The 53,841-nt window shown below is 67.9% G+C and carries 57 protein-coding genes, 2 tRNA genes and 2 pseudogenes (1 of these 61 running past the window's edge); 15 read left to right on the top strand and 46 right to left on the bottom strand.

Annotated features, from left to right (window positions below):
- The 4 genes and pseudogenes from ASV56_RS03720 to ASV56_RS24895 form a co-directional block, all read right to left on the bottom strand.
- On the bottom strand, positions 1–1,443 hold a 1,443-nt coding region (locus ASV56_RS03720), incomplete at its 3' end, for a type VI secretion system Vgr family protein (RefSeq protein WP_253879858.1).
- Between the two features lie 55 nt (positions 1,444–1,498).
- Positions 1,499–1,690, bottom strand: a pseudogene (locus ASV56_RS24315) (hypothetical protein); the annotation flags it as partial.
- Between the two features lie 576 nt (positions 1,691–2,266).
- Positions 2,267–2,716, bottom strand: coding sequence for a hypothetical protein (locus tag ASV56_RS03725; protein WP_062560835.1), 450 nt, complete (start codon positions 2,714–2,716; stop codon positions 2,267–2,269).
- A gap of 122 nt (positions 2,717–2,838) precedes the next feature.
- Positions 2,839–3,090, bottom strand: a complete 252-nt coding sequence (locus ASV56_RS24895; protein WP_156429059.1) for an ADP-ribosylglycohydrolase family protein — start codon at positions 3,088–3,090, stop codon at positions 2,839–2,841.
- A 48-nt stretch (positions 3,091–3,138) separates the two neighbouring features.
- On the opposite strand from ASV56_RS24895, the pseudogene ASV56_RS22505 reads away from it, so the two are divergent.
- A pseudogene (locus ASV56_RS22505) lies at positions 3,139–3,406 on the top strand (ATP-binding protein); the annotation flags it as partial.
- Between the two features lie 263 nt (positions 3,407–3,669).
- On the opposite strand, the gene ASV56_RS25025 reads toward ASV56_RS22505, so the two are convergent.
- The 4 genes from ASV56_RS25025 to lipA all read right to left on the bottom strand — a co-directional run bounded on the left by ASV56_RS25025 (position 3,670) and on the right by lipA (position 5,492).
- The gene (locus ASV56_RS25025; RefSeq protein ID WP_437435907.1) at positions 3,670–3,807 is read right to left on the bottom strand and encodes a phage integrase central domain-containing protein; all 138 of its coding nucleotides are present in this window, start codon (positions 3,805–3,807) and stop codon (positions 3,670–3,672) included.
- Positions 3,744–4,250 (bottom strand): tyrosine-type recombinase/integrase, encoded by a 507-nt coding sequence (locus ASV56_RS22510; protein WP_172823728.1) that lies wholly within the window; start codon positions 4,248–4,250, stop codon positions 3,744–3,746. The genes ASV56_RS25025 and ASV56_RS22510 overlap by 64 nt, the downstream gene beginning before the upstream one ends.
- 160 nt (positions 4,251–4,410) lie before the next feature.
- Positions 4,411–4,494: transfer RNA gene (locus ASV56_RS03735), tRNA-Leu, on the bottom strand.
- A 50-nt stretch (positions 4,495–4,544) separates the two neighbouring features.
- A complete protein-coding gene (lipA, locus tag ASV56_RS03740; protein ID WP_062560837.1) occupies positions 4,545–5,492 on the bottom strand; it encodes a lipoyl synthase in 948 nt (315 codons plus the stop codon).
- 141 nt (positions 5,493–5,633) lie between these two features.
- Between lipA and ASV56_RS03745 the strand changes: the two genes are divergently transcribed.
- Positions 5,634–6,182 (top strand): peroxiredoxin, encoded by a 549-nt coding sequence (locus ASV56_RS03745; RefSeq protein WP_062560838.1) that lies wholly within the window; start codon positions 5,634–5,636, stop codon positions 6,180–6,182.
- A gap of 69 nt (positions 6,183–6,251) precedes the next feature.
- Here the strand turns inward: ASV56_RS03745 and ASV56_RS03750 are convergent, their stop codons facing one another.
- Complete coding sequence (locus tag ASV56_RS03750; protein ID WP_082724724.1) at positions 6,252–7,433, bottom strand: DUF6456 domain-containing protein; 1,182 nt, start codon at positions 7,431–7,433, stop codon at positions 6,252–6,254.
- A gap of 215 nt (positions 7,434–7,648) precedes the next feature.
- On the opposite strand from ASV56_RS03750, the gene ASV56_RS03755 reads away from it, so the two are divergent.
- Complete coding sequence (locus ASV56_RS03755; RefSeq protein ID WP_062560839.1) at positions 7,649–7,975, top strand: DUF6477 family protein; 327 nt, start codon at positions 7,649–7,651, stop codon at positions 7,973–7,975.
- On the opposite strand, the gene ASV56_RS03760 is transcribed toward ASV56_RS03755, so the two are convergent.
- Positions 7,962–9,539 (bottom strand): helicase HerA-like domain-containing protein, encoded by a 1,578-nt coding sequence (locus ASV56_RS03760; protein WP_062560840.1) that lies wholly within the window; start codon positions 9,537–9,539, stop codon positions 7,962–7,964. The genes ASV56_RS03755 and ASV56_RS03760 overlap by 14 nt on opposite strands.
- 482 nt (positions 9,540–10,021) lie before the next feature.
- Between ASV56_RS03760 and ASV56_RS03765 the strand changes: the two genes are divergently transcribed.
- Complete coding sequence (locus ASV56_RS03765) at positions 10,022–10,783, top strand: invasion associated locus B family protein (RefSeq protein WP_253879860.1); 762 nt, start codon at positions 10,022–10,024, stop codon at positions 10,781–10,783.
- 177 nt (positions 10,784–10,960) lie between these two features.
- On the opposite strand, the gene ASV56_RS03770 is transcribed toward ASV56_RS03765, so the two are convergent.
- The 7 genes from ASV56_RS03770 to ASV56_RS03800 form a co-directional block, all read right to left on the bottom strand.
- Entirely contained in the window at positions 10,961–12,499 is a 1,539-nt protein-coding gene (locus ASV56_RS03770) for a DegQ family serine endoprotease (protein ID WP_062562224.1), read from the bottom strand.
- Positions 12,500–12,713: 214 nt separating this feature from the next.
- The gene (locus ASV56_RS03775; RefSeq protein ID WP_062560842.1) at positions 12,714–13,013 is read right to left on the bottom strand and encodes a hypothetical protein; all 300 of its coding nucleotides are present in this window, start codon (positions 13,011–13,013) and stop codon (positions 12,714–12,716) included.
- Complete coding sequence (locus tag ASV56_RS03780; protein WP_062562225.1) at positions 12,977–16,576, bottom strand: vitamin B12-dependent ribonucleotide reductase; 3,600 nt, start codon at positions 16,574–16,576, stop codon at positions 12,977–12,979. Before ASV56_RS03780 ends, ASV56_RS03775 begins: the two co-directional genes overlap by 37 nt.
- A gap of 419 nt (positions 16,577–16,995) precedes the next feature.
- Positions 16,996–17,553, bottom strand: a complete 558-nt coding sequence (locus ASV56_RS03785) for a 5-formyltetrahydrofolate cyclo-ligase (RefSeq protein WP_062560843.1) — start codon at positions 17,551–17,553, stop codon at positions 16,996–16,998.
- Complete coding sequence (gene mgtE / locus ASV56_RS03790) at positions 17,538–18,923, bottom strand: magnesium transporter (RefSeq protein ID WP_156429060.1); 1,386 nt, start codon at positions 18,921–18,923, stop codon at positions 17,538–17,540. The genes ASV56_RS03785 and mgtE overlap by 16 nt, the downstream gene beginning before the upstream one ends.
- A gap of 76 nt (positions 18,924–18,999) precedes the next feature.
- Positions 19,000–19,815, bottom strand: a complete 816-nt coding sequence (gene hisN / locus ASV56_RS03795) for a histidinol-phosphatase (protein ID WP_062560844.1) — start codon at positions 19,813–19,815, stop codon at positions 19,000–19,002.
- 79 nt (positions 19,816–19,894) lie between these two features.
- On the bottom strand, positions 19,895–20,254 hold the full coding sequence (locus tag ASV56_RS03800; protein ID WP_062560845.1) for a helix-turn-helix domain-containing protein: 360 nt from the start codon (positions 20,252–20,254) through the stop codon (positions 19,895–19,897).
- A 180-nt stretch (positions 20,255–20,434) separates the two neighbouring features.
- Between ASV56_RS03800 and ASV56_RS03805 the strand changes: the two genes are divergently transcribed.
- Both ASV56_RS03805 and ASV56_RS03810 read left to right on the top strand, forming a co-directional pair.
- On the top strand, positions 20,435–21,403 hold the full coding sequence (locus tag ASV56_RS03805; RefSeq protein WP_062560846.1) for an NADPH:quinone oxidoreductase family protein: 969 nt from the start codon (positions 20,435–20,437) through the stop codon (positions 21,401–21,403).
- 122 nt (positions 21,404–21,525) lie between these two features.
- Positions 21,526–22,269 (top strand): Bax inhibitor-1/YccA family protein, encoded by a 744-nt coding sequence (locus ASV56_RS03810; RefSeq protein WP_018000489.1) that lies wholly within the window; start codon positions 21,526–21,528, stop codon positions 22,267–22,269.
- 52 nt (positions 22,270–22,321) lie between these two features.
- Here ASV56_RS03810 and ASV56_RS03815 read toward each other — a convergent pair whose 3' ends face one another.
- A complete protein-coding gene (locus ASV56_RS03815) occupies positions 22,322–23,518 on the bottom strand; it encodes a winged helix-turn-helix domain-containing protein (protein ID WP_062560847.1) in 1,197 nt (398 codons plus the stop codon).
- A gap of 88 nt (positions 23,519–23,606) precedes the next feature.
- Here ASV56_RS03815 and ASV56_RS03820 point away from each other — a divergent pair, with 88 nt between their 5' ends.
- Both ASV56_RS03820 and grxD read left to right on the top strand, forming a co-directional pair.
- Positions 23,607–23,849 carry a BolA/IbaG family iron-sulfur metabolism protein gene (locus ASV56_RS03820; RefSeq protein ID WP_062560848.1) on the top strand — a complete coding sequence of 81 codons (243 nt, stop codon included), beginning with the start codon at positions 23,607–23,609 and terminating at the stop codon, positions 23,847–23,849.
- A 38-nt stretch (positions 23,850–23,887) separates the two neighbouring features.
- On the top strand, positions 23,888–24,250 hold the full coding sequence (gene grxD, locus ASV56_RS03825; protein ID WP_062560849.1) for a Grx4 family monothiol glutaredoxin: 363 nt from the start codon (positions 23,888–23,890) through the stop codon (positions 24,248–24,250).
- A 63-nt stretch (positions 24,251–24,313) separates the two neighbouring features.
- On the opposite strand, the gene ASV56_RS03830 is transcribed toward grxD, so the two are convergent.
- From ASV56_RS03830 to ASV56_RS03840, 3 genes are all read right to left on the bottom strand, one after another.
- On the bottom strand, positions 24,314–24,985 hold the full coding sequence (locus tag ASV56_RS03830; RefSeq protein WP_062560850.1) for a phage holin family protein: 672 nt from the start codon (positions 24,983–24,985) through the stop codon (positions 24,314–24,316).
- A 10-nt stretch (positions 24,986–24,995) separates the two neighbouring features.
- The gene (locus tag ASV56_RS03835) at positions 24,996–25,457 is read right to left on the bottom strand and encodes an ElaB/YgaM/YqjD family protein (protein WP_062560851.1); all 462 of its coding nucleotides are present in this window, start codon (positions 25,455–25,457) and stop codon (positions 24,996–24,998) included.
- An 82-nt stretch (positions 25,458–25,539) separates the two neighbouring features.
- Complete coding sequence (locus ASV56_RS03840) at positions 25,540–26,679, bottom strand: aminotransferase class V-fold PLP-dependent enzyme (protein ID WP_062560852.1); 1,140 nt, start codon at positions 26,677–26,679, stop codon at positions 25,540–25,542.
- 140 nt (positions 26,680–26,819) lie between these two features.
- Here ASV56_RS03840 and ASV56_RS03845 point away from each other — a divergent pair, with 140 nt between their 5' ends.
- The 3 genes from ASV56_RS03845 to ASV56_RS03855 all read left to right on the top strand — a co-directional run bounded on the left by ASV56_RS03845 (position 26,820) and on the right by ASV56_RS03855 (position 30,259).
- Complete coding sequence (locus tag ASV56_RS03845) at positions 26,820–27,530, top strand: type 1 glutamine amidotransferase (protein ID WP_062560853.1); 711 nt, start codon at positions 26,820–26,822, stop codon at positions 27,528–27,530.
- A complete protein-coding gene (locus ASV56_RS03850) occupies positions 27,527–28,885 on the top strand; it encodes a glutamine synthetase family protein (protein ID WP_062560854.1) in 1,359 nt (452 codons plus the stop codon). The genes ASV56_RS03845 and ASV56_RS03850 overlap by 4 nt, the downstream gene beginning before the upstream one ends.
- Positions 28,886–28,951: 66 nt before the next feature.
- Positions 28,952–30,259 carry an NAD(P)/FAD-dependent oxidoreductase gene (locus ASV56_RS03855; protein WP_062560855.1) on the top strand — a complete coding sequence of 436 codons (1,308 nt, stop codon included), beginning with the start codon at positions 28,952–28,954 and terminating at the stop codon, positions 30,257–30,259.
- Here ASV56_RS03855 and ASV56_RS03860 read toward each other — a convergent pair.
- The 4 genes from ASV56_RS03860 to folK form a co-directional block, all read right to left on the bottom strand.
- Positions 30,167–30,904, bottom strand: a complete 738-nt coding sequence (locus tag ASV56_RS03860) for a DUF2062 domain-containing protein (protein WP_253879863.1) — start codon at positions 30,902–30,904, stop codon at positions 30,167–30,169. The genes ASV56_RS03855 and ASV56_RS03860 overlap by 93 nt on opposite strands.
- Before the next feature lie 10 nt (positions 30,905–30,914).
- Positions 30,915–33,032 carry a RelA/SpoT family protein gene (locus tag ASV56_RS03865; RefSeq protein ID WP_062560857.1) on the bottom strand — a complete coding sequence of 706 codons (2,118 nt, stop codon included), beginning with the start codon at positions 33,030–33,032 and terminating at the stop codon, positions 30,915–30,917.
- 21 nt (positions 33,033–33,053) lie between these two features.
- Positions 33,054–33,410, bottom strand: a complete 357-nt coding sequence (rpoZ, locus tag ASV56_RS03870; protein ID WP_018000477.1) for a DNA-directed RNA polymerase subunit omega — start codon at positions 33,408–33,410, stop codon at positions 33,054–33,056.
- A 69-nt stretch (positions 33,411–33,479) separates the two neighbouring features.
- Positions 33,480–34,073, bottom strand: coding sequence for a 2-amino-4-hydroxy-6-hydroxymethyldihydropteridine diphosphokinase (gene folK / locus ASV56_RS03875; RefSeq protein WP_082724725.1), 594 nt, complete (start codon positions 34,071–34,073; stop codon positions 33,480–33,482).
- A gap of 12 nt (positions 34,074–34,085) precedes the next feature.
- Here folK and ASV56_RS03880 point away from each other — a divergent pair, with 12 nt between their 5' ends.
- Positions 34,086–34,640, top strand: a complete 555-nt coding sequence (locus tag ASV56_RS03880; protein ID WP_018000475.1) for a LabA-like NYN domain-containing protein — start codon at positions 34,086–34,088, stop codon at positions 34,638–34,640.
- Between the two features lie 26 nt (positions 34,641–34,666).
- Here the strand turns inward: ASV56_RS03880 and ASV56_RS03885 are convergent, their stop codons facing one another.
- From ASV56_RS03885 to ASV56_RS03895, 3 genes are all read right to left on the bottom strand, one after another.
- The gene (locus ASV56_RS03885; RefSeq protein WP_062562227.1) at positions 34,667–36,037 is read right to left on the bottom strand and encodes a peptidoglycan -binding protein; all 1,371 of its coding nucleotides are present in this window, start codon (positions 36,035–36,037) and stop codon (positions 34,667–34,669) included.
- On the bottom strand, positions 36,027–37,496 hold the full coding sequence (locus ASV56_RS03890) for a hypothetical protein (protein ID WP_437435916.1): 1,470 nt from the start codon (positions 37,494–37,496) through the stop codon (positions 36,027–36,029). Before ASV56_RS03890 ends, ASV56_RS03885 begins: the two co-directional genes overlap by 11 nt.
- Before the next feature lie 235 nt (positions 37,497–37,731).
- The gene (locus ASV56_RS03895; protein ID WP_062560860.1) at positions 37,732–38,286 is read right to left on the bottom strand and encodes a gamma-glutamylcyclotransferase; all 555 of its coding nucleotides are present in this window, start codon (positions 38,284–38,286) and stop codon (positions 37,732–37,734) included.
- 92 nt (positions 38,287–38,378) lie between these two features.
- On the opposite strand from ASV56_RS03895, the gene ASV56_RS03900 reads away from it, so the two are divergent.
- Positions 38,379–39,356 (top strand): DUF2125 domain-containing protein, encoded by a 978-nt coding sequence (locus ASV56_RS03900; protein WP_062560861.1) that lies wholly within the window; start codon positions 38,379–38,381, stop codon positions 39,354–39,356.
- Here ASV56_RS03900 and ASV56_RS03905 read toward each other — a convergent pair.
- The 11 genes from ASV56_RS03905 to yajC form a co-directional block, all read right to left on the bottom strand.
- Positions 39,353–40,282 (bottom strand): prephenate/arogenate dehydrogenase family protein, encoded by a 930-nt coding sequence (locus tag ASV56_RS03905; RefSeq protein ID WP_062560862.1) that lies wholly within the window; start codon positions 40,280–40,282, stop codon positions 39,353–39,355. The genes ASV56_RS03900 and ASV56_RS03905 overlap by 4 nt on opposite strands.
- Entirely contained in the window at positions 40,282–41,385 is a 1,104-nt protein-coding gene (gene hisC, locus ASV56_RS03910) for a histidinol-phosphate transaminase (protein ID WP_062560863.1), read from the bottom strand. Before hisC ends, ASV56_RS03905 begins: the two co-directional genes overlap by 1 nt.
- Positions 41,386–41,547: 162 nt before the next feature.
- Positions 41,548–42,066 (bottom strand): DsbE family thiol:disulfide interchange protein, encoded by a 519-nt coding sequence (locus tag ASV56_RS03915; RefSeq protein ID WP_062562228.1) that lies wholly within the window; start codon positions 42,064–42,066, stop codon positions 41,548–41,550.
- A 13-nt stretch (positions 42,067–42,079) separates the two neighbouring features.
- On the bottom strand, positions 42,080–42,223 hold the full coding sequence (gene ccmD, locus ASV56_RS03920) for a heme exporter protein CcmD (RefSeq protein ID WP_062560864.1): 144 nt from the start codon (positions 42,221–42,223) through the stop codon (positions 42,080–42,082).
- Entirely contained in the window at positions 42,220–42,945 is a 726-nt protein-coding gene (locus tag ASV56_RS03925) for a heme ABC transporter permease (RefSeq protein WP_062560865.1), read from the bottom strand. The genes ccmD and ASV56_RS03925 overlap by 4 nt, the downstream gene beginning before the upstream one ends.
- Before the next feature lie 63 nt (positions 42,946–43,008).
- Complete coding sequence (gene ccmB / locus ASV56_RS03930) at positions 43,009–43,665, bottom strand: heme exporter protein CcmB (RefSeq protein WP_062560866.1); 657 nt, start codon at positions 43,663–43,665, stop codon at positions 43,009–43,011.
- Positions 43,662–44,294 carry a heme ABC exporter ATP-binding protein CcmA gene (gene ccmA / locus ASV56_RS03935; protein ID WP_062560867.1) on the bottom strand — a complete coding sequence of 211 codons (633 nt, stop codon included), beginning with the start codon at positions 44,292–44,294 and terminating at the stop codon, positions 43,662–43,664. Before ccmA ends, ccmB begins: the two co-directional genes overlap by 4 nt.
- Positions 44,291–44,647, bottom strand: a complete 357-nt coding sequence (locus ASV56_RS03940; protein ID WP_062560868.1) for an Mth938-like domain-containing protein — start codon at positions 44,645–44,647, stop codon at positions 44,291–44,293. Before ASV56_RS03940 ends, ccmA begins: the two co-directional genes overlap by 4 nt.
- The gene (gene secF / locus ASV56_RS03945) at positions 44,647–45,642 is read right to left on the bottom strand and encodes a protein translocase subunit SecF (protein ID WP_062560869.1); all 996 of its coding nucleotides are present in this window, start codon (positions 45,640–45,642) and stop codon (positions 44,647–44,649) included. Before secF ends, ASV56_RS03940 begins: the two co-directional genes overlap by 1 nt.
- A gap of 12 nt (positions 45,643–45,654) precedes the next feature.
- On the bottom strand, positions 45,655–47,319 hold the full coding sequence (gene secD / locus ASV56_RS03950; protein WP_062560870.1) for a protein translocase subunit SecD: 1,665 nt from the start codon (positions 47,317–47,319) through the stop codon (positions 45,655–45,657).
- A gap of 17 nt (positions 47,320–47,336) precedes the next feature.
- The gene (yajC, locus tag ASV56_RS03955; protein ID WP_062560871.1) at positions 47,337–47,669 is read right to left on the bottom strand and encodes a preprotein translocase subunit YajC; all 333 of its coding nucleotides are present in this window, start codon (positions 47,667–47,669) and stop codon (positions 47,337–47,339) included.
- 325 nt (positions 47,670–47,994) lie between these two features.
- On the opposite strand from yajC, the gene mazG reads away from it, so the two are divergent.
- Positions 47,995–48,837, top strand: coding sequence for a nucleoside triphosphate pyrophosphohydrolase (mazG, locus tag ASV56_RS03960; RefSeq protein ID WP_082724726.1), 843 nt, complete (start codon positions 47,995–47,997; stop codon positions 48,835–48,837).
- Here the strand turns inward: mazG and dusA are convergent.
- Together dusA and ASV56_RS03970 are read right to left on the bottom strand one after the other, a co-directional pair.
- Positions 48,834–49,844 carry a tRNA dihydrouridine(20/20a) synthase DusA gene (gene dusA / locus ASV56_RS03965; protein ID WP_062560872.1) on the bottom strand — a complete coding sequence of 337 codons (1,011 nt, stop codon included), beginning with the start codon at positions 49,842–49,844 and terminating at the stop codon, positions 48,834–48,836. The genes mazG and dusA overlap by 4 nt on opposite strands.
- Positions 49,845–49,876: 32 nt before the next feature.
- Positions 49,877–49,953: transfer RNA gene (locus ASV56_RS03970), tRNA-His, on the bottom strand.
- Between the two features lie 113 nt (positions 49,954–50,066).
- Between ASV56_RS03970 and ASV56_RS03975 the strand changes: the two genes are divergently transcribed.
- Entirely contained in the window at positions 50,067–50,303 is a 237-nt protein-coding gene (locus ASV56_RS03975; protein ID WP_062560873.1) for a DUF6324 family protein, read from the top strand.
- Here the strand turns inward: ASV56_RS03975 and ASV56_RS03980 are convergent.
- The 5 genes from ASV56_RS03980 to ASV56_RS04000 form a co-directional block, all read right to left on the bottom strand.
- Positions 50,284–50,763 carry an MmcB family DNA repair protein gene (locus ASV56_RS03980; protein ID WP_062560874.1) on the bottom strand — a complete coding sequence of 160 codons (480 nt, stop codon included), beginning with the start codon at positions 50,761–50,763 and terminating at the stop codon, positions 50,284–50,286. The genes ASV56_RS03975 and ASV56_RS03980 overlap by 20 nt on opposite strands.
- 328 nt (positions 50,764–51,091) lie before the next feature.
- Complete coding sequence (locus ASV56_RS03985; protein WP_062560875.1) at positions 51,092–52,024, bottom strand: DUF481 domain-containing protein; 933 nt, start codon at positions 52,022–52,024, stop codon at positions 51,092–51,094.
- A 420-nt stretch (positions 52,025–52,444) separates the two neighbouring features.
- A complete protein-coding gene (locus ASV56_RS03990) occupies positions 52,445–52,750 on the bottom strand; it encodes a hypothetical protein (RefSeq protein WP_062560876.1) in 306 nt (101 codons plus the stop codon).
- A gap of 102 nt (positions 52,751–52,852) precedes the next feature.
- The gene (gene nusB, locus ASV56_RS03995) at positions 52,853–53,353 is read right to left on the bottom strand and encodes a transcription antitermination factor NusB (protein WP_062560877.1); all 501 of its coding nucleotides are present in this window, start codon (positions 53,351–53,353) and stop codon (positions 52,853–52,855) included.
- A gap of 2 nt (positions 53,354–53,355) precedes the next feature.
- Positions 53,356–53,841, bottom strand: the 3' portion of a protein-coding gene (locus tag ASV56_RS04000) for a 6,7-dimethyl-8-ribityllumazine synthase (protein WP_062560878.1). Its footprint extends 66 nt past the window's final position; the window shows 486 of its 552 coding nt (coding positions 67–552); its start codon lies beyond the right edge, outside the window; the stop codon is at positions 53,356–53,358.

The raw sequence follows: 53,841 nt of genomic DNA on the forward strand, positions 1-53,841 counted from the left end.
ACCAATTGCACCCGTAAACTTCATGAATGCCGAGGTTACAGCGCTCTGCAGCTTGTTCGGCCCCACCATCAGCGTCATATTGCCGCCGATCACCTCATGGTGGTTGTTGCCCACCTCAATAGATTTGTTGTTGCCCACGCTTTCGGACTGATTGCGATCCACCCGTTTGGCGCGATTATTCTCGACGTGAATTTCGTGATCGCGCTCCGCGTGCAGGTAAACCTTCTCTCGCCCTTTTTCATCCTCGAAGCTGATCTCGTTGAAGCCATTGCCTTTATGCGTCTTGGAGCGCCAGACGGCCTTCGTCTTATGCTCGGGCAGCGGATAGGGCGTATTGTTCTTCCCATTGAACACATTCCCCGTGACCAGTGGCTTGTCTGGATCCCCTTCGAGGAACTCGACCACCACCTCCATGCCGATGCGCGGGATGACCATGCCGCCCCAGCCGGCGCCGGCCCAGTTCTGCGACACCCGGCAGCGCATCGAGAACGCCCCGCTCAGGTCCCAGTGGAACCGCACCAGGATCCGGCCATATTCGTCGCAGTCGATCTCGCCCTCGCCCACCACCATCGCGGTCTGCGGCCCATGCACCACCGGCACCGCCGTGCGCCGCGGCGGGGCCATCGGCGCCGTGTCCGGCATCAGGGCGTAGCTGCCGGTGAACGCATAGCCGTCGCTGCCTTGACCGCCGGAGCCATAGGCCTCGGACACGAAATGGTGCGAGGCCGAGAGGCACAGATAGGTCCCGCCCGTGCCCGGCACCGGATCGCCCGACAAGGTCACCCGCTTCCCCGCCCGCAGGCTGGCGCAATCGCCCACCGCGCGGTTGCGGCGATCCGCGCCGCGCTCCTGCGAGGTGCGCAGCCCGGCGACGATCTTGCCCACGTCCTGCGCCAGGTAGTCGCCGGGATAATCGAAGCTCTCGATGGCGCCTTGCGCATGGGCGGCGTCGCCCAGCCGGTCCGCCTCCATCGCCGCGTCGGGGGTCTTGAAGTTGTAGTCCGTCAGCCGGATGGCGCCGGTGGTCAGGTTGCGCTCGGGCGACCAGTCCCAGAAATGCTCGTCCTCGGCCTGGTGGTGGCCGTCGTAGCTCTTGTAGGGCCGGGCGCCGATCGTCTCATGCGCCAGCACGTCGTCGGTCAGGACCAGCGTGTGCGAGCCCATGGCGTGGCGGAAATGGAAGCTGATCCCGTGTCGCTCCATCTGCCGGCGGGCGAAATCGAGGTCGCTTTCGCGATACTGCACGGTGTATTCCAGCACCGGGTAGTCCTGCGAGAGCTGGAATTCGACCGCCGGATCGCCGAGCTGGGCGTAGTCCGAGAGCAGTTCCTGCAGGATCTGGACCACGGTCTTGTCGTGGAAGATGCGCTGGTTGCGGCGGCGGCTCGCCAGCCAGAACCAGGGCCGCAGGGTCAGGTCGTAGCGATGGCCGTTCTCGCCCACCGCGGGCCTGCGTCACGATCCCGTCAAAGGGCTGCGTGCCGTCGCGGGTCTCGATCTCGACCGTGGCATGGGTGCCGATCAGCGCGTCGAAGTCGAGGTCGGGGCGGGTAGCCAGTGCCTCGATCCGGTATTCGAAGAGGTCGTTCAGGTGATCCGTGCCATCGAAACGCAGGAGCGCCAGGGTGTCGGGGCCGAGCGCGGTGGTGAGGCGCCCGAGACGCTCGGACTGGCGCAGGGGGGCGTTCATGAAAAGGCCTCCGCAGGGGAAATGGGTCAAGAAAATCTGCGGGGAGTGTGCATGACCGGAACGGTGATGCCAAGACTGCAAGATTACCAAGCGCGCAAGACGGTGCGCGCGCGGTCACCAGCGGGTCACCGGCCCCGGATTCGACCAGATTGCACGATCTTCGACGCCTTTGCATCTTCGCGCCGCCAAGAAGCTCGCTTCCCCGAGGCCTCGGATCCTGCCCTTTCGTGCCGTCTCGTGTCATCTGCTGCACTGGGGTGACAAAGCAATTTCTGGCTTCACATCGAAGATGTCAGCGGTTCAAATCCGTTATCGCCCACCATGTTTCCAAAGGCGCTAAGGCAGGTTTAACAACCCCTTAGCGCCTTTTTCATACCCCTCCCGACATCTTGTCACCATTCCCGAAGATGTCCGCGGTCACCGCGCGGTCACTGGAATTCGGGCAGCAGGGTCACCGAGATGCGGCGGAACTCGCTCACAGGGAAAGGACTGTAGCGTGACACGAATTTTTGCACGGCGTGACAGTAAGATTTGCAGCAGACGAGTTTTGCGAAACACCCCCCTTAATCGCGCCGTTCACGCCAGCATGATCGGCTCGGATAGCGGGTCGCCTGTGATGGGCCAGGGGTCGATCTGACCCGGCCCGCCGAGGCCGGTGCAGGCATGGTCTCGGACCAGCTGCCATGCGATCTCGACCAACGCAAGCATCTCCGCATCCCATGCCGGATCGTCCTCGACCCGTGCGCCGGTCAGCGCCATGCGGATCATCTGCGCCAGCGCGTCATTGGTCCGTTTGCCCGGCGCCGGATAGACCGAACCGCGCAAATGCAGCCCGTCGGCATAGATCGATGCCGGCGCGACCATGTCGATTGCCGCGCGCACCAGGAGCGGGGCCGGCACCATGAAGACGTCCAACCCCTCGACCTCGGGCCTGGCGCGCAGCCAAAGCACCAGCCGCCATAGCTTGCGCAGGGTGTCTTCGTTCAAGTCCGCGCCCTCGGGCGAATGCGGCGGGTAGATCAGCATCAGCTTGCAGCCCTTGGCACGCGCTGTGACCGCGAAGTTGAAGAACGCGTGATAGCTGACGGCGCCCTCGGCCGAGTTCGGTTCGGCCAGGCCGGTCGTAAGGTCGCCGATCTCGGTGATGATCAGCGCGCCGGAATAGGCGCCGGTGCGGTCGGGCCCGTTGGCCGTCCATCGCTCGGCCGCGCTGGTAACCGGAACCGTCCCGCCAGCATCTCCGAGATCGGCGCGAAGCTGCCTCGGGGCTGGAACTCGACCGGAGCGCCCAAGGCATCGCCAACGGCAAGGCCGAGCAGCGCCCCTGCGCCTCGGTCACCTACGGAACGTCGGGTGCCGGAACAATCCATATGCTGAACGAGGCCCGAGATAAACCACATTCGGGGGAGTAAAGCATGGCAACAGGACAAGCACCAATCTGCGTGCCCGGATACCTGCCATTCGCCCAATCCGGCGGTCAGTTGGGTCGTCGGGAAAACAGTCGCCCGGACTGTTTTCTAATCCTCCTCCATCCATCTGGTCAGCAAGCTCTACGAGCAGACCTCCGTCATCGTCACCACCAACCTGGCATTCGGGGAGTGGCCGGCCGTCTTCGGAGACGCGAAGATGACCACCGCGCTGCTCGATCGCCTCACCCACCATTGCGACATCGTCGAAACCGGCAACGACAGCTGGCGCATCAAAACACAAGCCTGAACGCCTTCGAAACGCAGGCCCGCGTCGGCTGCGCCAGCTGGAAAGCTACGCCGCCACGGGCCTGCTCACCACAGCGCCGGAGGGGTCCCTTTTGGACGCCGGTAGGGGGCACCATTCAACGCCGACTGACAGACAGGCCAAGATCAGCAGCCGCATGGCCGAACTGGTCACAACGTCGCCGCGGTAGTCCTTCAGTGAGGCATAGAAGTCCGGCCCATCGGCGGATGCCATGGCAGCGCGGTTCTGCACGGGCGGCTTAGGTGCTAACGCCCCCTTGCACATCGCGCGGGGTTCACCGTCAGCAGCCCCTCGGCCACCGCCAGCGTAAAAACCTCGGTTACGTCCCGCAAGACCCGCTGCGCCACTTCCATCGCGCCGCGCTTCTCGATCGCGCGCACCATGTCCAGCACATCGCGCGGCTTGATCTCGTCCAAGTGCAGCCGCCCCAACGCGGATAAACGTCATGCTCAACCCGCGACCGAACGCGGGTGAAATAGGACTCAGACAGTCGCACGCGCTTGGCAGCAAGCCAACGGTCGGCGATCTCCTTGAACTGCGGTGCGGTCGAGGGTGCGGGCTGGTCAGGCTCTTCCTTCGCGCTCGGGTCGCCACCACGGGCGAGAATGGCGCGGGCTTCGGCGGCCTTCAGGCGCGCATCGGCTAAACCCACCTCGGAGTAGCGTCCGAAGGTCAGAGTCCGTTGCCGCCCGTCCCTCGTGAAATTCATGCGCCAGGACTTGCCGCCCGCGGGCGTGACAAAGAGATAGAGGCCGCCTCGGTCAGCCGCTTTATAGGCGCGCTCGGCGGGCTTCAGATGCCTGATTCTCGCATCGCTCAGGGTCATGGTATTTTCCCCTCCAGGCATGGTATCGGCAGGAGCGCGATACCATGGATTAGCCGTGGATACCCGCGAACGTCGGTGAACGCCGGCGGACGCCGAACCGCCAGAACCCTGCAATTTCTTGCGTTTTTAGGGGTCTAACGGACGACTATGAAAGGTTAACTGGTACCCGAGGTCGGACTCGAACCGACATGCCTTGCGGCGGCGGATTTTGAATCCGCTGCGTCTACCATTCCGCCACTCGGGCCTTCCACGCCACCGCGTAAGGCGCTGCGCGCGTTTTTGCAAGAGGCCGTGTCAGGCGCGGCCCAGCTTCTCCATCCGCGCCGCCCGCATCCGCGCGAAATCGTCGCCGGCGTGATACGAGGACCGCGTCAAGGGCGTCGCCGAGACCATCAGGAAGCCCTTGCCATAGGCGGCCTTCTCATAGCTCTTGAATTCCTCGGGGGTCACGAAGCGATCGACGCGGTGATGCTTGGGCGTCGGCTGCAGATACTGGCCGATGGTCATGAAGTCGATGTCGGCGGCACGCATGTCGTCCATGACCTGCAACACGCCCTGGCGGTCCTCGCCCAGGCCCACCATGATGCCCGACTTGGTGAACATGCCGGGGTCGAGTTCCTTCACCCGCTGCAACAGCCGCAGCGAGTGGAAATAGCGCGCGCCGGGCCGCACGGTCGGGTAGAGCCCGGGCACGGTTTCCAGGTTGTGGTTGAACACGTCCGGCCGCGCCTCGACCACGGTCTCCAGCGCGGCGGGGCCGCATTTCAGGAAGTCCGGGGTCAGCACCTCGATGGTGGACTTGGGCGAGCGGTGGCGGATGGCGCGGATGGTCTGGGCGAAATGCTCGGCCCCGCCGTCGCCCAGGTCGTCGCGGTCGACCGAGGTCAGCACGACATGGTTCAGCCCCAGCTTCTGCACGGCATGGGCGACGCGGCCCGGCTCGAAGGCGTCCAGCGCATCGGGCTTGCCGGTCTGCACGTTGCAGAAGGAACAGCCGCGGGTGCAGATCTCGCCCATGATCATCATGGTGGCATGGCCCTGGCTCCAGCACTCGCCGACGTTCGGGCAGCCCGCCTCTTCGCAGACGGTGGACAGGCGATGCTCGCGCAGCAGGTCGCGCGTGTCCTTGTAGCCCTGGCTGGTCGGCGCCTTGACCCGGATCCAGTCCGGCTTCTTGGGCTGGGACTGGTCGGGGCGATGGGCCTTCTCGGGGTGGCGCAGAACCGGGGGCATGTCCGCCATGTCGGCATCCTTTGCTGATTTCCGGCATAACTAAGGGTTTTTCGCCCCTTGATCAACGGTCCTGCAGGGTGCATCTAAAGCCCGTCGATGCCGCGCCGCAGCATCGGCCTGAGGGAGGAGCGGATGTTGAAAGGACCAAAGATGAAAAAAGGCGATCTGCTTCCCGACGTGACCTTCCAGACCCGCGTGCGCGACGAGGCCGTGGGCGGCCCGAACCCCTATCGCTGGCAGGCGATGACCACGGCCGACTATTTCGCCGGCAAGCGCGTGGTGCTGTTCTCGCTGCCCGGCGCGTTCACGCCCACCTGCTCGACCTATCAGCTGCCCGGCTTCGAGAAGGCCGCCGATGAAATGGCGACCCTGGGCATCGACGCGATCTATTGCATGTCGGTCAACGACAGCTTCGTGATGAACCAATGGGCCAAGGGCCAGAACCTTGAAAACGTGAAGGTGATCCCCGACGGCTCGGGCGCGTTCACCGACAAGGTCGGCATGCTGGTGCGCAAGGACAACCTGGGCTTCGGCGCCCGCAGCTGGCGCTATGCCGCCATCGTCAACGACGGCCGCGTCGAGGCCTGGTTCGAAGAGCCCGGCCGCTGCGACGACTGTCCCGAGGATCCCTATGGCGCCAGTTCGCCCGAATCGGTGCTGGAATGGCTGCGCGCCAACCCGGCGCAAGCCGCCGCCTGATCCGACCCTTCGGACACACGAAAGGGCGCCACCGGGGCGCCCTTTTTCATGGCCGCTGGCCTGCCGGGATCAGCCGATCAGCGGCGCGCCCGAGCCGTAGGTCTCGCGGTAGTGGCGTTCCAGCCGCATCAGCGCCAGGCGCAGCACGATCTTGCCCGAACGCGCCGACCAGCCCAGCCGGCGCTCGGTCATCTCGACCCCTTCGAGAAAGCAGCAGACCCGCAGGCACATGTCGCCCATGCCCGGCCCCAGCTCGCGCAGCGCCGCGGCGACGCGGTTGCGCGCACCCTCGGACCCGCCGCCCATCCCGGCCGAGACCCGCGACACATCGACGCCCGAGGTCAGGAAGCGGTCCCAGTTCTGCGTGACGCGCGGTCCCATCTGCGCCAGCTCGAAATCCTCGCGCAGGCGCTCGCCGGCGGCGACCAGGTCAGGGGCAAGGAACGGCCGGCCGTCCGGTTCGCGCCGTCGCGCCAGCATCAGCAGCGGGCTTTCCGCGATATTGATCCGGGTGCGGCGGCGGCGGCCGTCCTCGGGGTCGGTGATCTCGCGCTCTTCCCAGTGCCGATGCCGGTCGGCATGGCTGAAGGCGGCGGCCTCCTCGGCGCAGCCCGCCAGTTCGGGCGCCACCGGGGCGGCCAGGCTGAAATCGGCGCCCTGCGGCATGGCATTGCCGCGCCGGGCCGCCAGCATCGCCCGCAGCGCCTCGCGGCCCTGGCCCGAGATCGCATAGCGGCTGACCCGGCCCTGCCCCAGCAGCTGCACCCAGGCGCGGATCGCCATGTGCTCGGCCAGCTCACGGTCCAGGATCGCGGTGCGGATGTCGTCGCGCACGACGATGGCCTTGTCCATGCCGTCGGCCACCACCATCTGCGCACCGGGCTCGGCCAGCCGGCGCAGGATGCGGGCGATCTGGCGCATGCCGGTGCGGCCCGGCGCCACCGGCGCGGCACCGCGGTCGCGATCCGGAGCGCGCTCGACCGCCTGATCGACCAGCGGATCGTCGCGGCGCGCCTCGAAGCGGCGAATGCGGCGCAGGATCGTCGAAGCGTGGCAACCCGCCTCGCGCGCCAGCGAGCGGATGGTCTCGCCGCCCTCGACATGGCGCAGATACAGTTTCAGGTCACCGTCCCGGGTCTGGGAGTCCGTCCCCGCATCGGGCCCTTCACAGGCCGAGACCCCGAAGCCGGCAGGCAGGGCGGCGATCGGGGCTTCCGGGGCAAAGTCTCCCGTCAAAATCGTCATGGTCATTCCTTCGCTTCCTGCAGACGAGCGGGCAGGCGCTCGCCCATGGGTTGTGTCACCTCCCGCCTCACCAAAGACAGGATCAGGCCGAGATGGGGCGATATTTGCTAAGAATTCCTAAAGATTCCTTGCCGCGCCGCGCGCAGCACGGCAACGGGACGCAACACACGCATTGGTTGTGCAAATTTTCCCCGGTTCCATTCGGAAACGGAGAAAGCGCCATGACGATGATGAGCAATGTGATTGCCTTCCAGCCCCGGCTCGGCCAGCCGCAGATGCGCCGGCCGCGGCTCTTGGTGCGGGCCGCGCAGGCGGGCCTGGCGGGCTGGAACCGGCGGCGCGACCTGCGCCGGCTGCTGAAATGCGACGAGACGCCGCTGGCCGGCGCCGCCCTGGCCCGGCTGCGCGCCGAGGAAGCGCAGCTCGACACTATCCGCCGCGAGGGCCGCGCCGATTACGACGTGCACCGCCACATCATGCTGCTGATCGCCATCCTGGCCGAGACGGCCGAGGCCGCCCCGCGCCCGCTGCCGGCTACTTGCCTCTGAACAGCGAGCCCAGCACGCCGCGCACCAGCGCCTGGCCGGTCTTGGTCCCCAGCTGCCGCGCCAGGCTCTTGCCGAAGGTCGTGGCGATGGAATCGCTGGTCGAGGCCCGGCTGCTGCGTTTCGCCGGCGCCTCGTTGGGGATCTGGATCCGGGGATCATAGCGCCGGCCGCGGCTGTGCGGCTTTTCCATCGTCCACAGGTCGTCGTCGCCCCGGGCCTCCGGCCGCGCCGCCTGCGCCGCCGCCTGCTCGGCGCGGCTGGCCAGGATCTCGGCCGCCGATTCGCGATTCAGTGCCTTGCCGTATTTCAGCGCCATCGGGCTTGCCGCGTTCAGCGCCGCGCGCTCGGCATCCGCGATCGGGCCAAGCTGCGACAGCGGCGGGCGGATCAGGGTGCGCTGCGCCACGCCCGGCACGCCCTTGGCCTCCAGCAGCGAAGTCACCGCCTCGCCGGTGCCGACGGCCTGGATAGCCTCGGCGATGTCGAAATCGGGATTGGCGCGATAGTTCTGCGCGGCGAGCTTCAGCGCCTTCTGGTCCTTGGCGGTAAAGGCGCGCAGCGCGTGCTGGACGCGGTTGCCAAGCTGGCCCAGCACCGATTCAGGCAGGTCGGCCGGGTTCTGGCTGATGAACCACAGGCTGACGCCCTTGGACCGGATCAGCCGCGCCACCTGCTCGATCTTGTCGACTAGCGCCGGCGGGGCATCGTCGAACAGAAGATGCGCCTCGTCGAAGAAGAAGGCGACGCGCGGCTTGTCCGAGTCGCCGACCTCGGGCAACTGTTCGAAAAGCTCGCTCATCAGCCACAGAAGGAAGGTCGCGTAAAGCCGCGGCGCGTTCACCAGCCGCTCGGCCGACAGGATGTTGATCATCCCCTTGCCCGAGGCATCCAGCCGCATGATGTCGGAAAGCTCCAAGGCCGGCTCGCCGAACAGCCGGTCGCCGCCCTCGCCTTCCAGCACCAGCAGCGCGCGCTGAATGGCACCGACCGAGGCGGTCGAGACATTGCCGTATTTCAGCGACAGCTCCTTGGCGTTTTGCCCGACCCAGACCAGCATGGCCTGCAGGTCTTTCATGTCCAGAAGCGCCAGCCCCTCTTCGTCGGCGACGCGGAAGGCGATGTTCAGCACCCCCTCCTGCGCATCGGTCAGGCCCATCAGCCGCGACAGCAGCAAGGGCCCCATCTCGGCCGGCGTGGTGCGGACCGGGTGGCCGCGCTCGCCCCAGATGTCCCAGAAGGTGACCGGAAAATCCTCGTATTCCAGCGCCATGCCGATCTGCGCTGCCCGCGCCTGGAAGGGCTCGTTCAGCTTGCCGGCGGGATCGCCGGGCTTTGCAATACCGGCCAGATCGCCCTTCACATCGGCCATGAACACCGGCACGCCGGCGCGCGAGAACGATTCGGCCAGCACCTGCAGCGTCACCGTCTTGCCGGTCCCGGTGGCACCGGCGATCAGCCCGTGGCGATTGGCGTATTTCAGCAGCAGGTTCTGCGGCTGGGCATGATCGGCGCCGCCGCCGCCCAGAAAGACCGTTCCCGCGGCCAGATCGACGATATCTGTCATATTTTCTCCTCGGATCGGCAAAAAAACGCGGGCTGCGACAAAAGGACAATACAACCGTAAGGATTTTGTGCCAGTCTGTTCCTGTCGGGCCATCGCATCGGCGGCGGGCCGGCTTTCCTCCCTGTTGGACTGCCGCGCCTCTGGCGCGGCTTTTTTTTGCATCGTCCGGTGCCGATCACATCGCGGTCATCACAATGTAACAATCTGTCGAATAGGATAGTTGACGGACCTTCGTTCCGGCTCTAGCTTTCCGAGCAATGATGACCGGCCAGTCCGGCAGGGAAGGTAAGCTGGGGATCCGGGGCGGCTGTCTTACGCTTCGGATCCCTCGCCTTTTCGGGCCTCGGCAAAGCCCGGTGCAGCAGGTTTTCGCCCATATCCCATTGGCACGCAAAGGTGACGCCCCGCGATGCGATCCGCCCTGACAAGGCGCAGCGCGCATGTTAGGAGCAGGGCCGATGCATGGACCAAAGGAAAGCACCATGGCAAATAGGACGTCCGCGGCATTGATCGCCGCCCTCTTCACCCTGACCGGCAGCGCCGCCAGCGTGATGGCGCAGGAAGCGGCCACCCCGGCCCAGCCCGCCGCCGAGGCCGCCGCCAGCGAAGCCCCTGCCAGCGAAACGCCCGCCGCCACCACGCCGGCCCCCGCCGCGCCCGCAACCGAGGCCCCCGCAGCCGAAGCCCCCGCTGCCGACGGCGCACCCAAGGTCGGCCAGCCCTATGCCAAGTCGACGCATGGCGACTGGACCCTGCGCTGCATGAAGACCGAGACCGGCAAGGATCCCTGCGAGCTCTACCAGCTGCTCAAGGACCAGAACGATTCGCCGGTGGCCGAGGCCTCGGTGATCCCGATGACCGGCAATGTGCAGGCCGTCGTCACCTTCGTCGCGCCGCTGGAAACCGACCTGCAGGCCGGCCTGGGCCTGCAAGTCGACGCCGCCAAGGAAGGCCGCTATCCGTTCATGCTCTGCGCGCAGGTCGGCTGCATCTCGCGCATCGGCCTGGCCGATGCCGAACTCGCCCCGCTGAAAAAGGGCAACAAGGCCACCGTCTCGGTGCTGCCCTTCGGCGCCCCGAAAGAGCAGATGGTCAAGCTGAACCTGTCGCTGAAAGGCTTCACCGCCGGCATGACCGCGCTGGTCGAGGCGAACAAGGACCTGGCCGCCGCGCCGGCCACCCCGGCCCCGGCAGCCCCGGCCGCCGCACCCGCCGCTGCCCCGGCCGAGGCGCCCCAGCAGTAACGGCGTCCCCGCATGGGAAATCGGGCCGGGGAAACCCGGCCCTTTTCATGGCCGCCCGCGCGGCGGCCTGGCCTTCACCGTTTCACAAATACTCACGCGGCCCGCGCCACCACCCCGGCGGCCGGCACGGCAAAGGGGCGCCCGCCAAGGCGCCCCCGAAAGAAGCGTGGCCCCGGATCACTCGACCGGCAGGGCGACGAAGCGCGGCTCGCCGGCGCGGCGCACCATGACCAGGATCGACTTGCGCCCGGCCTCGCGCGCCTCTTTCACCCGCCCCTCCAGGTCGGCGAGCGAGGTCACCGGCTGCTGGCCGGCCTCGGTGATGACATCGCCGGCGGTCAGGCCCTTGTCGGCGGCGGCGCCGGTCGGATCGACCGATTGCACCACCAGCCCCTGCATGTCGCGCGACACGCCCAGCTCGGCCGCGATCTCGGGCGTCAGCGGCGCCAGCGTCATGCCCATCAGGTCGCTCGCGGTTTCCTTGGCGCTGTCCACCTTGCCCGAACCCGAACCCTCGGCCAGTTCGCGCCGCCCCAGCGTCACCTTCAGCTCGACCGGCTTGCCCTCGCGCTGCACGGTCACGTCCACCGCCTTGCCGACCGGCGCATCGGCCACGCGGCGCACCAGGTCGCGCGGGTCCTTGACCTCGCCGCCGGCGAAGCTGGTGATCACGTCGCCCGCCTTCATCCCGGCATCGGCGGCGGGCCCCGAGGGCACGTCCGTGACCATGGCGCCGCTCGCTTCGGCCAGGCCCAGCGAATCGGCGATGTCCTGCGTCACCGGCTGGATCTTCACCCCCAGCCAGCCGCGCCGGGTCTCGCCGAATTCCTCGAGCTGCTCGACCACCTTCGAGACCACGTTCGAGGCCATCGAGAAACCGATGCCGATCGAGCCGCCGTTGGGCGACAGGATCGCGGTGTTCACCCCGATCACCTCGCCGTCCATGTTGAACAGGGGCCCGCCCGAGTTGCCGCGGTTGATCGCCGCGTCGGTCTGGATGAAATCGTCATAGCTGCCCGACAGCGCGCGGTTCCGGGCCGAGATGATCCCGGTCGAGGCCGAGAAGCCCTGCCCCAGCGGGTTGCCCAGCGCCAGCACCCAGTCGCCCACGCGCCCCTTGTCGCTGTCGCCGAACTTGACGAAGGGCAAGGGGTCCTTGCTTTCGACTTTCAGCACGGCAATGTCGGTCTTGTCGTCGCGGCCCACCACCTTCGCCGGCAGCGTCTTGCCCGAGAAGAACTCGACCTCGATCTCGTCGGCGCCTTCGATCACATGGTTGTTGGTGACGATCAGCCCCTCGGGCGAGACCACGAAGCCCGAGCCGAGCGCGTTCGAGCGCTGCTGCTCCATCGGCCCGCCGCCGAACGGATTGCCGCCCTCGCCCTGCGGAAAGCCCGGGAAGCCGAATTCGCGGAACAGGTCGCTGAACGGGCTGCCCTCGGGCAGTTGCGGACCGCGCACCAGCGGCGTCGAGACGGTCGAGGTCGTGGTGATGTTCACCACCGCCGGGCTGACCTGCTCGACCAGGTCGGCAAAGCTCTCCGGCATGACGTTTTCCTTGCGCGCCTTGCTTTCGGGGGCGGCAAGCGGCTGGTTGTCATTGGCGGCGGCCTGCGGCGACTGGGCGGCGGGCGCCTGGGCCAGTGCCGGCGACAGCGCCAGCAGCAACGCCAGCCCCGAGCCGGTCAGAAGAGGACGAAAAGAGGGTCTGTTCATCTGGATGGTCTCCTTCCATGCCGGGGCCGCGCGAACCGGTCCCATGGCAATCTGCTCATGTTCAAGGGGATTTTCGGTCCCGTTGCAAATGAACCACGCTCGCAAAGGATGAACTGATCGTGACTTGCAGGCAATGCCGGGTTCAAGCCGCCACGGCAAAAAGGTTCCGCTACCGGGGGTTTGCCCGGGCCACGGAACCCCTGCCCTGACGGTTTCAGTTCAGCTGCGCCGCCTCGCCCGCGCAAAGCAGCGTGACCAGCGTGCTCGCGCCGCGCATCTCGATGCCGGCGACATCGACGGGCCGGCGGTTCAGCGCCCCGCCCAGGATCTCGATCGAGCCGGTGCCGTGAAAGGTCGCGTCCAGCAGACGCAGCACCGCCTCGCCGCGCAGCTCGGCCTCGATGCCGCCCGGGACCGCCTGCACCCGCTCGGGCGTGATGCGGCGCGCGCCGACCAGAAGCTCCATCCCCGCCTCCATCAGCTGCACCCGCTGGTGCCGCCGCAGGTGTTGCATTTCATGCAGGTGCCGTTGCGGACCAGCGTGTAATTGCCGCATTCGCCGCAGGGATCGCCCTCATAGCCCTGCATGCGCGCCTTGGCCCGCGCATCCATCGCCACCGGATCGGCCGAGGCCACCGCCAGCGTCGAAACCTGCGATTGCAGCACCAGCAAGTCCTGCGGCAGCCGCTTCCGCAGATAGCCGGTCGAGCTGATCTGCTTCAGCATCTCCAGCGAGCGCGAGGCCTTCTCGCCCACCGGCGCGACATTCGGCTGGCCCTCGGCCTCGCCGCCGCCCATGTCGTCGAAGCGCGCGCCCTGCGGCTGGACATGCGCGAGGTCCGTGCGATCCAGATAGCTGACCGCCAATTCGCGGAAGACATAGTCCAGGATCGAGGTCGCGTTCTTGATGCTGTCATTGCCCTGCACCATGCCCGCCGGCTCGAAGCGGGTGAAGGTGAAGGCGTCGACGAATTCCTCCAGCGGCACGCCGTATTGCAGGCCGACCGACACGGCGATGGCGAAATTGTTCATCATCGCCCGGAAGCCCGCGCCTTCCTTGTGCATGTCGATGAAGATCTCGCCCAAGGACCCGTCGTCATATTCGCCGGTGCGCAGATAGACCTTGTGGCCGCCGATCACCGCCTTCTGGGTATAGCCCTTGCGGCGATGCGGCAGCTTCTCGCGGTTGCTGCGCACGGCCTCCTTGACGATGATCTTCTCGACGATCTTCTCGGCGATCACCGTGGCCTTTTCCTGCACATTGCCCGAGGCGAGGATCTCTTCGGCCTCCTCGTCGTCCTCGACCAGGGCCGAGGCCAGCGGCTGCGACAGTTTCGAGCCGTCGCGGTACAGCGCATTGGCCTTGACGCCCAGCGACCAGCTCAGCTCATAGGCGGCCAGCGCATCGGCGATGCTGGCGCTGTTCGGCATGTTGATGGTCTTGGAAATCGCGCCCGAGATGAAGCTCTGCGCCGCCGCCATCATGCGGATATGGCTTTCGACCGACAGGGTGCGGCTGCCCTTCTTGCCGCAGGCATTGGCGCAGTCGAAGACCGGGTAATGTTCGGGGCGCAGATGCGGCGCGCCCTCCAGGGTCATGGTGCCGCAGACATGGTCGTTCGCGGCCTCGATCTGCGCGCGGGTAAAGCCCAGGTGCCGCAGCAGGTCGAAACCCGGATCGGCCAGTTTCGCGGCCGGGATGCCCAGCGTGTCGCGGCAGAAATCCTCGCCCAGGGTCCACTGGTTGAAGACGAAGCGGATGTCGAAGGCCGCCGCCAGCGCCGCCTCGATCTTTTCCAGCTCGCGCGGGCCGAAGCCATGGCCGACCAGGCTGGTGTGGTTGATGCCGGGGCAATTCCCGAGGCTGGCGTGGCCGACGGCATAGGCCACGATCTCCTCGATCTGTGCCGGGCCGTAGCCCAGCGCCTCCAGCGCCGCCGGGACCGAGCGGTTGATGATCTTGAAATAGCCGCCGCCGGCCAGTTTCTTGAACTTCACTAGGGCGAAATCCGGCTCGATGCCGGTGGTGTCGCAATCCATCACCAGCCCGATGGTGCCGGTCGGCGCGATCACCGTGGCCTGGGCATTGCGATAGCCGTGCTCCTCGCCCAGGGTCAGCGCCTCGTCCCAGGCGCCCTGCGCCAGCGCCACCAGCCGCGGGTCGGGGCAGTTCGCGGCGTCCAGCTCGACCGGGCGGACGTTCAGCCCGTGATAGGCGCCGGTGCCATGGGCGGCGGCGCGGTGGTTGCGGATCACCCGCAGCATGTGCGAGGCATTCTTCTTGTAGCCCGGGAACGGCCCCAGCTCGCCCGCCATCTCGGCCGAGGTGGCATAGGCGACACCGGTCATCAGCGCGGTCAGCGCGCCGCACAGCGCCCGGCCCTCGGTCGAATCGTAGCCCAGGCCCATGGTCATCAAGAGCCCGCCGATATTGGCATAGCCCAGGCCCAGCGTGCGGAAGTCATAGCTGCGCTGCGCGATCTCGCGCGAGGGGAACTGCGCCATCAGCACCGAGATCTCCAGCGTCAGCGTCCAGAGCCGCGTGGCATGGATATAGCCCTCGGCATCGAAGCCCTGCCCGTTCCAGAAGGTCAGCAGGTTCATCGAGGCCAGGTTGCAGGCGGTGTCGTCCAGGAACATGTATTCGCTGCACGGATTGCTGGCCCGGATCGGCCCATGCTCGGGGCAGGTGTGCCAGGCGTTGATCGTGTCGTGGAACTGGATGCCCGGATCGGCGCAGGCCCAGGCGGCATGGCCGATCTGGCTCCACAGCTCGCGCGCCGAGACGGTCTTGGCCACCTTGCCGTCGGTGCGGCGCACCAGCTCCCAGGGCTGGTCCTCGCGGACCGCGCGCAGGAAGGCATCCGTCACCCGCACCGAGTTGTTGGAATTCTGCCCGGAAACCGAGGCATAGGCTTCGGAATCCCAATCGGTATCGTAGCTGGGGAATTCAATCGAATCAAAGCCCTGGCGGGCATATTGCAGAACCCGGTTCACATAGGTTTCCGGGATCATGCTGCGTTTCGCGCTGCGTATCGCCGATTTCAACGCCGCGTTCCGGGCGGGGTCAGTGGCATGCTCGACGCTGCCGTCCCAGCCGCGGATCGCGGCGAAGATCTCGTTCAGCTTCCGTTCGTGCATCTTGGACCCGGCCACCAGGGCGGCGACCTTCTGTTCCTCGATGACCTTCCAGTTGATGAACTGCTCGATGTCGGGGTGATCCATGTCGCAGATCACCATCTTTGCGGCGCGTCGGGTCGTCCCGCCCGATTTGATCGCCCCCGCTGCGCGGTCTCCGATCTTCAGGAAGCCCATGAGCCCCGAAGACTTGCCGCCGCCCGACAGTTTCTCGCCCTCCCCTCGAAGGGACGAAAAATTGGTGCCCGTGCCCGAGCCGTATTTGAAAAGCCGCGCCTCGCGGACCCACAGGTCCATGATGCCGCCGTCGTTCACCAGGTCGTCGCTGACCGACTGGATGAAGCAGGCATGCGGCTGCGGATGCTCATAGGCGCTGTCGGACTTGACCAGCGCGCCGGTCTTGAAATCGACGTAGAAATGCCCCTGCGACGGGCCGTCGATGCCATAGGCCCAATGCAGCCCGGTGTTGAACCATTGCGGCGAATTCGGCGCCGCCATCTGCGCCGCCAGCATGAAGCGCATCTCGTCGTAATAGGCGCGGGCGTCTTCTTCGTTGGAAAAATACCCGCCCTTCCAGCCCCAATAGGCCCAGGCGCCGGCCAGCCGGTCGAAGACCTGGCAAGCCGAGGTCTCGCCCAGGCTGCGCTGGTCCTCGCGCAGCTCCGCCAGCGCCGCCTCGTCGGGGACCGAGCGCCAGAGGAATTCCGGCACGCCCTTTTCCTTGACCCGCTTCAGCCGCGCCGGCACCCCGGCCTTGCGGAAATATTTCTGCGCGATCACGTCCGAGGCGACCTGGCTCCAGCCCTGCGGCACCTCGACGGATTCATTGCGGAACACGATGCGCCCATCCGGATCGCGGATCTCGCTCAGGGTTTTCGCAAATTCCATCCCGCCATAGGCGCCGCCCTCGGCCGTGGTGAAACGCCGCTCGATCCGCATGCCCGTCATCCCCTCATTGCCCCGCACCACCGCCCAGACGCCAGCGTCGCCCGCACCCGCAGGTGCGGCCCGACCTGCCCGGCAGGCGGCATCGGTAGCCATTCATTGAACTCTCGCCCGCGCCCACCAAGACCAGATCTGGGGCAGATGACCACAAGATCTGGTAGTGTCGTCGGCATGGGCTACAAATTGGCGCGAGCCCTCGCGCATTTCAATCAATTTTTTCGCTTTACAGCCCGGCCGCGACATCCTGTCAGCCGCGGCGCAGATTCGCCATCAATGCGTTGTTAACAACTGGGCTTTTGTGCCCCGCCGCGAAAAGCCGAATGTTCAGGCCGGGTTCGGCGCCGCCGTTCAGGTGTTTTCCACAGGCTTGTCCCCATGAAACTCGCGCCGGGGTTGCAGCTTCGTTCCGGCCTTCACGCCAGAGGATTTTTTCGCTCCGGCAGGATCAGGTCGCGGTCGGTGACGATCATGTCCAGCGGCTGGTCGGTCGGCTCGCAGGGAATCGCCCGAATCTCCTGCACCGCATAGGCCAGGCCGATGGCGACGGTCGGGCCTTCGGCGCGCAGCATCTCCAGCGTGCGGTCGTAGAAGCCGCCGCCATAGCCCAGCCGGTTGCCGGCACGGTCGAAGCCCGCCAGCGGCACGATCAGCACCTGAGGGCGCAGTTCCGGCGAATCGGCCGGCGGATGGCTGGTGCCGAAACCGCCGGGCTCGAGCCGGCCGTCATAGGCGCGAAACACCAGCGGCCGGGCCCGGCCGGGGACCACCGGCAGGCAGACCGGGCCGTCATGCGCCGCCATGGCCGGGCGCGGATCGGCCTCGTCCCGCATCGGCCAATAGCCGGCCAGCACCTTGCCGGCATGCGGCGCCAGCACGGCGATCAGCCGCTCGGCCATGGCGGCATCGTCGCCGCCCGCGGCGCGCGCCGCCAAGGCCTGCACGCGAAGTGCGGATTTCAGATCAGTATCCATGACGCCAACCCCAGAAAGGCAAAGAATCCCATCATATCCGTCATCGTGGTGACGAATGTCCCCGAAGCCAGCGCCGGGTCCAGCCCCAGCCGGCTGAGGCCCAGCGGCACCAGCACGCCCCCGGTCGCGGCGACGATCTGGTTCGCGATCATCGCCATGCCCAGCACCGCCCCGATCATCGGCGCGCCCAGGATCAGGCTGCCGGCCAGGAACAGGATCACCGCCAGCCCCAGCCCGTTCAGCATCCCCGCCGCCAGTTCGCGCAGGATGACGCGGCGGGCGTTGGCGCTGGTCAGCTCGCGCGTGGCCAGCGCCCGCACGGCGACGGCCAGCGACTGCGTGCCGGCGATGCCGCCGGTCGAGGCGACGATGGGCATCAGCGCCGCGAGGATCACCAGCTGCGTCAGCGTCGATTCGAAGCGCGAGATCACCAGCGCCGACAGCGAGGCGGTGAACAGGTTCGTCACCAGCCAGGGCAGCCGCTGCCGCGCGGTCTGGAACGGCCCGTCCGAGACGTGGCTGTCGTCCGAGACCCGGGCCATGCGCAGGAAGTCCTCCTCGTGCTCCTCGTCCAGCACCGACATGGCGTCGTCGATGGTGATGACGCCGACCAGCCGGTCGTCCTCGTCCACCACCGGGGCCGAGATCAGGTGATACTTGTTGAAGACATAGGCCACGTCGCCTTCCTCGGCCCGGGCGCTGATGGTGCGGAAACTGTCCTCGGTGATGGCGCGCAGGGCCACCTCGCGGCGCGAGGCCAGGAGCTTGCCCAGCGTGACATAGCCGACCGGGTGGCGGCGCGGATCGACCAGGATGACGTGATAGAACTGGTCGGGCAGCCATTCCTCGGCGCGCAGGAAGTCGATGGCCTCGCCCACGGTCCAGTGCTCGGGCGCGGTCACCACCTCGGACTGCATCAGCCGGCCGGCGGAATATTCGGGATAGTTCAGCGAGCGTTCGACCGCCGCCCGGTCGCTGTCGTCGAGCGCGGCCAGGATCTCCTGCTGCTCGGGCGCGTCCATATCCTCGATCAGGTCGACGACATCGTCGCTGTCCATCTCGCGCACGGCCTCGGCCAAGACTTCGCGCGGCAGCTGCTCGACCACCTCGTCGCGGATCGATTCGTCGATCTCGGACAGGATCTCGCCGTCGATCTCGCCGGAATAGAGATGCAGGAACTCGCGCCGCCGAGCGGGCGTCAGCTGCTCGATCAGGTCGGCGATATCGGCGGCATGCATCGGCTCCAAGAGCCCGTCCAGCGCCGGGCCGTCGCCGGCGTCGATGGCGGCATTGATCGCCTCCTGCCCGGCGCGGCTCAGCTGGAAATCGTCCTCGGGGATCTCGGTCTCGGCTTCGCGGGGCTCGGTCATCGGCTGGCTCCTCGGAACTCGGGGGCTGGGGCGAGGATTTCGGTCGGCGCCACCATAGGGGCGCGGCGCGCGGGGCTCAATCGCGGTTCAGAAGCGCCAGCGCCTCGGCATGCAGTTCGGCCGAGCCGGCGGCGAGGATGGTGCCGCCGTGATGCGCCGGGCCGCCCCGCCAGTCGGTGACCGTGCCGCCTGCCGCCCGCACCAGCGCGATGGGCGCGGCCACGTCATAGGGCTGCAACCCGGCCTCGATCACCAGGTCGACATGGCCGGCGGCCAGAAGCGCATAGGCATAGCAGTCGAGGCCATAGCGGGTCAGCCGCACTAGATCCGCGACGCGGCGAAAGGCGGTATGTTCGACGGGATTCCCGACCTCGGGATAGGTGGTCATCAGCGTCGCCTGCGCCAGTGTCACGCCACGGCGCGTGGCCAGCGCCTGCTCGCCCGCGCGCGAGATCAGCCGGGCACGGCCGAAGCCGCCCTCGAAACGCTCGTCCAGATGCGGCTGGTCGACGATGCCATAGATCGGCCCCCCGGCATCCGAGAGGCCGATCAGCACGCCCCAGCTGGGCGCGCCGCAGATGAAGGCACGGGTGCCGTCGATCGGGTCCAGAACCCAGGTCAGGCCGCTCTGTCCGTTCTGGACACCGTATTCCTCGCCCAGGATCGCATCCTCGGGGCGCTCGGCGGCCAGGATCGCGCGCATGGCGCGTTCGCTGGCTCGGTCGGCCTCGGTCACCGGGTCGAAGCCGGCGCCCGCCTTGTTGTCGGGATGCAGCCCGGGACTGCGGAACAGGCCCAGGGTCTCGATCCGGGCCGCGTCGGCCAGGCGATGCGCCACGGCCATGATCCGCTCGGCCCCTTCGACAGGGATGTCTTGGTTCGCGCTTGTCATCGCCTGCCCCCGTGCTTGCCTGGGCGCAGGTTTAGCCGCTCGGCTTCGGAAGCGGAAGCCTGTGCGGGCCGGCCGTCAATCAGGCCGCGTCGGACAGCACCCGGGCCAGTTCGAAGATCTGGCGGCGCTGCGCCTCGGGCATGGCGTAATAGGCCCGGACCAGCTGCAGCGCTTCCTTGTCGGCCAGGATGTCGCCCTCGACCGCGTCGTGCAGATGCCCGTCCTCGAGCCCTTCGAAGAAGAAGCTGACCGGCACGTCCACCGCCTGGGCGATGTCCCACAGCCGGGACGCCGAGACGCGGTTCATCCCGGTCTCGTATTTCTGGATCTGCTGGAACTTGATCCCGACCTTCTCGGCCAGCTGCTGCTGGGTCATGCCGATCATCCACCGCCGGTGGCGGATGCGCTTGCCGACATGGACGTCCACATTGTGCTTCATGGTAACACCTCACTCAATCTAAACGGGCGCTACACCAGTTTGACGCAATTTTCGAGTTCGATAATGTGGACCTGTCCAAAAAGACAATCGCGGACAGCCCTGCGGGCGGACTATCCGAAGCCCCGGGAAATACAGGAAAAACCAGCGCGAGATTCGCGTTTTCAGTCAGGAGTGTGAATCATGGGCAGCGACTGGAACATGATGCAAATCAAGGAAATGGCGGGACTTCCCGTGCCAGGCGTGCTGCGCCTGCCGGAGCCCGGGCCCGGTCAGGTGCTGGTGCGGCTGCGCGCCGCTGCGCTGAATTTTGCCGATCTGCTGATGACCACCGGCCGCTACCAAGAGACGCCGCCCCTGCCCTTCATCCCCGGGCTCGAGGGCGCGGGCGAGGTGCTGGCCGCCGGTCCGGGCGTCGACCTGGCGCCGGGCACCCGCGTCGCCGTGCAGGCCCAGGGCACCATGGCCGAGGCCAATCTCTTCGCCGCCGCCGATTGCCACCCGATCCCCGACGGCATGAGCCATGACGAGGCCGCGGGCTTCCTGATCGCCTATGGCACCAGCCATTTCGCCCTGACCCAGCGTGCCGGCCTGCGGGCGGGCGAGACGCTGGCCGTGCTGGGCGCCGCCGGCGGCGTCGGCCTGACCGCGGTCGAGATCGGCGCGGCGCTTGGCGCCCGCGTCATCGCCGTGGCCCGCGGCGCCGACAAGCTCGACATCGCCCGCGCGGCCGGCGCCGCCGAGACCATCGACAGCGCCACCTGCCCCGACCTGCGCGCGGCGCTGCGCGATCTCGGCGGTGTCGACGTGGTCTATGACCCGGTCGGCGACGCCCCGGGCGAGGCCGCCTTCGGCGCGCTGCGCCCCGGCGGGCGCTTCCTGGTCATCGGCTTTGCCGGCGGCAAGCCGCCCGCCCTGCCCCTGAACCACGCGCTGGTCAAGAACATCGCCATCCACGGCTTCTATTGGGGCGGCTATCGCAAGCTCGACCCCGCCGCCCTGCGCCAGGACATCGCGGCGCTGTTTTCGCTTTACGCGCAGGGCCGGCTGCGCCCGCATGTCGGGGCCACCCTGCCGCTGGCGCAGCTTGCCGAGGGCTATGATCTGCTCGAGTCGCGGCGCTCGACCGGAAAGGTGATCGTTAGCCTATGAAATTTTCGTCAAAAGCCCCGCATTCCGGCGCGATCGCATTGAAATCTCGGGGCGCGTGACCGATATTTGCGGGGATGGTGGGCCGTAGCGGCCGCACCGCGATTTTCGACCGGGGAGAACCTATGCAAGATTACAATTCGATCCGCACGGCCGGGACCGCGACGCGCTCGGCTGCCGTGGATGAAGGGCTGCGCGCCTATATGAACAAGGTCTACGGCCTGATGGCCGTGGCCATGCTGGTGACCGCCGGCGCCGCCTGGGGCATCTCGGGCCTGGCCATGAACCCGGACGGCACGCTGACCTCGCTTGGCGCCGCGATCTATACCTCGCCGCTGCGCTGGGTGATCATGTTCGCGCCGCTGCTGGTGGTCTTCGGCTTCGGCGCCGCGCTGAACCGGCTCTCGGTCTCGGCCGCGACGACCGTGTTCTATGTCTTTGCCGCGCTGATGGGCCTGTCGATCAGCTGGATCTTCATGGTCTACACCAGCTTCTCGATCATCCAGACCTTCCTGATCACGGCCATCGCCTTTGCCGGCCTGTCGCTTTACGGCTACACGACCAAGCGCGACCTGTCGGGCATGGGCACCTTCCTGATGATGGGCCTGATCGGGCTGATCGTGGCCTCGATCGTGAACATCTTCCTGAAATCGGGCGCCATGCAATTTGCCATCTCGGCGATCGGCGTGCTGATCTTTGCCGGCCTGACCGCCTTCGACACGCAGAACATCAAGAACACCTATCTGCAACTGGCGAATTCGGACCGGGATTTCCTGGGCAAGGCCGCGATCATGGGCGCCCTGCAGCTCTACTTGGACTTCCTGAACCTGTTCATGTTCCTGCTGCAATTCATGGGCAACCGCGAGTGATCGCGACCCCAGGCTGACGCCATCGAACCGCCGGGCACCCCCGGCGGTTTTTTCATGCCCGCAACCAGTTCGGGGCCAGGCGGATGTCCCGTCCCCCCGTCAGCGGCAACAGGCGCTGCAACTCGGCCATCAGCCCGGCCAGCCGCGCCTTGCCCATGCGCTGCCCCGGCTCGGGCCAGAAGGCGCGGACCGCCAGCGCGTCGCCGTCACGCCTGGCATCCAGCCGGCCGATCAGCCGGTCGCCCTGCATCACGGGAAAGACGTAATAGCCGTATTGCCGCCGCGCCGCCGGCACGAAGATCTCGATGCGATAGCGAAAGCCGAACAGCCGCTCGGCCCGCGCCCGGTCGCGCAGCGCCGGATCAAAGGGCGACAAGAGCCGCACCCGGCCCGAAGGCTCGGGCAGCGCGGCGACCCGCTCGGCCAGGCCCGGCAGGGCATAGCTGCGCCGGCGCTGGCCGTCGGCGGCCTGGACTTCGATCTCGGCAATGCGGCCCGCCGCCAGGGCCCGGGCGCACCAGGCCTTCGCCTCGTCGGGCGTCGCGATCTGGAAGAACGCGGCCAGTTCGCCCGAGGTCGCGAAGCCCAGCCGCTCCAGCGCGGACGACAGCGCCCAGTCGAGGATCTCGGCATCGTCGAGCCGCGCCGCCCGCTGCGCCTCGGGGATCACCCGCTCGGCCAGGTCATAGACCTTGCGAAAGCCGCTGCGGTGCCGGATCGCCAGCCGGCCCGAGCGCCACAGGTATTCCAGCGCCGTCTTGGACGGGTGCCAGTCCCACCAGCCGCCCGAGCCGCGCGGCTCGTCCCCGCCCAGGTCCGAAGTCGAGGCCGGGCCGTGATCGGCGATATGGCGCAGCACGCTGTCGAATTCCGCATCCCAGCCCTCGCGCCGCCATTTCGGCCAGCGGCGCTGCATGTGTGCCTCGTCCCGGGCGAATTTCAGCCGCCACATCGGATAGAAGCGCATCGGGATCACCGCGGCGTCATGGGTCCAGTGCTCGAACGCGGCACGCTGCCGGGCGATCAGCGATTCCAGCGCCGCCGGGCGATACTGCCCGCGCCGCGACCACAGGATCAGGTCATGCGCCCGCGCCAGCGTGTTGACGCTGTCGACCTGCACGAAGCCCAGCGCGGTCAGCACGCCTTCCAGATCGGCGCCGCGCCCCGGGCCTGCGCCGGGCCGCAAGAGCAGGTGGCGGTCCAGGAACAGCCGGCGGGCGTCGCGGTTCGTCAGCAGGGGCAGCGTCATGGCGTCCGTTCGAATGATGCGCGGGGAGGCGACCTTGCGGGGCGCCCGGGCTTGGCCTACATCATGCAGAACAAGGAAAGGATCCGCCATGGCAATGGAAGCCCATGACATCGAAGCCCTGATCCGCGCCGCCTTCCCGCAGGCACAGATCACGATCACCGACCTGGCCGGCGACGGCAACCATTACGCGGCCGAGGTGATCGACGAGAGTTTCCGTGGCCTGAACCGGGTCCAGCAACAACGCGCGGTCTATGCCGCGCTGCAAGGCAAGATGGACGGGCCGAGCGGCGCGCTGCATGCGCTGGCGCTGACGACCAAGGCCCCCGAGTAAATCGCAAGCACGCCGTGCTTCAGCAAGGAACCGCAGATATGACCGACGCACGCCAGCAGATCCAGCAGACCATCGACGGCCATGACGTCGTCCTGTTCATGAAGGGCACCAAGGAAATGCCGCAATGCGGCTTCTCCAGCCGCGTGGCCGGGGTGTTGAACTACATGAACGTCGATTATCGCGACGTGAACGTGCTGGCCGATGCCGACATCCGTCAGGGCATCAAGGATTTCTCGGACTGGCCGACCATCCCGCAGCTTTACGTCAAGGGCGAATTCGTCGGCGGCTGCGACATCATCACCGAGATGACGCTGTCGGGCGAGCTCGACCAGCTCTTCGACAAGGCCGGCGTCGCCTATGACAAGGACGCCGCGAACAAGATCCGCGAAGCGAACGCTTGAACGCCCCCCGCAGCGAAAAAGCCCGCCGTCCGGCGGGCTTTTTGCTGTTTTCACCAGCGCTCGTCACCAGCGCTCGTCGTCGTCCCAATCGTCTTCGGATCGGCGGCCGCCCAGGCGCGAGGCCAGGGTCATGCCGATCGCGAAGGCGCCGATCAGCGGCACAAAGGGCGCGGCGCGGGACTGGGTCGCACCTTGCGCGACGCGCTCGGCCGCATCCGCGGGCAGGCCCAGCTTGCGCGAGGCGCTCTCGCCCGCCTTGCGCACGGCACCGACGACACGGGCCTCGGTCCGGTCCGCGAAGCGGTCGGCACGATAGGCCAGAGTGTCGGCCACGGAATGCACCCGCTGGCTGGCCCGATCGACCATCTCGCCGGCCTTTTCCGAGGCACGGTCCAGGGTGCGATCCGCAAGCCCGCTGACCTTCTCGACCGCCGCATCGGCGGCAAGGTGCAGCTGCTGCTCGATCTCGGCCTTCAGCTCGTCGGTGCTGGGCGTCGGGTGACGCTCCTTGCCGCCGGCCAGCATCAGGATGATCCCGATCAGCAGGAACCCGGTCCCGATCGCCAGCGAGGCCCAGAGCGGACCCCAGTGCAGGTGATAGGCCAGCCAGGTCCAGAGCGCCGCCAGCAGGAACCCCGCCGCCACCAGCAGCGCCACCCCTGCCCCGGCCATCAGCCCGGCACGGCGCAGCTTGTCCGTCAGGGCAAGCTGCAAGTTCCTGGTATAGGCGAACATGGCGGCGCGCTCAGCGACGGGCGATGATCAGGCCCAGCAGGAAGCCGACGCCGGCGGCGATGCCAAGCGCCTGCGCCGGGTTGCGGCGCACCATGGTCGAGACCTCGTCGTAATACTCCTCGGCATGCTCGGCCATCTCGCCGGCACGGCGTTCGCCTTCGCGATACAGGCGGCGGGCTTCGCCGCGGGCGCGGTCGGCATAGTCGTGGCCGCGCTCGCGCGCCGCCTCGACATATTCCTCGCCGCGCTTGCGGGCGGTTTCGACGAATTCCTGGCCCTTTTCCCGCACCGTGTCATAAAGCTCGGCGCCGCGCTCGCGGGCGCTGTCCAGCGCCGCGCCGGCGTCGTCGGCCGCGTTGCGGGCGTGCCGGCCCATGTCGTCGGCGGCGTCGCGGGCATGTTGGCCGAGATCGTCCGCCGCCTTACGGGCTTCGTTCTTCATGTCCTCGGCGGTGGATTGAGGATTGGCCATGGCAATCTCCTTTCACAAGGCTGTATCGGTTTCGCAGACAGAACCGCGACACCCCGCCGATTGTTCCACCGCCGGGCGCGATTTAGGGCGCCTCGGGCAGCACCGCGTCAAAGGCCGGCAGCAGCCGCGCCAGGGTGCTGTCCACGTCCTTGAGCTTGTCGAGCCCGAAAAGCCCGATGCGGAAGCTGCGAAAGCCTTCGCCCTCGCCGACCTGCAGGGGCACGCCGGCGGCGATCTGATAGCCCTCGGCCAGGAACTTCCTGCCGGTCGAGATCTCGGGGTCGTCGGTATAGCAGACCACCACGCCCGGCGCCGCAAAGCCATCGGCCGCGACCGAGCGCAGCCCGCGCCGCGCCAGGTCGGCGCGCACCGCGTCGCCCAGCCGCCATTGCGCCTCGCGCGCCGCTTCGAAGCCCAGGGCCCGGGTCTCGGCCATGGCGTCGCGCAAGCCGATCAGCGCATCGGTCGGCATGGTGGCATGATAGGCATGGCCGCCGTCCTCATAGGCCTTCATGATCGCGCGCCATTTCTTCAGGTCCAGCGCGAAGCTGTCGCTGGTCGTCTGATCCAGTCGTTCCAGCGCCCGGGCCGAGAACATCACCATCCCGGCCGAGGGCGAGGCCGACCAGCCCTTCTGCGGGGCCGAGATCAGCACGTCGACGCCGGTCGCGGCCATGTCGACCCAGATCGCGCCCGAGGCGATGCAGTCCAGCACCATGATCGCGCCCACCTCATGCGCGGCATCGGCCAGCGCCTTGATATAATCGTCGGGCAGGATCATCCCCGCCGCCGTCTCGACATGCGGGGCGAAGATCGCCTCGGGGCGGGTCTCGCGGATCCGGGCCACCACCTCCTCGATGGGCGCGGGGGCGAAGGGGGCGCGCGGCTCGTTCCCGGCCGGGCGGGCCATCATCACCGTAGTCTCGCGCGCGAAGCCGCCGGCCTCGAAGATCTGGCTCCAGCGGAAGCTGAAGAAGCCGTTGCGGATGATCAGCGCATAGGCATCGCGGCCGAACTGCCGCGCCACCGATTCCATCGCGCAGGTGCCGCCGCCGGGGACCAGCGCCACCGCTTCGGCGCGATAAACCTCGCGCAGGTTGGCCGAAATCTCGCGCATGGCGGCTTGGAACCGCTGCGACATGTGGTTGAGCGAGCGGTCGGTAAAGACGACCGAGAATTCCTGAAGCCCCTCGGGGTCCACGTCTGGGCGAAGTCCGGGCATGGTCTGTCCTTCATTGCTGATCTGCGGGTCCGACCCTAGCGCGGGGCGCGCGCCCGGGCCAGCCCCGCCATAAGTCGCAGCCTCTTGCCCGCGGCGGGCGGCGCGACTAGCTTTGCACCTGGACAATCAACAGGCCAATCATGCGCATCGGCATCCTGAAATGCGGCCAGTCGCCCGAGGTCATTCGCGGCGAGCTGGGCGATTACGACACCCTGTTCGAGCGGCTGCTCGCGGGGCGCGGCTTCGAATTCACCAGCTATCACGTCGAGGCGATGGCGGTCCCCGCCTCGGTCCATGACGCCGAGGGCTGGCTGCTGACCGGCTCGCGCCACGGCGTCTATGAAGATCACGCCTTCATCCCGCCGCTCGAGGATTTCATCCGCCGCGCCTATGCCGAGCATGTGCCGATGGTCGGCATCTGCTTCGGCCACCAGATCATCGCCCAGGCGTTGGGCGGCAAGGTCGCCAAGCACCCCGGCGGCTGGGCCATCGGCCCGCAGGACTATGATTTCGGAGGCGAACTGGTGACCATGAACGCCTGGCACCAGGACCAGGTGCAGAAACGGCCGCCGGGTGCAACGGTGCTGGCCGGCAATGATTTCTGCGAGAATGCCGTGCTGGCCTATGACGACCGCGCCCTGACCGTGCAGGCGCATCCCGAATTCGGCGACGATTTCATCCACGGGCTTCTGGACCACCGCGCCAGGGGCGTGGTGCCCGAGCCGGTGCAGGACGCCGCGCGGGCGCGCATGGGCGGACCGTTGCATTCCGCCGGCATTGCCGACCGCATCGAGCATTTCCTGAAGCAGCCCCGCGCCAGCATGGCCGAAGCCCGCCGAGGTGTCGCATGAGATCGCACTGGATCGACGAGACCCCGCAGGCCGCGCAGGATTATGTCGCCGGCCGCCGGCTGGACGAGGTCGAATGCATCGTCGCCGACATCGCCGGCGTGGCGCGCGGCAAGGCCATGCCGGCCTCGAAATTCGCGCATCAGGAACGGTTCTACCTGCCGAACTCGATCTTTTTGCAGACCATCACCGGGGATTGGGCTGACAACCCTTCGGGCGCCTTCACCGAGCCCGACATGATCCTGATCCCGGATTTCTCGACCGCGACGGCGGCGCCCTGGACGGCGGACGTGACCTTGCAGGTGATCCACGACGTCTCGGACCAGTCCGGCCGGCCGGTGCCCATCGCGCCGCGCAATGTGCTGAAGCGCGTGGTCGAGCTCTACCGCGCTAAGGGCTGGCGGCCGATCGTCGCGCCCGAGATGGAGTTCTTCCTGACCGCGCGCAACATCGACCCGAACCAGCCGATCATGCCGCCCATGGGCCGCTCGGGCCGGCGGGCGGCGGCGAAACAGGCCTATTCCATGTCGGCGGTGGACGAATACGGCAAGGTCATCGACGACATCTACGACTTCGCCGAGGCGCAGGGCTTCGAGATCGACGGCATCCTGCAAGAGGGCGGCGCCGGCCAGGTCGAGATCAACCTGAACCACGGCGACCCGGTGCACCTGGCCGACCAGATCTTCTATTTCAAGCGGCTGATCCGCGAGGCGGCGCTGCGCCACGACTGTTTCGCCACCTTCATGGCCAAGCCCATCGAGGGCGAGCCGGGCAGCGCCATGCATATCCACCATTCGGTGGTCGGGCTGGCGGATGGCCGCAACATCTTTTCCGACGCGCAGGGCCGCGAGACGCCGGCCTTCCTGCATTTCATCGCCGGGATGCAGAAGCACCTGCCGGCGGCGGTGGCGCTGCTGGCGCCCTATGTCAACAGCTATCGCCGCTATGTTCCTGATTTCGCGGCACCGATCAACCTGGAATGGGGCCGCGACAACCGCACCACCGGGCTGCGCGTGCCGATTTCCGGCCCCGAGGCGCGGCGGCTGGAAAACCGCCTGGCGGGGATGGATTGCAACCCCTATCTGGGTCTCGCCGCCAGCCTTGCCTGCGGCTACCTGGGGCTGTGCGAGCAGGAGAATCCGCGCGCCGAATGCCTGGGCGACGCCTATATGTCCGAGGACGAGCTGCCCTATAACCTGGGCGATGCGCTGGACCTGATGGCCGAGAGCGCGCCGATGCGCGAGGTGCTGGGCTCCGAGTTCGTCGCGGTCTACCAAGCGGTGAAGCGCAACGAATACAAGGAGTTCCTGCAAGTCATCAGCCCGTGGGAGCGTGAGCATCTGCTGCTGAACGTGTGAGATCGGCGCGGGTCGGTCCCGGCCGCGCGCGTCGCATGGGTATTTGTGGAGCAAAGAAACGCCGGCATGAACCTGCTGTTTTCCAACGACCGGCTGGGGGAATATCCGCCGAGCCTTTACGCCGCGACGCGCGCGCCGCTGCCGGCCTTCCCGCAGCAGCGCGGCGAGGCGCGGGCCGATGTCGTCGTGGTCGGCGCGGGCTACACCGGGCTGTCGGCGGCGCTGCATCTGGCCGAGGCGGGCTTCTCGGTCATGGTGCTGGAGGCGCATCGGGTCGGCTTCGGCGCCTCGGGGCGCAATGGCGGGCAGCTGGGCTCGGGGCAGCGGCTGGAGGTCGATGAGCTGGAGCGGCTGGCCGGTGTTCCGGCCGCGCATCGGCTGTGGGACATGGCCGAGGAGGCCAAGGCGCTGACCCGCGACCTGGCCGCGCGCTCGGGCGTGCCGGTCGCCGACGGTATCGCCCATGCCTTTCGCAAGCCCGGCGAGTTCGAGCATGCTCGCGGCATGATCGAGAAGCTGGCGCGCGATTATGGCTACGCGCGCATCGAGGCGCTGGACCGGGAGGCGTTCCGGGCGCTGGTGCCCTCGGAGGCCTATATCGCCGGAGAGCTCGACCATGGCGCCGGGCATCTCGATCCGCTGGCCCTGGCGCTTGGCATGGCGCGGCTGGCCGATGCGGCGGGGGCGCAGATCCGCGAACTGAGCCATGTCCATCACATCCGCCACGGCCGGGCGGGCGAGAAGAGCATCGTGCAGACCGGCAAGGGCCGGGTCATCTGCGACCATGTCATCCTGGCCGCGAACGGCTATCTGGGCCATCTGGACATGGCCGTCGCCGCGCGGGTGATGCCGATCAACAATTTCATCGTCGCGACCGAGCCCTTGGGCGCGCGGGCAGCCGAGGTGCTGACCCGGCCCATCGGCGTGCATGACACGAAATTCGTGGTGAACTACTGGCGGCTTGATCCCGAGGGTCGGCTGATCTTTGGCGGTGGCGAGAATGTCAGCTATCGCTTTCCGAAGGACATCGCCGCCAAGGTGCGAAAGCCGCTGCTGGAAATCTATCCCGGGCTGGCCGACGTGACGCTGACCCATGCCTGGGGCGGTACGCTGGCGATCACCATGAACCGGATGCCCTGTTTTGCCCGGCCGGCGCCGAACTGCCTGTCGGCCAGCGGCTATTCCGGGCACGGGCTGGCGCTGGCGACGCTGGCCGGCAAGCTGATGGCGCAGGCGGTGGCGGGTCAGGCGCAGGGTTTCGACACCATGGCCGCCCTGCCCTCACGCCCCTTTCCCGGGGGTGGCGCCCTGCGCTGGCCGCTGCTGGTCGCCGGCATGGGCTGGTATTCCCTGCGCGACCGGCTGGGTTTTTGAGGGCTGCGCCTTTGCGGAGAGCTCCGCGGCGCGGCGGGCCTTGGCGCGGGCGATGCGCTCGGCCATCTGCTTTTCGCGGTGGCGGTGATAGGCCTTGATGACCGGCACCGTCAGGTAATGGATGGCGATGCAGATCGGCAGGCCCTCGATCACGCCGCCGACCATATAGGGCGTGAAGATCTGCTCGTTGAATTGCAGGAGCTGGTCCCAATGCGCGACGCGATCCGTCACCGGCGCCAGCAGGTTGTTCCACAGCTCGCTGCCGGCGCGGGTGAATTCCTCGAAGATCAGGTGCGGGGTGAACTTGCCCTCGACCCCCAGGATCCAGCGGCCGAGCCCGGTCGCGGTCAGCGCCACGAAGGGCGTGGTCAGCGGGTTGCCGACGAAGGTGCCCAAAAGCGCCGCCAGGATATTGCCGCGGATGATCCAGGCGATCAGCGCCGCACCCATCAGGTGGAAGCCGAAGAAGGGCGTGAACGAGACGAAGATGCCCGCCGCCCAGCCCCGCGCCACGCGATGCGGCCGGTCGGGCAGCCGCCGCAGCCGGTGCAGCACGTATTTCGACGCCCGTTTCCAGCCCGAGCGGGGATAGAACATCTCGGTCCACATCTGAGCGTAGCTCAGCGGTTTCCTGCGCTTGAACATGACCGCGCCCTCAGGCCAGATGCGCCGAGGGGTCGCGGATGCGCGAGACCTGGGCCACGTCGCTTTCCGCCTCGAGCGCGGTCAGCAGCGCGTGCAGATGCTCGCGGCCGCGCAGCTCGACCTCGACCCGCAGGCGATAGAAATCCGGCTTGCGGTCGATGAATTCCAGGTCCGAGATATTGGCGCCCTGGGCGCCGATCAGCGTGCAGATCCGGCCCAGCACGCCCGCGTCGTGGCGGATGGTCAGCGACAGCATGGTCGAATAGGCGGCCGGGTGCTGCCCCTCGCGCCAATGCAGGTCGACCCAGCGGTCCGGGCTGTCCTCGAATTCGGCCAGCACCGGGCAGTCGATGGCATGGATCACCACGCCCTTGCCGCGATAGGTGATGCCGACGATGCGCTCGCCCGGCAGCGGGTTGCAGCAGGGCGCGCGGGTGAATTCCTGGTCGGCCTCGAGCCCGGCGACGGCGCGGCGGGCGTCGATCTCGCTGCGGGCCGAGGCGAGCTCGGGGTAAAGCGTCGAGAGCACGTCATGGGCCGAGATCTCGGCGCTGCCGATCCGGGCCAGCAGTTCGTCGGTATCGGGCAGCGCCATGGTGCGCGCGGCGGTGCGCAGCGCCTTGTCGCTGACCTTGCGGCCGACATGCTCGAAGGCCACCCGCACCAGTTCCGAGCCGAGGCGGATGAAGCGCGTCCGGTCCTCTTGCCGCAGGCTGCGGCGGATCGCGGCCTTGGCGCGGCCGGTCACCACGATGTCGAGCCAGGTCGCCTGCGGGCGCTGGCCCGAGGCGGCGATGATCTCGACCGACTGGCCGTTCTTCAGCCGCGTCCACAGCGGCACGCGGATGCCGTCCACCTTGGCGCCGACGCAGGAATTGCCCAGCCGCGTGTGGATGGCATAGGCGAAATCCAGCGGCGTCGCCCCTTTCGGCAGCGGGATCACGTCGCCCTTGGGCGAGAAGCAGAACACCTGGTCGGAATACATCTCGAGCTTCACATGCTCGAGGAATTCGTCGTGGTCCTCTTCGCCGAAACGCTCGGTCAGGCTGGCGATCCATTCGCCCGGATCGACGGCAAAGGGGTTCTCGGTGCGGGCGCCGTCGCGATAGGCCCAATGCGCCGCCACGCCGGATTCCGCGACCTCGTGCATCTGGCGGGTGCGGATCTGCACCTCGACCCGCTTGCCGTCGCGGCCCGAGACCGTGGTGTGGATCGAGCGATAACCGTTGGCCTTGGGCTGGCTGATGTAATCCTTGAACCGCCCCGGTACGGCACGCCAGCGATGGTGGATCACGCCCAGCGTGCGATAGCAGTCGGGCTCGGTCCGGGTGATGATGCGAAAGCCGTAGATGTCCGACAGGCGCGAGAAGGAAAGCTGCTTTTCCTGCATCTTGCGCCAGATGCTGAACGGGCGCTTGGCGCGGCCATAGACATCGGCCTCGATCCCCTCGCGCTCCAGCTCGGCACGGATGTCGGCGGTGATCTTGGGGATCACGTCGCCGGATTCGCGTTGCAGGCTGACGAAGCGGCGGATGATCGAATTGCGCGCCTCGGGGTTGATGACCTTGAAGGCGAGGTCTTCCAGCTCTTCGCGCATCCATTGCATGCCCATCCGGCCGGCCAGCGGCGCGAAGATGTCCATGGTCTCGCGCGCCTTCTGCTGCTGCTTGTCGGGGCGCATGGACTTGATGGTGCGCATATTGTGCAGCCGGTCGGCCAGCTTGACCAGGATCACGCGAAGATCGCGCGACATCGCCATGAAAAGCTTGCGGAAATTCTCGGCCTGCTTGCTATGCGCGCCGCTGAGCTGCAGATTGGTCAGCTTGGTGACGCCATCGACCAGGTCGGCGATCTCGCGGCCGAACATCTGCGCCACCTCGGTCCAGGTCGAGCGCGTGTCCTCGATCGTGTCGTGCAGAAGCGCGGTGACGATGGTGGCATCGTCCAGCCGCATCTCGGTCAGGATGGCGGCGACGGCGACGGGATGGGTGAAATAGGCCTCGCCCGAGTGGCGGAACTGGCCCTCGTGCATGCGACGCCCGTATTCATAGGCGTCGCGGATCAACTCGGCATTGGTGCGCGGGTTGTAGTTGCGAATGAGCGCGATCAGGTCTTCGACGTCGATCATGTTCAGCCGAAGACCTTATGCTCAGTTCCTGCCTTGCGCGTCCAGCATCATGCGCAGCATGCGCTCCTCGGACTCTTCGTCGGCGGGTTTCGGGCGGTCGATCTCGGCGCCCAGCAGCAGCGCCATCGCATCCTCTTCCGGCTCGTCGACCTCGATCTGGGTCTGGCTGGATTCGATCATGCGTTCGCGCAGCTCATCGACGGGCTGGGTCTCGTCGGCGATCTCGCGCAGCGAGACCACGGGATTCTTGTCATTGTCGCGGTCGACGGTCAGCGGGCTGCCCGCGGCGATTTCACGCGCACGATGGGCGGCCAGCATCACCAGGTCAAAGCGGTTCGGAACCTTGTCGACGCAATCTTCGACTGTCACGCGGGCCATCGGTCACCTTATCAGCTGGAATCGGGGTGCAGGGCGAAGCCGGATAAATGGCGTCGCACCCCGGAAATGTCAAGCGGTCAGCGGCTTCATACCCGCCAGCGCACCCGCTGGCAAGGCCGCCAGCATCTGCGCCACCGTCAGCCCCAGGCGCGGATGGCGCCAGTCCGGCGCGATCTCGGCCAGCGGCGCCAGCACGAAGCCGCGGTCCTGCATCCGGGGATGCGGCAGGATCAATTCGGGCGGCGCATGCCGCGGCTGTTCCTCGGACGGCAGGCCGCGCCAATGATCCTGGGTCGCGGCATCGGGCAGCACCAGCCCGTCCAGCGCCAGCAGGTCCAGGTCCAGGCCGCGCGCCTGCCAACGCGCGCCTTCGCGGGTGCGGCCGAATTCTGCCTCAATTTCGTGCAATATCCCCAGAAGCCGGGCCGGCGGCAGGTCACAGGTGAACGAAACCGCTCCGTTCACGTAATCGGGACCGGAACCGGCCGGAAAAGCCGGGGTGATCCAGAAACGGCTGATTGCACATGGCTGGACCTGGGGTATTTTCAGCAGCTTATCCAGCGCGAATCGGATTGTTTCCGCCGGGACACCTGCCGAACTAGGCAGGTTTGCACCCAGCGCCACCAAGGCTAGTTTCGCGTTCTGGTTTGGGTTTCGGGACATCTTGGGGGAATCGTGTTTTACAAGGATGATCGGCTGGCGTTGTTCATCGACGGGTCGAACCTTTACGCCGCGGCAAAATCGCTGGGCTTCGACATCGACTACAAGCTGCTGCGGCAGGAATTCGAGCGGCGCGGCAAGCTGATCCGCGCCTATTACTACACGGCCCTGCTGGAAAACGAGGATTATTCACCGATCCGCCCGCTGGTCGACTGGCTGCATTACAACGGCTATTCCATGGTGACGAAGCCTGCCCGCGAATACACCGATGCGCTTGGCCGCCGCAAGGTCAAGGGCAACATGGACGTGGAGCTGGTGATCAACGCCATGGAACTGGCGCCGCGGCTGGACCATGCGGTGCTGTTTTCCGGCGACGGCGACTTCCGCCCGCTGGTCGAGGCGTTGCAGCGCCAGGGCGTGCGGGTCTCGGTGGTCTCGACCATGCGCTCGCAGCCGCCGATGATCGCGGACGAGCTGCGCCGCCAAGCCGACAATTTCATCGAGCTGGACGCGCTGCGCGACATCATCGGCCGGCCGCCGCGCGAGGCCGCACCGGCGCAGGACGCCTGAGCCCGGACACCTGGGATCGGGCGTGCCTAGCGCTCGGTCAGCTTCAGTTCGATGCGGCGGTTCTGGGCCCGGGCCTCGGGCGTGTCGCCCTGGGCCACCGGCCGCGTATCGGCAAAGCCCGCCGGCAGCAGCCGGTCGGCCGGAAAGACCAGATCGTCCACCATGTAGCGCACCACGGCCAGCGCCCGCGCCTGGCTGAGTTCCCGGTTGTCGCGATAGCGCCCCTGGCCCGACAGGGGCTGGCTGTCGGTATGGCCGTCCACGCGGATGATCCAGTCGATCTCGGGCGGGATCTCGGCCGAGATCTGCTTCAGAAGATCGCTGACCCGGGCGATCTGCGCCCGTCCCTCGGGCGAGAGCGTCGCCTCGCCGGCCGGGAACAGCACCTCGGAGGAAAAGGCGAAGCGGTCGCCGACGACGCGCACGCCCTCGCGGCCCTCCAGGATCTGCGACAGCCGGCCGAAGAATTCCGAGCGATAGCGCGCCAGGTCCTTGGCCTCGGCCTCGGCCTTGCTGCGGGCCTCCGCCTCCAGCGCGCGGCGCTTCTTCTCCTCCTCGGCGGCGCGCAGCAGCGCCAGGTTCAGCTGCTGGCCCAGGTCCTCGACCTTCAGATCGGCGGCCTTGCGCTCCTCGCCGGCCGCATCCAGCACCGCGCGCAGGCTGCCGAGCTGGTCGTTCAGTTGCAGGACCTGCTGATTCAGCAGCGCCAGCCGGCGCTGATCCTCGGTCGAAAGCGCCTCTTGCTCCGAGAGCTTCTGCTGCGCCACGGCCAGCAGCGCGGCCTGCTTCTCGGCCTCGGTCGCCCGGGCCTGCGCCTGGTCGCCCAGATCCTTCTTCGCGGCCTCGGCGGCGGCGAGCAGGGTCAGCGTCTCCTCGGCCTGCTTGCGGGCGGCTTCCAGTTCCATCGTCATGGAGGTCAGCTCGGCATCGGATTGCGCGAGCTTGTCCTGCAAGGCCTTGGCCGCCTCGGCATCGGCGGTGCGAGCGGCCTGTGTCCGGGTCAGTTCCTGCGCCGCATCGGCATTGCGGCGGCGCAGGTCGGCCACCAGCGCCTCCAGCGCCTCGCGCCGGGCGGCGGCCAGCCGCGCCGCCTCGGTCTGCTCGTCGATCCTGCCCTGCGCCTCGGCCAGCTGGCCGCGCGTGGCGCCCAGGTCGCGGTCCAGCCCCTCGGCCCGGCTTTGCGAGGTCGAGAGCGCCGCCGTCAGCTGCGCCAGCTGCGCGCCCAGCTGATCCAGCTCGCTGTCCTGGGTGGTGATCTGGTCGCGCAGCACCGATTGCACCAAGAGGAAGATGGTCAGCACGAACATCATGACCATCAGCAGCGCGGTCATGGCATCGACGAATCCCGGCCAGATCGTGGCCGAGAACCGGTTGCCGCCGCCCCGGCTAAGCCCCATCGCCACGCTCCAGGTTGCGGATGGCGCGGGTCAGCGCCGCCATGTCCTCGCGCAGTTCCGAGATCAGCCCGTCGCGGCCACTGGCGGCCTCCTCGACCAGCCGCCCCAGCTGCACGTCGATCGAGCGCAGCCGCATCCGCGCCTCGGGGTCGTCGCCCGCGGGCGCGCGGGCAGGCGCCTGTTCCAGGATGCGGTCCTGCCCCTCGGCCAGCCGTTCCAGCGCCCGGATCAGCAGGCCGTTGTCGGGCGCCGGGCGTTCGGACAGGGCGGCAAGGCGCGTCAGCGTCTCGGCCAGCGCCGGATCGCGTGCCGGCATCTCGGCCAGCGCCGCCAGCCGGTCCTGGCCCGCCGCCAGCCGCTCCAGCGCCTGCGGCAGCGCGTCAAAGGCAGGCTGGCCGGCCAGCAGACGCGCCTGCCCCTCGGCCAGCCGGTCCAGTGCAGCCAGCAGCCCGGGATCCTGGCGCGGCGCGGCGGCAAGCCCCGCCAGCCCCTGCTCGACCCCGGACAGCGCACGCGCCGTCGCCTCGCGCTCGGCGGCAAGGGTTGCGCCCAAGCGGTCGCGATCCTCGCCCAGAAGCCCCGCCAGCTGCTCGACGCCCTGCGCCAAGGCCAGCGCGCGCTGGTCGGCGGCCGCGGCCTCCTGGTCGCGCAATTCGTCGCGCTGCGCATAGAATTCCTGCAAGCCGGCCAGCTGCGCCTCGACCCGTTCGGCGAAATCGACCAGCGCCGCCTCGCCCAAGCCATGCCCCTCGCCGCCCAGGCCGACGCGGGTAAAGCCCGACATCCATTCTTCCAGCTCGCGATAGAAGCGGTTCTGGCCATGGGTGACGAACAGTTCCAGCAAGCCGACGACCAGCGAGCCGGCCAGGCCCAGGAGCGAGCTGGAAAAGGCCGTGGCCATGCCGCCCAGCTGCGATTCGAGCCCGGTCATCAGCTTGTTGAAGACCTCGATCCCGGTCTCGCCATCCTTGGGCGCTAGCGCCCGGATGGTGTCCACCACCGCCGGCACCGTGGTCGCGAGGCCATAGAACGTGCCCAGAAGGCCCAGGAAGATCAGCAGGTTGGCGAGGTAGCGCGTGATGTCGCGCGCCTCGTCGATCCGCGTCGCGACCGATTCCAGGATCGAGCGCGACGATTCGGTCGAGATCACGCCGCCGACCGGCCCGCGCTGGCCCAAGAGCGCCGAAAGCGGCGCCAGCAGGCGCGGCGCCTGGTCGGCATCGGCGGGCTCGGCCGTGCTGACGCCGCGACCGGCGGCATTGCGGCGCCGGGCGGCGAATCGCTCGATCCAGCTGACCGACTTCACCAGCTCGGCCACCTGCCAGAAGCAGCCCAGCACCCCCATCACGAAGACGGCCAGGATCAGCCCGTTCAGCGCCTCGTTCGAGGAAAAGATGCGCAGGATGCGACCATAGGCGAACCAGGCCCCGGCCACGACCAGCGCCAGCGCGATCAGCATGAGCACGATCTGGCGCACGGGTTGCGAGAATTGCGGCTGGCTCGGGCCGGTCAGCCCCGGCTCGCCCCGGCGCGTGGCCGCAAGGCGGGCGGCGCGGGTCTTGCGGCCTTCGGCGGCAGTTTGCGGCGGCGGATCGGCATCGGACGGGGACAAGCGGCAACTCCATTCCCTGCTTCGTGGGCGACTGTAGTGGCCGGATCGCCCGCTGCCAAGCGATGCGGCGGGGCGCCGCCGGTCAATCCGGCTTTGGTCGCACCAGCAGCCGGACGCGGCGCGCCAGCTCGTCCATCTCCAGGTCCTCGACGCCCATCTCGGCCAGGTGCATGGCGGTGTTGAACAGATAGTCGGCGTTCGGACCGCGGCCGCCATGGGCGCGGGCGATGATCTCGGCCTGCTGGGCCATGTCCAGATGCGCCCAATACTGGTCGTGGTCGCGGCGGATGACATAGGCGACGGCCTCGACCCGGCGCCCGTCGGCCAGCAGCAGCGGCAGCTGCAACTCGGCATAGGCCTCGGTGGTCAGCTCGCGCTCGCGCAGCCCGGCCAGCGTGTTCGGCCAGTCGGCATCCTCCACCCGCAGCGCCAGCCCCACGCAATGCGCCTGCGCGTCGATGTCCAGCCCCAGGACCAGCCCCGGCGCCTCGACCGTGCCGCGATAGACCACCGAGCGCAGGCAGAAGCGGCGGGCAAAGCCCTCGACCCGCGCCTGCACCGTTTCGGCCACCGCAAAGCCGGGATCCCACATCAGCGAGCCATAGGCAAAGACCCAATGCTCTGGCCGCTCACCCATTCCTGACCCCACCCCGCTTTGCTTTCGCTTGCGAAAAACTTAGGACAGCATGGCCGCCGATCCAAGACGGCTCGACCGAGACGAGGAAACCCATGCGCCGATTGCTTCTGTGGCTGACCGTGCTTGCCCTGGCTCTGGGCGGCTTGTGGCTGGGGGCCGAAGGCTTGCTGACCCGAGAGCTGCGCCGAATCGCGGCCGAGACCCCGGGGGTCGGGATCGGCACCCTGCACGAGCTGCGCCGGCCCGGCCGCATCGGCGTCTCGGCCGTCGCCGTCGAGCTGGAGACGCCCTCGGGCCGGCTGGCGCTGCCGCAGGCCCAGGCCTGGGTCGGCCCGCTGCACCCGACCGAGCTGCGGCTGGACCTGCCGCCGCAAGCGATGCTGGACGCTGGCACCGGGCCCATGGCGCTGGGTCTGGCCGATGCCGAGGCCGGCCTTGGCGTGCGCCCGCTGGCCGGCGCCGAATTCCGCAGCGTCTTCGTCCGCTCCGGCCCGCTGACGCTGCAGGGCGCGCCGCTGGCGCAGGGCTTTGAGGCCCGGGCCCGGCTGGCCGACGACGGCGGCTATGACGTCGCGCTGTCGCTGCACGACCTTGCGCCCGAGGCGCTGTCGAACCCCCTGCCCCTGCCCGGCACGCTGAGCCTTAAGGCGACCGGCCGGCTGTGGCTCGACCGACCGCCCTCGCCGCAGACGCTCACGCCCGAGACCATGCCGCTGCCCACCGGGCTGCGGCTCGACGGGTCAAAGCTGCGGCTGGGCAAGCTCGGCGCCCGCATCCTGGGCGAGGTCCGTGCCGATGCCCAGGGCCGGGCGCAGGGGCTGCTCGCGGTCTATACGCCCGACGCGCGGCCGATGCTGGACGCGGCGGCGTCGGCCGGGCTGATCCCGCAGAAGGTGGTGATGCTGGCCGGCGCCATGCTGAAGAACATCTCGGAACTGCCGCTGCCCGAGGGCGCGGATTTCCCGGCCCCGGCTGCGGGTGAATTGCGCCTGCCGCTGGTCCTGGCCGGCGGCAAGGTCAGCCTTGGCCCGGTCACGCTGGGCCCGGCACCGCTGTTCCCGCGCCGCTAGGCGTCCTTGGCGGGCGTCTGGCTGCGGCCGAAGTCGGGCGCCGCGGTGTCCTGCCCGGCCTCGATGATGCCGCGCCGGATCGCCCGGGTGCGGGTGAAATAGTCGTGCAGATGCGCGCCGTCGCCCATGCGGATGGCGCGCTGCAGGACGAACAGCTCCTCGGTGAAGCGCCCGAGGATGTCCAGCACCGCGTCCTTGTTCTGCAGGAACACGTCGCGCCACATCGTCGGGTCCGAGGCCGCGATCCGGGTGAAATCCCGAAAGCCGGCGGCGGAATACTTGATGATCTCGCTTTCCGTCACCCGCTTCAGGTGATCGGCGACACCGACCATGGTATAGGCGATCAGGTGCGGCGTGTGGCTGGTGACGGCCAGCACCAGGTCGTGATGCGCCGCATCCATCTCTTCGACATTGGCGCCCATGGCCCGGACCAGCCCAGCGAGCCGCGCCACCGCCTCGGGGTCGCTGCCCTCGACCGGGGTCAGCAGCCACCAGCGGTTGCGAAACAGGCTGGCAAAGCCCGAGCGCGGCCCGGAGTGCTCGGTGCCGGCCAGCGGGTGGCCGGGCACGAAATGCACGCCCGCGGGGATATGCGGCGCCACCGCCTCGACCACGGCGCGCTTGACCGAGCCCACGTCGGTCACCGTCGCGCCGGGCTTGAGGAAGGGCGCGATCTCGGCCGCGACCGCGCCCATGGCGCCGACCGGCACCGCCAGCACGATCAGGTCGGCGCCCTCGGCGGCTTCGGCCGCGGTCTCGACCACGCGGTCCACCAGCCCGATCTCGCGCGCCGTGGCCCGGGTCTCGGGGCTGCGGGCATAGCCGACGATCTCGCCGGCCAGCCCGCCCTCGCGCATGGCCAGCGACATGGAACCGGCAATCAGCCCCAGCCCGATCAGGGCGACGCGGTCATAGACCCGACCCATCAGCGCCGCTCCGCCCGTTCGGCCATGAACTGGCCGATGACATGGGCGACGCGCCGGCACGAGGCCTCGTCGCCCACGGTGATGCGCAGGCAGTTCGGCAGGCCATAGCCGCCGACCCGGCGCACGATCAGCCCCTGGGCCTTCAGATAGTCGTCGCAGGCCTCGGCCACGGCCTGGTCCTCGAACCGCGCCAGGATGAAATTGGCGCAGGACGTGTCCGAGGGCACGCCCTTCTCGGCCAGGGCCTCGGCCAGCCAGGCGCGCATGCGGGCGTTCTCGGCCTGGCAGCGGGCGATATGCTCGCGGTCGCGCACGGCGGCCTCGGCAGCATCGAGCGCGGCCGAGGACAGGTTGAACGGCCCCCGGATGCGGTTCAGCACGTCGATGATCTCGCGCGATCCGTAACCCCAGCCGATGCGCAAGCCGCCAAGGCCATAGATCTTGGAAAAGGTCCGGGTCATGAACACGTTCGGCAACCGGGTCGCAAGCTCGGCCCCGCCGTCGTAATCCTCGACATATTCGGCATAGGCGGCATCAACCACGACGATGGCCTGCGGCAGGGCACGGGCCAGCCGCTCGATCTCGGGCAGGCCGACCATGGTGCCGGTGGGGTTGTTCGGATTGGCCAGGAACACCAGCCGCGTGTGCGCGCTCGCCCCGGCGATCAGCGCGTCGATATCGGTGACCCGGTCGCGCTCGCGCACGGCGACCGGCGTCGCCCCCGCGGCATGGGCGCTGATGCGATACATCAGAAAGCCGTGCTCGGTGAACAGCACCTCGGTCTCCGGCCCGGCATAGGCCTGGCACAGAAAATGGATGATCTCGTCGGAACCGACGCCGCAGATGATGCGCTCGGGGTCCAGCCCATGCACCTCGCCGATGGCGGCGCGCAGGCTGGCATGATCGGTATTCGGATAGCGATGCAGGGCATGCGCCGCCCGCACCACGGCCTCGCGCGCCTTTTCGGACGGCCCGAACGGGTTCTCGTTCGAGGACAGTTTCACCACGTTCTCGACCCCGGCCACCTTGGCGGCCCCGCCCTGGTAGAGCGCGATCTCCATGATCCCGGGTTGCGGAGCGATGACGGTCTGGTTCTGCGACATGACGGGCCTCTTGCAAGCCCGGCCCTCTTACCGCCCGGCGCCCGCCTTGGAAAGGCTCGACCACCGGCAGGCTTCTTTGCTCTGCAAATACCCATGCGACGGCGCGGCCGGGAAACCCCCGCGCGCGTTTTCACCGTTTTCCAAATACTCCGGCAAGGGTGCCTATTGTCCCGCCAGCGCCTTTTCCAGTTCCGGCAGGAAACGCGCGGTGTAATCCTCGCGCACCAGCGGCCCGGCATGGCGATAAAGGATGCGGCCGGCGCCATCGACGATGAAGGTCTCGGGCGGTGCGGTCACGCCCCAGTCGATCGCCACCCGGCCGCGCGGATCGGCCGCCAGGGCATGAAACGGATCGCCGTGTTCGGACAGAAAGCCCGAGGCCGCGGCCTCGGGGTCCTTCAGGTCGACGCCATAGACCGGCAGGCGCTTGGAAAGCTCGGTCAGGGTCGGGTGCTCGGCCCGGCAGGGCGGGCACCAGCTGGCCCAGAAATTCACCAGCTTCACGCCCGGCTGGCGCAGCATCGCATCGGTCAGCTGCACCTTGCCGGGCAGCGTCTGGTCCCCCACCGCCGGCGCCTCGCGCCCGACGAAGGCCGAGGGCACCGCCTCGGGGTCGGGCCGCATCAGCGCCCAGCCGGCCAGGCCGGCGAAACCCAGGAACACCGCCACCGGCAGCACCATCAGGGGCGAGACCTTAGCCACGGCGTTCATGCTCCTGCAATTCGCGGCGGGCACGGGCATTGGCCAGCACGCTCTGGACGATGACGCCCACCAGCAGCGCCAGGCTGATGCCATAGGCGGCCAGCACGGTCCCGGCATATTTGCCCAGCTCGATCATGCGCGCATCTCCCTTGCCAGCAGCGCGGCCAGGCGGCGGCGGCGGATCTCGGTCCGGGTACGGACCAGCAAAAGCGCCAGGAACAAAAGGAAAAAACCCAGCATCGACAGGTACAGCGGGTATTTGTAGACCGCGGACATCCGCTCGCCCGGCGCCAAGGACAGCGAGGCGCCCTGGTGCAGGCCCTGGTTCCAGAAATTCACCGCATAGCGCGACAGCAGCGCGAAGACCGAGCCGACAAGGCACAGCACGCCGGTCAGGTCGGCGGCGCTGTCGGGATTCTCGACCGCTGCCCAAAGCGCGATATAGCCGAGATAGAACAGGAACAGGATCAGGAACGAGGTCAGCCGCGGATCCCATTCCCACCAGGTGCCCCACATCGGCTGACCCCAGATCGCCCCGGTGATCAGCGCGATCAGCGTCATCACCGCGCCGACCGGCGCCGCCGCCTTGGCGGCCAGCGCGCTGACATGGTGGCGCCGGACCAGCCAGATCAGCGAGGTGACCAGCATCATCAGCCAGATATTGATCGCCATCAGCGCCGCCGGCACATGCAGGAAGATGATCTTGACCGTGGCGCCCTGCTTGTAGTCCTGCGGCGTCAGGAAGCCCCAGACCAGCCCCGAGACGGTGCAAAGCGCCGCCCCTGCCACCGCATAGGGCAGGATCGCGCCCGAGGTGCGCATGAACTTGACGGGGTTGGCATATTCCCAGATCGACATGGCTTCTCCCTAGCCCGTGCCCGCTTTTCGCTCAAGTGCGCTTCGGTCGCAGCCCGGGCCCGATCACCGCAGATTGACCCGCAGCGCCGCCGCGGCCGCGAAGGGCACCAGCGCCAGCACGCCGAGCGTGACTCCGGCCAGGAAGATCAGCGCCGGCAGCGGATCGCCGCCCGCGGCGCCGCGCCGCACCGCCTCGGCGCCGAAGATCAGCGTCGGCACGTAAAGCGGCAACACCAGGAGCGACATCAGCAGGCCGCCGCGGCGCAGCCCGACCGTCACCGCCGCGCCGAAGGCGCCCAGCATCGACAGCGCCGGCGTGCCGATCAGCAGCGAGACCACCAGCCAAGGATAGGCCGGCCCGGGTAGGTGCAGAAGCAGCGCGAAGACCGGCGCCGCCAGGGCCAGCGGCAGGCCGGTCACCAGCCAATGCGCGCAGGCCTTGGCCGCGACCGCACCCTCCAGCGGCAGCGGCGCGGTGGCGAGCAGGTCGAGGCTGCCGTCCTCGAAATCCAGCGCGAAGATGCGGTCGAGCGACAAGAGGCACGAGAGCAGCGCGCCCACCCACAGGATGCCCGGCGCGATGCGCGCAAGCGTGCCGCCCTCGGGGCCGACGCCAAAGGGCACCAGCGTGCAGGTAATCAGGAAGAACGCCAGCGCCAGGCCGAAGCCGCCGCCGGCGCGGGTCGCCAGACGCAGGTCGCGCAAGAGCAGCGCCTTCATGCGAAAGCCTCGTTGAAGCCGGCCGGGCGGGTGTCGCGCCGCGCCGGCCCGGCGCGGAACGGGGTCAGGTCCAGGGCCACGGCCTCGGGCAGGCCCAGGTCGATATGGGTGGCGATCAGCGCCGCGCCGCCCTGCCCCAGATGGGCGCGCAGCATGGCCGCGAACAGCGCCACCGAATCACGGTCCAGCGATACCGTGGGCTCGTCCAGAAGCCAGACCGGCCGGCCGGTGACCATCAGCCGCGCCAGCCCCAGCCGGCGCTTCTGCCCGGCCGACAGCGCATGCGCCGGCCGCGCCGCCAGGTCGCGCAGGTTCATCGCCGCCAGCGCCGGGGCAATGTCGCGCCGACCAAAGACCTCGGCCCAGAACGCCAGGTTCTCGGTCACGCTCAGCGCCGGCTTCAGCCCGTCGGCATGGCCGGCATAGGCCATGGTCTCGGGCGCGGCCTCGACCGTGCCGGCCACGGCCGGCTGCAACCCGGCCAGCGTGCGCAGAAGCGTGGTCTTGCCGATGCCGTTCGGGCCGCGCAGCACCAGCACCTGCCCGGGTTCGACGGCGAAGGACAGGTTCTCGACGGCGCGCAGCCCGCCCCGCGCCACGGCAAGCTCGCGGACGGCGAGCAGGCTCATAGCGGGATCAGCGCGCAGGCGACGCGCCGGCCCTCGGCCAGCGTCACGTTGTAGCTGCGCGCGGCCGAGGGCGAGCTCATCGGCTCGGCCATGACCCCCGCCGCCTCGAGCGCCTGGGTCAGCGCGCGCGGCGGAAAGGCGATCTCGGCCCCCATGCCCAGGAACAGCACGTCGACCGAACCGGCCAGCGCCAGCAGCGCCGCGGCGTCCTCGAGCCCGCCCCAGGGCCGCACGCCCTCGGGCGTGACGATGACGGCGCCGCGATGCACCGTGCCGCCGACCCGGAAAAAGCCGGGGCCGTAGCCGTCCACCGGCACGGCCCCCGAAAATTCGGTCGGTGTCATCACCGCCATCAGGGCGCGTCCCGGAAGGCGGCCGGGATGTCCTCGCCCGGGGCCTGTTCCTTCTTCGCGCCGGGCTTGGTCCAGTCGCGCTTGACGCCCAGCCACAGCACGATGTTCTTGGCGACATAGACCGTGGAATAGGCGCCGACGAAGACGCCCCAGAGCATGGCGAAGACGAAGCCGCGGATCACGTCGCCGCCGAAGATCATCATCGCGCCAAGCGCCAGCGCCGTGGTCACCGCCGTCATCACCGTGCGCGACAGCGTCTCGTTGACGGTCAGGTTCATCACGTCGATCAGCGGCATGGACTTGAACTTGATCAGGTTCTCGCGCAGCCGGTCAAAGACCACGACCGTGTCGTTGACCGAATAGCCCAGCGTGGTCAGCAGCGCCGCGATGGTGGTCAGGTCGAACTTCAGCTGGAACAGCGAGAAGATGCCGACCGTCAGCAGCACGTCATGCACGATCGAGACCACGGCCCCCAGCGCGAACTGCCATTCGAAACGCAGCCAGATATAGGCCATGATCGCAAGGGTCGCCGCGCCCACGGCGTAGAATGCCGTCTTGATGAGCTCACCCGAGACCTTGGGCCCGACCGATTCCACCGCGGCGAAGCGGACCTGCGGATCGACGGTCTTCAGCGCCGCCTCGACCTGGTTCAGCTGTTCGGGCGTGACCGAGCCGGTGGCGTCGGTGGTGCCGATGCGGATCATCGCGACATGCTTCTCGGTGCCGAAGCTCGGGTCGAAGACCTCGGTGATGGCGATCTCGCCCAGGTCGAGCTCGTCGAGCGCCTGGCGATAGTCGCCGACCTCGAAGGCGGTGCTGCTTTCGGTGCGGATGGTGGTGCCGCCCTTGAAGTCGATGCCGAAGTTCAGCCCCATGACCAGCACGACGACCAGCGAGGCCACCATGGCCACGGCCGAAATGCCGAAGGTCAGCCACTGCCAGCGGAAGAAGTTGAAGTTCGTGACTTCGGGGACCAGTTTCAGACGGAATGCCATGTTTCTGCCCCCTTACAGAACCAGTTGCTTCGGTTTGCGCCATTCCAGCCAGAACAGGATCATCAGCCGCGTCAGATAGATGGCGGTAAAGACCGATGTGACCAGGCCGATGGTCAGCGTCACGGCAAAGCCCTTGACCGGGCCGGAGCCCAGGAAGAACATGACCATGGCCGCGATGAACGAGGTGACGTTGGCATCGATGATCGCCGACATCGCCTCGCCGAAGCCGTCGTCGATGGCCTTCACGATGCGCTTGCCGGCGCGCAATTCCTCGCGGATGCGTTCGTAGATGATGACGTTGGCGTCTACCGCCGTGCCCACGGTCAGCACGATGCCGGCGATGCCGGGCAGCGTCAGCGTGGCGCCCATCATCGACATGACCGCCAGGATCAGGATGACGTTGATGATGACCGCGACCGAGGCGAAGACCCCGAACAGCCCGTAGCTCGCGACCATATAGGCCACCACCGCGGCCGTCGCGATGACCGAGCTCAGCCGGCCGGCGTCGATCGAATCCTGGCCCAGTTCCGGGCCGATGGTGCGCTCTTCCAGGAAGCTCATCTTCGCGGGCAAGGCGCCCGCGCGCAGCAGCACGGCAAGCCGGGTCGAGGCATCGACGTCCATCGAGCCCGAGATCTGGCCCGAGCCAGTGGTGATCGCCTGCCGGATCACCGGCGCCGAAATCACCTGGTTGTCCAGCACGATGGCGAAGGGCTGGCCGATATTGGCCGAGGTATAGGCCCCGAAGCGCTTGGCGCCCGAGGGGCCGAAGCGGAAATCGACCGCCGGCTGGCCGTTCTGGTCGAAGCTCGGCTGGGCGTTGGTCAGATCCTCGCCGCTGACGACGGGGCTGTCCTCGATGACGTAGAACACCCCCGGCTCGTCCATCGAGGGCAGCAGCACGTTGCCGGGTCCGGGCCGGGCATTGGCATCGGCGGTGCGGCTGACCACCGGGTTGAAGGTCAGCTTGGCGGTGGTGCCGATCAGCTGCTTCAGCTCCTCGGCCGAGCCGATGCCGGGCACTTGGATCAGGATGCGGTCCTTGCCCTGGCGGGCGATGGTCGGCTCGCGCGTGCCGACCTCGTCGATGCGGCGCCGGATGATCTCCAGCGACTGCTGCACGGTGCGGTCGTCGGTGGCGGCCCTTTCGGCATCCGACAGCTGCACGATCAGCCGGTTGCCCTGGGCCGAGACGGCGATGTCGCTCTGCCCGGCGCCGGTCAGCGAGGTGACGGGGGTGGCGAGGCCGCGGGCGATCTCGACCGCCTTGGGCATCTGGTCGGCATTGCCGATCTCGACCGCGAGCTGGCCGTCCTCGGCCTGCACGCGGCGCACGGCGCCGACCACGTCGCGCTGCGCGACCAGCGCATCGCGCAGTTCCGGCCAGATGCCGTCCATGCGCGCCTTGTAGACGTCCTGGACATGCACCTCGCCCAGCAGGTGGGCACCGCCGCGCAGGTCGAGACCGAGGTTGACCAGACCCGAGGGCAGGATGCCCGGCCAGCCGGCCCGGGCCTGGGCCTCCTCGGGGCTTTCGAACCCGTTGCGTTCGGCGGCGGCGATGGCGTCGTTATGCTGCTCGACCCGGTTGTAGAACAGGTTCGGGGCGGCATAGAGCAGACCGACGGCGACCAGGCCGAGGATCAGCAGACGCTTCCAGAAAGGGATGTCCAGCATGGCGGTGCTTGCGGCCTTCAGCTGTTGGCGGCGGCGGGCTGGGTGCGGTTCACCAGCCCGGTCACGGTCGAACGGATGACGCGGACCTTGACGCCCGGCGCGATCTCGACCTCGAGCTCGGTGTCGCGCACGGCGGTGACCTTGCCGACCAGACCGCCTTGGGTCACGACCTCGTCACCCTTCTTCAGCGCCTCGACCATGGCGCGATGTTCCTTCATGCGCTTCTGCTGCGGGCGGATCATCAGGAAATACATGATGACGAAGATCAGGATCAGCGGCGCGAAAGAGGCGATGCTGGCACCGGCAGAAGGGGCGCCGGCGGCTTGGGCGAATGCGGGGGTCACGAACATCGAGTCTTTCCTGTCCTGAGTTCTCCGGGCACTCCCCCGGCGGAATTGGCGCGCACCCTATCCGCGGCCCGTCGGGATGGCAAGAAAGCGGGACATGACAAAGCCGCCATTCGTCGCGCGAAAGGGGGCTTTGCCCCCGCGCGTTCCGCGCTCCCCCAGGATATTTGGACAAGAAAGAAATCGCGCAGTCCATCCGGCTTTCTTTCTTGTGGAAATATCCCGGGGGTGAGGAGCGCAGCGACGAGGGGGCAGAGCCCCCTTTGCGTGGACATGGGGGCGCCCCTGTGGCAGGGCTGGCAGGCATGTTCTGCGAGAGGTGGCGACAATGGCTGACGACAAGGCGCCGGTGATCCATCCGGCCTTGGTGCAAGAGGCGGACGACAGGACCGGTATCGACCGGCTGCTGGCGATCATGGCGGCGCTGCGCGACCCTCAGACCGGCTGCCCCTGGGACATCGAACAGGATTTCGCCTCGATCGCGCCCTATACGATCGAGGAGGCGCATGAGGTCGCCGACGCCATTGCCCGCGAGGCCTGGGACGAATTGCCGGGCGAGCTGGGCGATCTGCTCTTGCAGGTGGTGTTTCACGCCCGCATGGCCGAGGAGGCGGGGCTGTTCGCATTTGCCGACGTGGTCGACAAGGTCACCGCCAAGATGATCGACCGCCATCCGCATATCTTCGGCGACGAATCCCGCGACAAATCCGCCGAGCAGCAGGTCCGCGACTGGGAGGCGATCAAGGCCAGGGAGCGCGCCGCCAAGGCGGAAAGGGGCGTGCTGGACGGGGTGGCGCTGGGGCTTCCCGGCCTGACCCGTGCCGTGAAGCTGCAAAACCGCGCCGCCCGCGTCGGCTTCGATTGGCCCGGTCCCGAGGATGTGCTCGTGAAGCTCGCCGAGGAGACCCGCGAACTGGTCGAGGCCCGGGACAGCGTCGATCACGCGCATTTGACCGAGGAGTTCGGCGACCTGATGTTCGTGATGGCGAATCTGGCCCGGCACCTGAAGATCGACCCCGAGGAGGGGCTGCGCGGCGCCAATGCCAAGTTCACCCGCCGCTTTCAGTCCATCGAGGCCGCGCTGGCCGCCGAGGGCCGCCGCCCCGAGGACAGCGACCTGGCCGAGATGGACGCGCTGTGGGATCGGGCGAAAGCCGCCGAGCGGGCCTAGGCCGCCGGCGCGGCGACTTCGGCCAGGGCGGCATCATAGACCGCCAGCGCCTCGGCCGGGGTGCGGGCGCGCGAGGCGCCTTCGGAAAGTTGCCGGCGCCAGCCGCGCGCGCCGGGCCGGCCGTGGAACAGGCCCAGCATGTGCCGCGTGACCTGGTGCAGCCGCCCGCCCGCGGCCAGATGCGCCTCGACCAGTTCGCGCAGCGCGGCGGCCGCGTCCAGCGGGTCGGCGAAGGGTGGCGTCTCGTCCCACAGCAGGTCGGCCTGTCCCAGCATGTCCCAGGGCTGGTGATAGGCGGCGCGGCCCACCATGACCCCGTCCATGACCCGAAGCTGCTCGCGCATCGTGTCGAGGCTGGCAATGCCGCCGTTGATCGACAGGTGCAGCTCGGGAAACGCCTGTTTCATGCGCTGCACCAGCGGATAGTCCAGCGGCGGGATCTCGCGGTTCTCGCGCGGGGACAGGCCCTGCAGCCAAGCCTTGCGGGCATGGATGGTCAGCCGGCGCACGCCCGCCTCGCGCATGCGGGCGATGAAGGCCGGCAGCACCTCTTCGGGGATCTGGTCGTCGACGCCGATGCGGCATTTCACCGTCACCTCGACCGGGCTCGCGGCGATCATCGCCGCGACGCATTCCGCGACCAGTTCGGGCCGGGTCATCAGCACGGCGCCGAAACAGCCCGATTGCACGCGGTCGCTGGGGCAGCCGACGTTCAGGTTGATCTCGTCATAACCCCAATCGGCGCCGATGCGCGCGGCCTCGGCCAGCTGGCCCGGGTCCGAGCCGCCGAGCTGCAGCGCCAGCGGATGCTCGGTCGCGTCGAAATCCAGCAGTTTCGCCCGGTCGCCGAAGACCAGCGCCGGGGCGGTCACCATCTCGGTGTAAAGCAGCGCGCGGCGCGACAGCAGCCGGTGGACGCGCCGGCACAGGCTATCGGTCCAGTCCATCATCGGGGCGACGGAAAGCCGGGCCGCCTCCACGATGCCATGTTTCTGGACCGGGACCATGATATATGCGCTGCTTTCGGGGGTGATTTCGGTGGTACCGCCTCCCCGGCTCGAACGGGGGACCTCTAGATCCACAATCTAGCGCTCTAACCAGCTGAGCTAAGGCGGCACAGGCGCGTATCTATCGCCAGCGCCCCGGCTGCGCAAGCCCGACTTGCCGGTTTTTGACAGGCGCGTTAAGGAAAAATTCCGCACCCAAGCGCCAGCCGGCAGGAGAGCAGCATGAGCATCAACAGCGAAAGCGAAATCGCGGCGAATCTTCAGATCGGCCCCACCGACCGCGGCATGGTCCGCATCTATGTCGAGGCCGAGGGCGTGGACCTGCCGCTGGATTTCGACCCCGAGGAAGCCGAGGAAATCGCCGAGGAACTGCTGGCCGCCGCCGAGGCGGCGCGCAGCATGGGCGCGCCCTCTCCGGGCGCCGGCAAGGGCGAGAAGCCTAGAAAGCCGCGCCGCTGACCCCCATCGGGTCGGTCAGCGACAAGAGCCGGCCGGCCGAGACCCGGGCGATGTCGCGCAAGAGCCGCGAGCGCCGCGCCGCCGCCAACCGCGATTCGGGCGCCATGCGCAAAAGCTCCGCGCCCCAGCTGTCGGCACGGATCAGCCCCGAGCCCTGCGGCAGCAATTCGTCGGGGAAATCGGTATCCACCGCCCAGAAGAAGCGGTCGCAGAACTCCAGATAGCCCTGCCACTTGCGGTCGCCGGTGAAATCGGCCCGGCAGCTCTTGCATTCGACCACCCAGATCTCGCCCTTGGGCGAGATCGAGATCACGTCGACCCGCAACCCGCCCACGGGCACGAATTCGCAAAGCGCGGCGTGGCCCAGTCCGGTCAGCATCCGCGCGACGCCGCGCTGCAGGCGCTGGCCGGGCTTGGCGGGCAGGATCTCGGTTTGGGCGTCGCTGGGCTGCTGTGACATGGCCGAACCATGAACGAAACGGCAACATCTTGCAAGCCCGGCCCCGCCGGCCCTTGCGATGCGGGGCGCGGGCGCCTATTTTCGGCGCAGGCGGGTTTCTGCTCTTCTCGTGTGTGGCCTCTTTTTCCACTGGCCTATAATTTCACCGAGGGGGCTGGCTCTGTCGGGGCCCTGGTCCCGTTATCCGGCTCCCACCTGGACATCCAGGCTTTCGGGGAAACTAGCGCTGCCACGGTTGCTGCGGTTCCCGCCGCCTTTCCCTCCCCTCGGAAACGAAAAGGGACGGCCCGAAGGCCGCCCCCGTTGTCACGAGAGAGAGGGGAAAGACTTAGAAGCCGTAGACCAGCGACACGCCCAGCGTGTTGTCGGTGCGGATGTTGCGGTCCGAGACGTATTCGGTCTTGTAGGACACGCGAGTCGCGAAGGCTTCGGTCATCTTGAAGTTCAGACCCAGTTCGTTCGTGATCGTGTCGTTCGCGTCCGAGGTCAGATAGTCGGTGTCGTTGGTCACGAAGAAGTTGTCGTTGATGCGGTGGTAGAACCGCGACGACAGCAGGTAACCGACATCGGTATCCGAGTCGTAGTCGATGGTGCCGTCCAGCGGGTCCAGCGGATCTTCGGTCGCGACCACGGCCTTGGTGTAGCGCACGCCGACGGCGGCCTGCACGCGCCAGGCGGTGGTGTCGGTGTTGATCACGCGGTAGCCCGGGCCGACGCCGAAATAGGCGTCACGCTTCAGCCGGCCGTCAAGCGAGTCGAAGGTTTCGCCGTCGGACAGGCTGATCGGGTCGCCGGCCAGCGCGTCGGTGGCCAGGCGGCCCAGGGCGAAGCCATAGAAGCGATCGTTGAAGTTGTACATGCCTTCATAGATCACATAGGTCTTTTCGGTGTCCTTGTTGCCGGCGTTGTTGTCGCCGTATTCCAGCAGGATACCGACCGACTGCGAGAACTGGCCCTGGTTGTGCGACAGGCGGCCCGACAGGTTGAAGTCCTGGTTTTCGCTGTTGCCGGTCGAGCCGGTGTAGCTGAGCGCGACCGAGCCGAAGGTGCCTTGGCGCTGGTCGGGATTGCCGAAGCGATAGGCGTCTTCCGAACGGGCGAAATCGTCGCGGACGTCGCGTTCGACATCGCGCATGTCTTCGTTGACTTGGGTGATGCCGACGGCATTGGCCCCGGCCGAGGTTTCCGACTGCGCAAAGGCAGGAGCCGCGAAGGAGGCAGCCAGGGCGGTGGCGCCGGCGAGGTAGGCAAGGGTTTTCATCGTGATCAGTCCTTTTCCCGAACCGTGTTCCGTGTCCGTGGCCCCGGCCTTCCGGCACCACGAGCATCTCTGCTGCATCAGAGGTAGAACCAGCCACCCGGTGGATAAAGAGGGGCCGGAAACGTGAACCGATCTCCCAAAAACGTGAAAATAGCAGGGAACCCGGCCATCGGCGGAAATTGGACCAGCTGAAATCGTGATGAAACCAAATCGCCGCTTGGTTGTAACGAACTTTATCCACAAGTTTCAGAAGGTAGGACGACACCGTCGCGCTCACGAAAGGTTAACGGGTGGTAACATCCTCGGTCGCAGAGCGGATTGCACAAAAAAAGGGCAGCGAATTTTCGCTGCCCCGTCTCGGGAATTGTTGCGCCAGGTCCACAGTCCTGGCGCAAAAATGTCATCCTGGCGTGAGGGCGCCTAGCGTTTGCTGGGCGCTGCCGCCGCAGCAAGCGCCGGGATGCGGACGCGCGAGGGGCGGCGCCTGCCGCCATGCGGGCCATCGCCGCCGGCCATCAGCATGATGCGGATGCCGAACTGCACGCCGGAAAACAGGACGGTGTGGAAGACGACCAGCATCAGCACGGCGATCCAGCCGCCGCGGGTGGCAAAGACCAGATGGCGCAGCGATGCCACGTCCAGCGCCAGAAGCAGCCCGGTAAAGGCGAGCGCCAGCACGAAGCCGATGGCGATGCTGAGGATATAGAGCCGGACCAGCCTGGGCATGCCATTCTCCGTGCGGGGTGGGACGGCCCATCCTAGCGCCAAGGCCGGCGTTTCCGAAGCCGAAAATGCGCGGCGCGTCACAATGTCCGCGGCGGGCGGCCCTCAGAAGGCGTCCGGGCGCGCCTCGCGGGCCATGTGGTCGAGCACGGCGTTGACGAATTTCGACTCGCGCCCCTCGGCAAAGAAAGCCTGGGCCAGGCGGACGTATTCGGTGATGACCACCTTGGGCGGCGTCTTCGGCGTCACCAGCTCGGCCCCGGCGGCGCGAAAGACCGAGCGCAGCACCGGGTCGATGCGGTCGATCGGCCATTTCGCCACCAGCGCCCGGTCGGTCATCTGGTCGATCTTCGCCTGCCAGGCGACGGCGTCGTCGACGATGCGGGCAAACAGCGCGTCATCGGCTTCGGCCGAGACGATATCGTCGTCCTCGCCTTCGCGGCCGATGCGCCAGTTCAGGAATTCGCGCTGGACGCGGTCGGCGGACGTGCCGGCGGCCTCCATCTGGAACAGCGCCTGCACGGCATAAAGCCGGGCGGCGGCGGCACGCGCCTGGCGGGCGGCGCGGTCGGCATTGCGGTCGGCGGGGCTTTTCTTGTCGGTCATGGTCAGGCGCCCCTCGGTCCGTCGATCTCGCCGGCCAGGCGGATCACGTCGCGGGCGCCGCCGGGGGCGTCGCCGCGCGGCGATTGCCGGTCCCAGCCGCGTTTCAGCGCGATCAGGTGCAGCGCCGCCGCCGCCGCGCCACCGCCCTTGTTCTGGGTCGCCGGATCGGCGCGGACCGCAGCCTGTTCGTAATTCTCGACCGTCAGGATGCCGTTGCCGATGCAATGGCCCTGCAGCCCCAACAGGGTGATGCCGCGCGAGCTGTCGTTGCAGACCGTATCGTAATGCGTCGTCTCGCCCCGGATCACGCAACCCAGCGCGACATAGCCGTCATAGAGCCCGCGCGCCGCGGCAAGGCCGATGGCGGTCGGCACCTCCAGCGCGCCCGGCACCTCGACCAGGTCCACCGTGGCGCCAGCATCGGTCGCGACCTGCCGTGCCCCCGCGATCAGCGCCTCGGCGATCTGCCGGTAATAGGGCGCGACCAC

It is taken from the genome of Paracoccus aminovorans, from assembly GCF_001546115.1.
GTDB lineage: Bacteria > Pseudomonadota > Alphaproteobacteria > Rhodobacterales > Rhodobacteraceae > Paracoccus > Paracoccus aminovorans_B.

Coding starts and splice junctions, on each gene's coding strand:
- ASV56_RS03725 (WP_062560835.1), bottom strand. CDS start 2,716: ATGCTGATCTACCCGCCGCATTCGCCCGAGGGCGCGGACTTGAACGAA.
- ASV56_RS24895 (WP_156429059.1), bottom strand. CDS start 3,090: ATGTGGTTTATCTCGGGCCTCGTTCAGCATATGGATTGTTCCGGCACC.
- ASV56_RS25025 (WP_437435907.1), bottom strand. CDS start 3,807: ATGGTGCGCGCGATCGAGAAGCGCGGCGCGATGGAAGTGGCGCAGCGG.
- ASV56_RS22510 (WP_172823728.1), bottom strand. CDS start 4,250: ATGACCCTGAGCGATGCGAGAATCAGGCATCTGAAGCCCGCCGAGCGC.
- lipA (WP_062560837.1), bottom strand. CDS start 5,492: ATGGCGGACATGCCCCCGGTTCTGCGCCACCCCGAGAAGGCCCATCGC.
- ASV56_RS03745 (WP_062560838.1), top strand. CDS start 5,634: ATGAAAAAAGGCGATCTGCTTCCCGACGTGACCTTCCAGACCCGCGTG.
- ASV56_RS03750 (WP_082724724.1), bottom strand. CDS start 7,433: ATGACCATGACGATTTTGACGGGAGACTTTGCCCCGGAAGCCCCGATC.
- ASV56_RS03755 (WP_062560839.1), top strand. CDS start 7,649: ATGACGATGATGAGCAATGTGATTGCCTTCCAGCCCCGGCTCGGCCAG.
- ASV56_RS03760 (WP_062560840.1), bottom strand. CDS start 9,539: ATGACAGATATCGTCGATCTGGCCGCGGGAACGGTCTTTCTGGGCGGC.
- ASV56_RS03765 (WP_253879860.1), top strand. CDS start 10,022: ATGGCAAATAGGACGTCCGCGGCATTGATCGCCGCCCTCTTCACCCTG.
- ASV56_RS03770 (WP_062562224.1), bottom strand. CDS start 12,499: ATGAACAGACCCTCTTTTCGTCCTCTTCTGACCGGCTCGGGGCTGGCG.
- ASV56_RS03775 (WP_062560842.1), bottom strand. CDS start 13,013: ATGCAACACCTGCGGCGGCACCAGCGGGTGCAGCTGATGGAGGCGGGG.
- ASV56_RS03780 (WP_062562225.1), bottom strand. CDS start 16,576: ATGCGGATCGAGCGGCGTTTCACCACGGCCGAGGGCGGCGCCTATGGC.
- ASV56_RS03785 (WP_062560843.1), bottom strand. CDS start 17,553: ATGGATACTGATCTGAAATCCGCACTTCGCGTGCAGGCCTTGGCGGCG.
- mgtE (WP_156429060.1), bottom strand. CDS start 18,923: ATGACCGAGCCCCGCGAAGCCGAGACCGAGATCCCCGAGGACGATTTC.
- hisN (WP_062560844.1), bottom strand. CDS start 19,815: ATGACAAGCGCGAACCAAGACATCCCTGTCGAAGGGGCCGAGCGGATC.
- ASV56_RS03800 (WP_062560845.1), bottom strand. CDS start 20,254: ATGAAGCACAATGTGGACGTCCATGTCGGCAAGCGCATCCGCCACCGG.
- ASV56_RS03805 (WP_062560846.1), top strand. CDS start 20,435: ATGGGCAGCGACTGGAACATGATGCAAATCAAGGAAATGGCGGGACTT.
- ASV56_RS03810 (WP_018000489.1), top strand. CDS start 21,526: ATGCAAGATTACAATTCGATCCGCACGGCCGGGACCGCGACGCGCTCG.
- ASV56_RS03815 (WP_062560847.1), bottom strand. CDS start 23,518: ATGACGCTGCCCCTGCTGACGAACCGCGACGCCCGCCGGCTGTTCCTG.
- ASV56_RS03820 (WP_062560848.1), top strand. CDS start 23,607: ATGGCAATGGAAGCCCATGACATCGAAGCCCTGATCCGCGCCGCCTTC.
- grxD (WP_062560849.1), top strand. CDS start 23,888: ATGACCGACGCACGCCAGCAGATCCAGCAGACCATCGACGGCCATGAC.
- ASV56_RS03830 (WP_062560850.1), bottom strand. CDS start 24,985: ATGTTCGCCTATACCAGGAACTTGCAGCTTGCCCTGACGGACAAGCTG.
- ASV56_RS03835 (WP_062560851.1), bottom strand. CDS start 25,457: ATGGCCAATCCTCAATCCACCGCCGAGGACATGAAGAACGAAGCCCGT.
- ASV56_RS03840 (WP_062560852.1), bottom strand. CDS start 26,679: ATGCCCGGACTTCGCCCAGACGTGGACCCCGAGGGGCTTCAGGAATTC.
- ASV56_RS03845 (WP_062560853.1), top strand. CDS start 26,820: ATGCGCATCGGCATCCTGAAATGCGGCCAGTCGCCCGAGGTCATTCGC.
- ASV56_RS03850 (WP_062560854.1), top strand. CDS start 27,527: ATGAGATCGCACTGGATCGACGAGACCCCGCAGGCCGCGCAGGATTAT.
- ASV56_RS03855 (WP_062560855.1), top strand. CDS start 28,952: ATGAACCTGCTGTTTTCCAACGACCGGCTGGGGGAATATCCGCCGAGC.
- ASV56_RS03860 (WP_253879863.1), bottom strand. CDS start 30,904: ATGTTCAAGCGCAGGAAACCGCTGAGCTACGCTCAGATGTGGACCGAG.
- ASV56_RS03865 (WP_062560857.1), bottom strand. CDS start 33,032: ATGATCGACGTCGAAGACCTGATCGCGCTCATTCGCAACTACAACCCG.
- rpoZ (WP_018000477.1), bottom strand. CDS start 33,410: ATGGCCCGCGTGACAGTCGAAGATTGCGTCGACAAGGTTCCGAACCGC.
- folK (WP_082724725.1), bottom strand. CDS start 34,073: ATGTCCCGAAACCCAAACCAGAACGCGAAACTAGCCTTGGTGGCGCTG.
- ASV56_RS03885 (WP_062562227.1), bottom strand. CDS start 36,037: ATGGGGCTTAGCCGGGGCGGCGGCAACCGGTTCTCGGCCACGATCTGG.
- ASV56_RS03890 (WP_437435916.1), bottom strand. CDS start 37,496: ATGCTGATCGCGCTGGCGCTGGTCGTGGCCGGGGCCTGGTTCGCCTAT.
- ASV56_RS03895 (WP_062560860.1), bottom strand. CDS start 38,286: ATGGGTGAGCGGCCAGAGCATTGGGTCTTTGCCTATGGCTCGCTGATG.
- ASV56_RS03900 (WP_062560861.1), top strand. CDS start 38,379: ATGCGCCGATTGCTTCTGTGGCTGACCGTGCTTGCCCTGGCTCTGGGC.
- ASV56_RS03905 (WP_062560862.1), bottom strand. CDS start 40,282: ATGGGTCGGGTCTATGACCGCGTCGCCCTGATCGGGCTGGGGCTGATT.
- hisC (WP_062560863.1), bottom strand. CDS start 41,385: ATGTCGCAGAACCAGACCGTCATCGCTCCGCAACCCGGGATCATGGAG.
- ASV56_RS03915 (WP_062562228.1), bottom strand. CDS start 42,066: ATGGTGCTGCCGGTGGCGGTGTTCCTGGGTTTCGCCGGCCTGGCCGGC.
- ccmD (WP_062560864.1), bottom strand. CDS start 42,223: ATGATCGAGCTGGGCAAATATGCCGGGACCGTGCTGGCCGCCTATGGC.
- ASV56_RS03925 (WP_062560865.1), bottom strand. CDS start 42,945: ATGTCGATCTGGGAATATGCCAACCCCGTCAAGTTCATGCGCACCTCG.
- ccmB (WP_062560866.1), bottom strand. CDS start 43,665: ATGAAGGCGCTGCTCTTGCGCGACCTGCGTCTGGCGACCCGCGCCGGC.
- ccmA (WP_062560867.1), bottom strand. CDS start 44,294: ATGAGCCTGCTCGCCGTCCGCGAGCTTGCCGTGGCGCGGGGCGGGCTG.
- ASV56_RS03940 (WP_062560868.1), bottom strand. CDS start 44,647: ATGGCGGTGATGACACCGACCGAATTTTCGGGGGCCGTGCCGGTGGAC.
- secF (WP_062560869.1), bottom strand. CDS start 45,642: ATGGCATTCCGTCTGAAACTGGTCCCCGAAGTCACGAACTTCAACTTC.
- secD (WP_062560870.1), bottom strand. CDS start 47,319: ATGCTGGACATCCCTTTCTGGAAGCGTCTGCTGATCCTCGGCCTGGTC.
- yajC (WP_062560871.1), bottom strand. CDS start 47,669: ATGTTCGTGACCCCCGCATTCGCCCAAGCCGCCGGCGCCCCTTCTGCC.
- mazG (WP_082724726.1), top strand. CDS start 47,995: ATGGCTGACGACAAGGCGCCGGTGATCCATCCGGCCTTGGTGCAAGAG.
- dusA (WP_062560872.1), bottom strand. CDS start 49,844: ATGGTCCCGGTCCAGAAACATGGCATCGTGGAGGCGGCCCGGCTTTCC.
- ASV56_RS03975 (WP_062560873.1), top strand. CDS start 50,067: ATGAGCATCAACAGCGAAAGCGAAATCGCGGCGAATCTTCAGATCGGC.
- ASV56_RS03980 (WP_062560874.1), bottom strand. CDS start 50,763: ATGTCACAGCAGCCCAGCGACGCCCAAACCGAGATCCTGCCCGCCAAG.
- ASV56_RS03985 (WP_062560875.1), bottom strand. CDS start 52,024: ATGAAAACCCTTGCCTACCTCGCCGGCGCCACCGCCCTGGCTGCCTCC.
- ASV56_RS03990 (WP_062560876.1), bottom strand. CDS start 52,750: ATGCCCAGGCTGGTCCGGCTCTATATCCTCAGCATCGCCATCGGCTTC.
- nusB (WP_062560877.1), bottom strand. CDS start 53,353: ATGACCGACAAGAAAAGCCCCGCCGACCGCAATGCCGACCGCGCCGCC.